The organism is Marinibacterium profundimaris (assembly GCF_002210095.1).
GTDB lineage: Bacteria > Pseudomonadota > Alphaproteobacteria > Rhodobacterales > Rhodobacteraceae > Marinibacterium > Marinibacterium profundimaris.
On sequence record NZ_AQQR01000008.1, the window covers coordinates 1 to 57,671 of the forward strand.

45 protein-coding genes (1 of these 45 running past the window's edge) are annotated in these 57,671 nt (G+C 66.5%); 18 read left to right on the forward strand and 27 right to left on the reverse strand.

Annotated elements, in window-relative coordinates; translation table 11 throughout:
- The first annotated feature begins 700 nt into the window (after nt 1-700).
- Nucleotides 701-1,489, forward strand: a complete 789-nt coding sequence (locus ATO3_RS17465; protein ID WP_158217993.1) for a Crp/Fnr family transcriptional regulator — start codon at nt 701-703, stop codon at nt 1,487-1,489.
- Nucleotides 1,490-1,714: 225 nt separating this feature from the next.
- On the opposite strand, the gene ATO3_RS17470 is transcribed toward ATO3_RS17465, so the two are convergent.
- Both ATO3_RS17470 and ATO3_RS28550 read right to left on the reverse strand, forming a co-directional pair.
- Nucleotides 1,715-3,784, reverse strand: a complete 2,070-nt coding sequence (locus tag ATO3_RS17470; protein WP_088651184.1) for a catalase — start codon at nt 3,782-3,784, stop codon at nt 1,715-1,717.
- A gap of 1 nt (nt 3,785) precedes the next feature.
- Nucleotides 3,786-4,145 (reverse strand): hypothetical protein, encoded by a 360-nt coding sequence (locus ATO3_RS28550; protein WP_143747300.1) that lies wholly within the window; start codon nt 4,143-4,145, stop codon nt 3,786-3,788.
- Nucleotides 4,146-4,538: 393 nt separating this feature from the next.
- Here ATO3_RS28550 and ATO3_RS17475 point away from each other — a divergent pair, with 393 nt between their 5' ends.
- Entirely contained in the window at nt 4,539-7,529 is a 2,991-nt protein-coding gene (locus tag ATO3_RS17475; protein WP_088651185.1) for a cytochrome P460 family protein, read from the forward strand.
- Between the two features lie 142 nt (nt 7,530-7,671).
- Here the strand turns inward: ATO3_RS17475 and ATO3_RS17480 are convergent, their stop codons facing one another.
- The 4 genes from ATO3_RS17480 to ATO3_RS17495 form a co-directional block, all read right to left on the reverse strand.
- Nucleotides 7,672-8,715 carry a LacI family DNA-binding transcriptional regulator gene (locus ATO3_RS17480; RefSeq protein ID WP_233152198.1) on the reverse strand — a complete coding sequence of 348 codons (1,044 nt, stop codon included), beginning with the start codon at nt 8,713-8,715 and terminating at the stop codon, nt 7,672-7,674.
- A gap of 39 nt (nt 8,716-8,754) precedes the next feature.
- Nucleotides 8,755-10,248 carry a tripartite tricarboxylate transporter permease gene (locus tag ATO3_RS17485; protein WP_088651187.1) on the reverse strand — a complete coding sequence of 498 codons (1,494 nt, stop codon included), beginning with the start codon at nt 10,246-10,248 and terminating at the stop codon, nt 8,755-8,757.
- A 4-nt stretch (nt 10,249-10,252) separates the two neighbouring features.
- Complete coding sequence (locus tag ATO3_RS17490) at nt 10,253-10,672, reverse strand: tripartite tricarboxylate transporter TctB family protein (RefSeq protein ID WP_088651188.1); 420 nt, start codon at nt 10,670-10,672, stop codon at nt 10,253-10,255.
- 70 nt (nt 10,673-10,742) lie between these two features.
- The gene (locus ATO3_RS17495; RefSeq protein ID WP_088651189.1) at nt 10,743-11,792 is read right to left on the reverse strand and encodes a Bug family tripartite tricarboxylate transporter substrate binding protein; all 1,050 of its coding nucleotides are present in this window, start codon (nt 11,790-11,792) and stop codon (nt 10,743-10,745) included.
- A 251-nt stretch (nt 11,793-12,043) separates the two neighbouring features.
- Between ATO3_RS17495 and araD the strand changes: the two genes are divergently transcribed.
- The 3 genes from araD to ATO3_RS17510 all read left to right on the forward strand — a co-directional run bounded on the left by araD (nt 12,044) and on the right by ATO3_RS17510 (nt 15,611).
- On the forward strand, nt 12,044-13,786 hold the full coding sequence (gene araD / locus ATO3_RS17500; protein WP_088651190.1) for an L-arabinonate dehydratase: 1,743 nt from the start codon (nt 12,044-12,046) through the stop codon (nt 13,784-13,786).
- Nucleotides 13,787-13,796: 10 nt separating this feature from the next.
- On the forward strand, nt 13,797-14,696 hold the full coding sequence (locus tag ATO3_RS17505) for a dihydrodipicolinate synthase family protein (protein ID WP_088651191.1): 900 nt from the start codon (nt 13,797-13,799) through the stop codon (nt 14,694-14,696).
- A 204-nt stretch (nt 14,697-14,900) separates the two neighbouring features.
- A complete protein-coding gene (locus tag ATO3_RS17510) occupies nt 14,901-15,611 on the forward strand; it encodes a ribonuclease activity regulator RraA (RefSeq protein WP_088651192.1) in 711 nt (236 codons plus the stop codon).
- 291 nt (nt 15,612-15,902) lie between these two features.
- Here ATO3_RS17510 and ATO3_RS17515 read toward each other — a convergent pair whose 3' ends face one another.
- Genes ATO3_RS17515 through ATO3_RS17525 form a run of 3 tightly spaced genes read right to left on the reverse strand, consistent with a single transcriptional unit; the run spans nt 15,903 to nt 18,009 of the window.
- Nucleotides 15,903-16,415: an Lrp/AsnC family transcriptional regulator gene (locus tag ATO3_RS17515; RefSeq protein ID WP_088651193.1), complete on the reverse strand. Its 513-nt coding sequence runs from the start codon at nt 16,413-16,415 to the stop codon at nt 15,903-15,905.
- On the reverse strand, nt 16,412-17,272 hold the full coding sequence (locus tag ATO3_RS17520; protein WP_088651194.1) for a VOC family protein: 861 nt from the start codon (nt 17,270-17,272) through the stop codon (nt 16,412-16,414). Before ATO3_RS17520 ends, ATO3_RS17515 begins: the two co-directional genes overlap by 4 nt.
- Before the next feature lie 26 nt (nt 17,273-17,298).
- The gene (locus ATO3_RS17525; protein ID WP_198963300.1) at nt 17,299-18,009 is read right to left on the reverse strand and encodes an SDR family oxidoreductase; all 711 of its coding nucleotides are present in this window, start codon (nt 18,007-18,009) and stop codon (nt 17,299-17,301) included.
- A gap of 212 nt (nt 18,010-18,221) precedes the next feature.
- Here ATO3_RS17525 and ATO3_RS17530 point away from each other — a divergent pair, with 212 nt between their 5' ends.
- The 8 genes from ATO3_RS17530 to ATO3_RS17565 all read left to right on the forward strand — a co-directional run bounded on the left by ATO3_RS17530 (nt 18,222) and on the right by ATO3_RS17565 (nt 28,006).
- Complete coding sequence (locus ATO3_RS17530; RefSeq protein WP_088651196.1) at nt 18,222-19,817, forward strand: ABC transporter substrate-binding protein; 1,596 nt, start codon at nt 18,222-18,224, stop codon at nt 19,815-19,817.
- A gap of 78 nt (nt 19,818-19,895) precedes the next feature.
- Nucleotides 19,896-20,873, forward strand: coding sequence for an ABC transporter permease (locus tag ATO3_RS17535; RefSeq protein ID WP_198963301.1), 978 nt, complete (start codon nt 19,896-19,898; stop codon nt 20,871-20,873).
- Nucleotides 20,870-21,751: an ABC transporter permease gene (locus ATO3_RS17540; RefSeq protein ID WP_088651198.1), complete on the forward strand. Its 882-nt coding sequence runs from the start codon at nt 20,870-20,872 to the stop codon at nt 21,749-21,751. The genes ATO3_RS17535 and ATO3_RS17540 overlap by 4 nt, the downstream gene beginning before the upstream one ends.
- Entirely contained in the window at nt 21,748-23,391 is a 1,644-nt protein-coding gene (locus ATO3_RS17545; RefSeq protein WP_088651199.1) for an ABC transporter ATP-binding protein, read from the forward strand. The genes ATO3_RS17540 and ATO3_RS17545 overlap by 4 nt, the downstream gene beginning before the upstream one ends.
- 9 nt (nt 23,392-23,400) lie before the next feature.
- Nucleotides 23,401-25,020: an aminotransferase class V-fold PLP-dependent enzyme gene (locus ATO3_RS17550; protein ID WP_088651200.1), complete on the forward strand. Its 1,620-nt coding sequence runs from the start codon at nt 23,401-23,403 to the stop codon at nt 25,018-25,020.
- On the forward strand, nt 25,020-26,318 hold the full coding sequence (locus ATO3_RS17555) for an NAD(P)/FAD-dependent oxidoreductase (RefSeq protein WP_088651201.1): 1,299 nt from the start codon (nt 25,020-25,022) through the stop codon (nt 26,316-26,318). Before ATO3_RS17550 ends, ATO3_RS17555 begins: the two co-directional genes overlap by 1 nt.
- On the forward strand, nt 26,315-26,839 hold the full coding sequence (locus ATO3_RS17560; protein WP_233152199.1) for an L-2-amino-thiazoline-4-carboxylic acid hydrolase: 525 nt from the start codon (nt 26,315-26,317) through the stop codon (nt 26,837-26,839). The genes ATO3_RS17555 and ATO3_RS17560 overlap by 4 nt, the downstream gene beginning before the upstream one ends.
- On the forward strand, nt 26,840-28,006 hold the full coding sequence (locus ATO3_RS17565; RefSeq protein WP_088651202.1) for a M20 aminoacylase family protein: 1,167 nt from the start codon (nt 26,840-26,842) through the stop codon (nt 28,004-28,006). It abuts the gene before it with no gap.
- Between the two features lie 189 nt (nt 28,007-28,195).
- On the opposite strand, the gene ATO3_RS17570 is transcribed toward ATO3_RS17565, so the two are convergent.
- Nucleotides 28,196-29,308: a zinc-binding dehydrogenase gene (locus ATO3_RS17570; protein WP_088651203.1), complete on the reverse strand. Its 1,113-nt coding sequence runs from the start codon at nt 29,306-29,308 to the stop codon at nt 28,196-28,198.
- A 307-nt stretch (nt 29,309-29,615) separates the two neighbouring features.
- Here ATO3_RS17570 and ATO3_RS17575 point away from each other — a divergent pair, with 307 nt between their 5' ends.
- Complete coding sequence (locus ATO3_RS17575) at nt 29,616-30,365, forward strand: outer membrane protein (RefSeq protein WP_088651204.1); 750 nt, start codon at nt 29,616-29,618, stop codon at nt 30,363-30,365.
- 165 nt (nt 30,366-30,530) lie between these two features.
- On the opposite strand, the gene ATO3_RS17580 is transcribed toward ATO3_RS17575, so the two are convergent.
- From ATO3_RS17580 to ATO3_RS17620, 9 genes are all read right to left on the reverse strand, one after another.
- Nucleotides 30,531-31,637, reverse strand: coding sequence for an NAD(P)/FAD-dependent oxidoreductase (locus ATO3_RS17580; protein ID WP_088651205.1), 1,107 nt, complete (start codon nt 31,635-31,637; stop codon nt 30,531-30,533).
- On the reverse strand, nt 31,634-32,659 hold the full coding sequence (locus tag ATO3_RS17585; protein WP_088651206.1) for a histone deacetylase family protein: 1,026 nt from the start codon (nt 32,657-32,659) through the stop codon (nt 31,634-31,636). Before ATO3_RS17585 ends, ATO3_RS17580 begins: the two co-directional genes overlap by 4 nt.
- The gene (locus ATO3_RS17590; RefSeq protein ID WP_088651207.1) at nt 32,656-33,135 is read right to left on the reverse strand and encodes a GNAT family N-acetyltransferase; all 480 of its coding nucleotides are present in this window, start codon (nt 33,133-33,135) and stop codon (nt 32,656-32,658) included. The genes ATO3_RS17585 and ATO3_RS17590 overlap by 4 nt, the downstream gene beginning before the upstream one ends.
- On the reverse strand, nt 33,135-34,061 hold the full coding sequence (locus ATO3_RS17595) for a BKACE family enzyme (RefSeq protein WP_088651208.1): 927 nt from the start codon (nt 34,059-34,061) through the stop codon (nt 33,135-33,137). The genes ATO3_RS17590 and ATO3_RS17595 overlap by 1 nt, the downstream gene beginning before the upstream one ends.
- 3 nt (nt 34,062-34,064) lie before the next feature.
- The gene (locus tag ATO3_RS17600; protein WP_088651209.1) at nt 34,065-35,396 is read right to left on the reverse strand and encodes an aminotransferase family protein; all 1,332 of its coding nucleotides are present in this window, start codon (nt 35,394-35,396) and stop codon (nt 34,065-34,067) included.
- Nucleotides 35,397-35,408: 12 nt separating this feature from the next.
- Complete coding sequence (locus tag ATO3_RS17605; protein WP_088651210.1) at nt 35,409-36,485, reverse strand: ABC transporter ATP-binding protein; 1,077 nt, start codon at nt 36,483-36,485, stop codon at nt 35,409-35,411.
- A gap of 72 nt (nt 36,486-36,557) precedes the next feature.
- Nucleotides 36,558-37,697 carry an extracellular solute-binding protein gene (locus ATO3_RS17610; RefSeq protein WP_088651337.1) on the reverse strand — a complete coding sequence of 380 codons (1,140 nt, stop codon included), beginning with the start codon at nt 37,695-37,697 and terminating at the stop codon, nt 36,558-36,560.
- 50 nt (nt 37,698-37,747) lie between these two features.
- Nucleotides 37,748-38,533, reverse strand: coding sequence for an ABC transporter permease (locus tag ATO3_RS17615; protein WP_088651211.1), 786 nt, complete (start codon nt 38,531-38,533; stop codon nt 37,748-37,750).
- Entirely contained in the window at nt 38,533-39,399 is an 867-nt protein-coding gene (locus ATO3_RS17620) for an ABC transporter permease (RefSeq protein ID WP_088651212.1), read from the reverse strand. Before ATO3_RS17620 ends, ATO3_RS17615 begins: the two co-directional genes overlap by 1 nt.
- Before the next feature lie 96 nt (nt 39,400-39,495).
- Here ATO3_RS17620 and ATO3_RS17625 point away from each other — a divergent pair, with 96 nt between their 5' ends.
- Both ATO3_RS17625 and ATO3_RS17630 read left to right on the forward strand, forming a co-directional pair.
- Nucleotides 39,496-40,476: a LysR family transcriptional regulator gene (locus tag ATO3_RS17625; RefSeq protein WP_088651213.1), complete on the forward strand. Its 981-nt coding sequence runs from the start codon at nt 39,496-39,498 to the stop codon at nt 40,474-40,476.
- A gap of 336 nt (nt 40,477-40,812) precedes the next feature.
- Nucleotides 40,813-41,712 carry a Hint domain-containing protein gene (locus ATO3_RS17630; protein ID WP_088651214.1) on the forward strand — a complete coding sequence of 300 codons (900 nt, stop codon included), beginning with the start codon at nt 40,813-40,815 and terminating at the stop codon, nt 41,710-41,712.
- A gap of 33 nt (nt 41,713-41,745) precedes the next feature.
- On the opposite strand, the gene ATO3_RS17635 is transcribed toward ATO3_RS17630, so the two are convergent.
- The 8 genes from ATO3_RS17635 to arsB all read right to left on the reverse strand — a co-directional run bounded on the left by ATO3_RS17635 (nt 41,746) and on the right by arsB (nt 53,006).
- Nucleotides 41,746-44,145: a glycosyltransferase gene (locus ATO3_RS17635; protein ID WP_088651215.1), complete on the reverse strand. Its 2,400-nt coding sequence runs from the start codon at nt 44,143-44,145 to the stop codon at nt 41,746-41,748.
- A 530-nt stretch (nt 44,146-44,675) separates the two neighbouring features.
- Complete coding sequence (locus ATO3_RS17640) at nt 44,676-44,897, reverse strand: formate dehydrogenase subunit delta (RefSeq protein ID WP_088651216.1); 222 nt, start codon at nt 44,895-44,897, stop codon at nt 44,676-44,678.
- Nucleotides 44,887-45,714, reverse strand: a complete 828-nt coding sequence (gene fdhD / locus ATO3_RS17645) for a formate dehydrogenase accessory sulfurtransferase FdhD (protein WP_088651217.1) — start codon at nt 45,712-45,714, stop codon at nt 44,887-44,889. The genes ATO3_RS17640 and fdhD overlap by 11 nt, the downstream gene beginning before the upstream one ends.
- Complete coding sequence (gene fdhF, locus ATO3_RS17650) at nt 45,711-48,635, reverse strand: formate dehydrogenase subunit alpha (RefSeq protein WP_088651218.1); 2,925 nt, start codon at nt 48,633-48,635, stop codon at nt 45,711-45,713. Before fdhF ends, fdhD begins: the two co-directional genes overlap by 4 nt.
- A 91-nt stretch (nt 48,636-48,726) precedes the next feature.
- Complete coding sequence (locus tag ATO3_RS17655) at nt 48,727-50,259, reverse strand: NADH-ubiquinone oxidoreductase-F iron-sulfur binding region domain-containing protein (RefSeq protein WP_088651219.1); 1,533 nt, start codon at nt 50,257-50,259, stop codon at nt 48,727-48,729.
- A 2-nt stretch (nt 50,260-50,261) separates the two neighbouring features.
- On the reverse strand, nt 50,262-50,738 hold the full coding sequence (locus ATO3_RS17660; RefSeq protein ID WP_088651220.1) for a formate dehydrogenase subunit gamma: 477 nt from the start codon (nt 50,736-50,738) through the stop codon (nt 50,262-50,264).
- 88 nt (nt 50,739-50,826) lie between these two features.
- Nucleotides 50,827-51,768, reverse strand: a complete 942-nt coding sequence (locus ATO3_RS17665; protein ID WP_088651221.1) for a LysR family transcriptional regulator — start codon at nt 51,766-51,768, stop codon at nt 50,827-50,829.
- A gap of 221 nt (nt 51,769-51,989) precedes the next feature.
- Complete coding sequence (gene arsB / locus ATO3_RS17670) at nt 51,990-53,006, reverse strand: ACR3 family arsenite efflux transporter (RefSeq protein WP_088651222.1); 1,017 nt, start codon at nt 53,004-53,006, stop codon at nt 51,990-51,992.
- Nucleotides 53,007-53,424: 418 nt separating this feature from the next.
- Here arsB and ATO3_RS17675 point away from each other — a divergent pair, with 418 nt between their 5' ends.
- The gene (locus ATO3_RS17675; RefSeq protein ID WP_088651223.1) at nt 53,425-54,474 is read left to right on the forward strand and encodes an SMP-30/gluconolactonase/LRE family protein; all 1,050 of its coding nucleotides are present in this window, start codon (nt 53,425-53,427) and stop codon (nt 54,472-54,474) included.
- Between the two features lie 185 nt (nt 54,475-54,659).
- A protein-coding gene (locus tag ATO3_RS17680) for an ATP-binding protein (RefSeq protein ID WP_158217994.1) crosses the window boundary here: on the forward strand, nt 54,660-57,671 show its 5' portion. 129 nt of this gene lie beyond the right edge of the window; 3,012 of the gene's 3,141 nt are visible here — the first part of the coding sequence; it begins with the start codon at nt 54,660-54,662; its stop codon lies beyond the right edge, outside the window.

A 57,671-nucleotide genomic window follows, 5' to 3' on the forward strand; every position in this document is an offset into this window, starting at 1 on the left:
AATTTACGCCAGATCTTGTCCAAGAGATGGGGAGTAGCTCACAAGCTGCCTGCGGGCTGTCCCCCGGACCAGGCATGTCCCAGCCCTTCGATGACCCAATGTTCGACCGCTTCCATGCCGGCGCCGTCGCAGGTCGTGCTAAGCCGATAGGACCGGCTTCCCGCAACGCTGTCGGCTTCGGTCTGAAGGCTTTGCGCCGGGCCGCCTTCGAGAGCCTGCCGGACGATTGCCACGCCGTTGGATGGGTGAACGGTAGAGTCGGCATCGCCATGAAATACGATGGTCCGCGTGGGGGCCCTGCGTGGCGCGCTATCGGCCTCGCGACAGGCCATGGCCGAGAAGGCGGAAGGCACATCTTTTTTGCCGCCCCCGCGGGCAGACCCGAATGGGCGCCCACCGCCCTGAACAGATCCGGCCCCGGACACGACCTTGGCATCCACCGGGGTTTCTGCGGCGACAGGTCAAAGCCGACATCCGCCAAGGGGCGTAATCTTCAAGCAGTCAGCTGCCCTGTTCGGGGCCCGCTTTTCTGCCCTGCGCACAGGGAGCGCCAGTCGATTGCGGGCTGTCCGAACCGGAGGGAACACTGTGCCGGCAACCGCGTTCAAATCAAATGGCAGTGTGTCACCCAAGGTTCAGCGCGGGCCGTTCCCTGACCGCTGCTTCCACAAAGGATCGACTGCCCTGCAGGAGACGATGGATGAAAGGCGAATGGCCTGGCAGGCCGGAACGTGCGATTGCGAAGACAGGTTCGAAAGCCCGTGCAGGCGCACTGAAGGACCAGGACCGACGCGGCGCCGTCCGGCGGCTGGATCCGGGCTCCTGGCGATTGCTGCGCACCGCCTGTTTCGAGATACGGCTGCTTGACGCACGCGAAATGCTGTCGAAAGCGGGCGAGAGGCTGGACGTCAGTGCGCTGTTGCTGGACGGGTTGATGGCGCGCTATGTCCGCGGCTCAAAAAGGAGCGAGCCGCAAAGCGCGATCGTTGCCATCAGTGTGCCGGGGGATTTCGTAGACCTGCACGCCTTGCCGCTGAAACGTCTGGACCACGATATCGCTGCCCTGACGCGGGCGCGGATCGCGATCTTTCCGCACGCGGCGTTGAACGACATCATTGAACGGTCCTCCCATCATGCAAGGCAATTGTGGGGCTTGACCATGATCGATGCCTCGATCCACCGGCATTGGATTTTCCGTTCAAGCCGGTTGCGCGCGCTGGCGTCAGTGGCCGATTTCGTGAGCGAGATGGACCTGCGCCTTCAGGACGCCGGAGAGAGCACCGTCGACCGTCTTCCCTTGCCCCTTCTGCAGACCGATCTGGCCGAGATCGCCGGGCTGTCCCCGGTCCATGTCAGTCGCGTCTGCAGACAGCTTCGCGAGAGCGGAGCCTGCACGATCCGGGACGGATATGCCAAGATCCACGACAGGGCGCTCTTGCATCATCTGGCGCATTTCGATCCCTCCTACCTCTATCCACCCGAAGAGTGAGCGCCGTCCCGCCGTGCCCGCGAACCGGTCGCGGGCACGGGCAAAGGTCGCGTCGTCCGAGCCGTTGGCGACCACCCCCTATTCCACCGCGACCCTGCAAGGCCATGCGCGCGGCCTCGAGGCAGGGCACCGCTCCGCCTCGTTTCGCGCTGGGATGGTGATCGCCGCTGGCCAGGGCGCCCTTGGGCCGAACGCAAGGCTGCGCCCGGCTAGGGGGCCGGCGGCTCACGCCGCCCGTTCCCAAAAACGAAGGGCTTTGCAGGCAGCGATGAAGTCTTCCGGTACGCCGTCCAGAACGAAGACCCCGTCATCGGCCTCGTCCGGGACGGCGGCGGACCAGAAGGCGGATTTGGCCTCTGCCGTCAGCGCGATGAACTTCATGTGCGCAAAGGCGTCGCCCAGGAAACTTCGTGCGCCGTGCATGCGCGCAAGCCGGGCTGCGCCATCGTCTGAGGCGAGGACGGCCACCGCGTCGAACAGGGCCGACGGCGCGCCATCGAGCTTTTCATCCGCGGCGATCGTCTTGCCACGCGCGGTGGTCACGCCGCCGACCTTCTCGGCGATGACCGTGACCTGCGCTCCGGCGCTCTCTGCCGCCGACTTGAGCGCCTCGAAGGCGCCGCCGTCGATGCCGTCGGTCACCAGCAAGCCCAGCTTGCGGCCGGCAAAGCTGTCGGGCGGGTTGGCGACGATGCTGAGCGCGGGCGAAACATCGGTCTTGATGACGTCGCGCGCGGGGTTGGCTGCACTTGGCATTCCTGCCAGACCCAGGCCATCGGCGACCGTTCTGGCAAGGTCGTCGTCGACGACCATCAGGTGGCCGACCATGCGCTGCCGGATCGACAGGTGTTCGACCTTGGAAAGCTCGAAGACGAAGGCGTCGGCGATATGCCCTTTTTCGACATCGGTCTGGCTGAGGTAGAACTGGCGTGCCTGGCTGTAATGGTCGGCAAAGGTATCGGACCGGACGCGCTGTTTCGGCCCCGCCTCTTCGGCCGGGTAGGAGGTGAACCCGCGGTCGGGATCCTCGCGCGGGCCCTCGCCAAAGCTGTTCGGCTCGTAGTTCGCCCGGCCCTTGGGATTGCGCATGGCCATGTGGCCGTCCTGTTGCAGGTGGGCAAAGGGGCACTTCGGCGCGTTGACCGGGATGTGGTTGAAGTTCGGCCCGCCCAGCCGCTTGAGCTGCGTGTCGAGGTAGGAGAAGTTCCGGCCCTGCAGCAGCGGGTCATTGGAATGGTCGATGCCGGGCACGACGTTGCCGGTCTGAAACGCGACCTGTTCGGTCTCGGCAAAGAAGTTGTCGACCATGCGGTTCAGCGTCAGCGTGCCGACGCGGCGCACCGGGAGGATTTCCTCGGGGATCAGCTTGGTGGCGTCCAGCACGTCGAAATCGAAGCTCTCGGCGAACGCGTCGTCAAAGACCTGAAGCCCCAGATCCCACTGCGGAAAGTCGCCCTTCTGGATCGCGTCCCAAAGGTCGCGGCGGTGAAAGTCCGGGTCCGCTCCGTTGATCTTGACCGCCTCGTCCCAGAGAACGGATTGCATGCCCAGCCGGGGTTTCCAGTGGAACTTGACGAAACTCGACTTGCCCTCGGCGTTGACCAGCCGGAAGGTATGCACACCGAAACCTTCCATGAAGCGGAAGGATCGCGGGATGGTCCGGTCGGACATGATCCAAAGCGCCATGTGCATGGCTTCCGGCATCAGCGAGATGAAGTCCCAGAAATTGTCATGCGCCGTCTGCGCCTGCGGAAAGCCGCGGTCGGGCTCCTGCTTGGCGGCATGGATCAGGTCCGGAAACTTCATCGCGTCCTGAATGAAGAACACGGGGATGTTGTTGCCGACGAGGTCCCAGTTGCCTTCCTTGGTATAGAACTTCACCGCAAAGCCGCGAACGTCACGGGCAAGGTCGGGGGACCCCTTGTTGCCGGCAACGGTGGAAAAGCGCACGAAGACCTCGGTCTTCTCGCCCACTTCGGTCAGCACCTTGGCGCGGGTAATGTCGGAAAGGTCCTCGGCCAGCTCGAAGGTGCCGTGGGCGCCATAGCCCCGGGCGTGGACGACCCGCTCGGGAATGCGCTCGTGGTCGAAATGAAACAACTTCTCGCGGAAGATCTGGTCTTCGATCAGGTGCGGTCCGCGCTGTCCCACCTTCAGCGCGTTCTGGTCGTCCGAGATCGGCATGCCGACCTGCGTCGTCATGGTCTCGTGGGTGTCGTCTGCGATCTGATGAGTCTCGCCGCCGTTGCCCTTGCGGGGGGAATTGTCGTCTTTCATGGTCAAATTCTTCTCCATTTCAGTCTTTCATGGCGTGGGTGCGGGGATGGCCGGCCGTGGCGGGATGAAGCAGGCACGATGACCTCGAACCACGGAAAGCCAACCTGTCGGGCGAAGGCGCGCAATGTGCGCGCGACGATGGCGGGAGGTTCGTCATGGGGCGCCAGATGCACGGAGAAATGCAGACGCCGTGGCGTCGTCGATCATGACGCCGCTTCGGTATGTCGGCACTTCCGGCCAAACCCGGCATGAAGGTTGAGCGCCCGAGAATGGCCTGGACCAGCATGGCCAGCGCGACCACCGGAACAGCCAGTGTCGGCACCAGTTTGGCAAGCGAAATCAGTCCCAGGAAGGCGCTGCGCCCATCGGGTCGTGACATGGTTCGGGTCCTTGTGAGGCGGGCCACCGCGGGCGGCGGCGCTGTAATGGGAACAGCGGGCGCGCCCCAAGGTTCCGGCAACATTTGTTATCCCGCCCAGCTCTGCCGGCCCCTTTCGGCGCGGGTAAAGTTCTTCCTGCGTTGCTGGCCCCAACCGGTTTTCGGTGCCGTGAAATGCGCGCGCGACGTCCGTCCCGCGATGATTTCAACGGCGACACGGCCCTCAAGCGGGGTGCCGGGTGGGTTTCCGCAATTCGGGCGCCACGGCAACATTCCCGGTATGCCCGGCCCCAAGGGCCCGGAAATCCACGGCAAATCCCTGGGCAACCCATCCTTGCCAGGGCGGTCGGAACGCGACATCCTCGACGCAATTGTGCACTTGAAAGACCCGCCATGAATAACCGCCTCTTCGCCGGCATTCTCTGTTTCGTCTTCTCGTCGACCCCGGCACTGGCCCAATCGGATGCACAGGATCTGCCTCTTCCATCGGACCTGCCGCTGCTGGACTACCAGGCACAGCTTTACCCGTTCATCGCCAACCGGGACTTCGCCAAGGCCGGCTGGAGACGCGACAAGGCGTGGCGCGACACCGGGCCCTTTGTCCTGGGCACGTCTTACGGAACGCATCCCGCGGTGCGGATCTACTACTCGCCGCAGGTGATTGCCTGGCTGGAAGGCGGCCGCGAGGGTGCGATCCCGGACGGGGCGATCGTGGTCAAGGAAATGGCCACGCCGCCCGCCGCCCGTTACGTCGAATACCGCCGGACGCTGGAATACCTCCACCCGGACGACCCGGCGAAGGTCGAAGACGAAATGTTGAAATTCCTGCGCGGGACCGGCGGGCTGAACTGGACGGTGATGGTCAAGGACAGCGCGGTCTCGCATGGCGGATGGTTCTTCGCCTCGGTCGGTCAATCCGCCGAGACCGACAGTTTCGAGCCGCCGTTCGCCCCGGCCTCGGGTCAGGCCGGCGATGGCATGTGCATGCGCTGCCATGCCTCTGCCGCCGAGGAGTTGATCTTTTCCGCCCTGGACAATGTCGAGGGCTATCCCGGCGAGCCGCTGATCTTCCGCGTCGATGAAAGCTGGCGAAACATGGACGGCTTTGCGCCGGGGCCGTTCAATCTGCCCGGCGTGCAGCGCCCGGCGATGGGCCTCAGCCAGTCAACGCTGATCCGCGATCTCTTTCACGACGATGCCGCCTTCGACCGATCGAATGCGCAGGCCGCGCCGTCGCCGACCGCCGCCAACCCGGACTTTCTGCGCATGTTTCCCCCGCAAGGCGGGATCGACATCGGGCCCGAACAGCTGCAACGGCTTCCGTCCGAGTGGCTGGACAAGGTGCCGTCGCGCCCCGGGGATCCGCAGCATTTCCTGACCTCCGACAATTGCATCGGCTGTCATGGCGGCCTGGGCGGGCCGCCGTCGGGGACGACGATGTTCCTGCAGACCGGCCCGAATTACGGCGATGGCTACAACATATCCGAATATGGCGAATGGCGCTGGTCGCCCATGGGGCTGGCCGGGCGGGACCCGATCTTCTTCGCCCAGCTCGAAAGCGAATTCGCGCTTCTGGAACAGGCCGGGTCCGGCGACCTGGTCGCGAACCTGGGGACGACCTGCCTGTCCTGCCACGGCGCGATGGGACAACGGCAGCTGGCGATCGATGCCCACGCCGACCCCGACGCCGGGCGCGACCCGAACGATTTCAAGGTGGCCTACACCCTGCTGCACGCCCCGCTGACCGCAGCCGAGGAGCAGGCGCAGAAGGCCGACGGCACCTTTGCCTATCACCAGTACGGCAACCTCGCGCGCGAGGGGGTTTCCTGCGCGGTCTGCCATCACATCGCCCCGCCGGAACAGGCAGAGGGCCAGCCGGACTACAACAAGCTCGACACCTACCTGATGAACGGCACCACAGGTGTCTTCCGCCTGACCGACGCCGACCGGCTGATCGGTCCCTTCGACGACGTCCGGCCGGTGCCGATGCAAAACGCCATGGGGATCAAGCCCGTGGGCGACCCCTATATCAAGGAGGCCGAGCTTTGCGGGGCCTGCCACACGATCAACCTGCCCAACGTGGATGCCGACCCGGACACCCCGCTGCCGGGCTATACGGCCGAGGATCAGGAGATCTTCAACCAGGCCGCGCGCAATGGCGCGGCGTTGCAGAAGGCCACGACCGGCGTGACCTTCCCCGAGCCGCTGACCAAGTTCCAGCATTCGGTGGAACAGGCGACCTACCTTGAATGGTCCAACAGCCGGTTCAGCGAGGAGGGCACGAAACAAACCTGCCAGCAATGCCACATGAAGCCGGGCTTTCAGAGCGTGGACGGCACGCTGGACATTCCGCAGATCACCACGCAGATCGCCACGATCCAGGACCGGACCCTGCCAGCGGTCGAGAACCTTCTTCCGCACGACGAGATCGACGTACCCTTCCGCAGCGACTACCGGCGGCACAATTTCGTCGGGCTCAATGCCTTCATGGTCGAGATGCTCAGCCAGTTCCGCGCCGAAATGGGGCTGAGCCACACCGACCCGATGACCTACGCCACGAACGGGGCGGAGCTGACGGTGGATACAATGGCCCTGCAGGCGGCCCACGAGACCGCCGACGTGACCCTGGATCTCAGCCCCGGCTACGGCGGGCTGGTCGCGCGGGTAGGCGTGACGAACAAGACCGGGCACCGCCTGCCGTCGGGTGTCGGGTTCCGCCGCGCATTTCTCGAGGTTCGGGCGGTGGACCAGGCCGGAAACACCCTGTGGTGTTCGGGCTGCACCAACGCGGTGGGCGTGATCGTCGACGGGACCGGCACGCCGCTGCGGACAGAGTTCCTGGATGTCGTGCCCGAGGGGGCCGACACGGCGCTCTATCAGCCGCATTACAGCGTGATCACCGACCAGACGCAGGTGCAGATCTACGAAGAGCTGACCCAGAACGCCGAGGGCGCCTTCACCACCAGCTTCGTACACCGGATCCACCACCCCAAGGACAACCGGCTGACGCCCATGGGCGCGCTGACACCGGGCACTCCGGCGTTCACGGAGAAGTTCGGCGACAGCGCCGTCACGGCGGCCTTCATGAAGGCCACGATCCCCGAAGGCCGCGCCGCCGAGGATCCCGGTTTCCGGCCCGGCTCACACCGGCTGGAGTACCGGATGGCCTTGCCCGCCGGCACCGATCCGGCGCGGGTCACCGTCACGGCCACGCTTTATTACCAGGCGATCCCGCCATACTACCTCAAGCAGCGGTTCGACACGGCGCCCGATGGGCCGGCGACGCAGCGCCTGTATTACCTGGCCAGCCGGCTGAAGACCGAGGGCACGCGGATCGAGGACTGGAAGCTTGCCACGGCGCAGGCCTCGGCCTCGCTTCAATGACACGGGCGGCTTTGTCCGCGCAGGCGCTGGTTCCGCGCCCCGTGTGCCGCTTTCTGCGCCTTGAGATCGCGTGATGCGCTTTGAGGGGGAGGGACATGGGCGCTGAACGGCAGATCTTCAGCCTGACGCACGGCGCTCGGGATCACGCGGATTGTCGGCGGATGATCTCGAAGCCCAGGTCGATCGCAGTGTCCGGGGTCGACGACCCCTCGAAGCGACGCAGAAGCGCATCGGCGGCCGTTCTGCCGAAGGCTTCCAGGTCGACCTTGATCGTCGTGATCGGAGGCTCGACATCGCCGGCAAATTCCTGGTCGCCGAAGCCAATGACGGCAATGTCGCCCGGTATGGCGAAGCCGCGCTTCGTGGCCTCGATGATGGCGCCGTGGGCCAGCACGTCCGAACTGCAGAACACGATCCCCGACGTGAAGCCGTGATCGTCGATGAGGCGGGCCATGCCCTTGCGCCCACGCGCCACGGTCGCCATCTCGTCGAAGTCGATCTCCGCCACCGGGGTACCGGTGAGCCGGGTGAAATGCTCGCTGAATGCGGCCTTCCGTCTCCGGGCGCGTTCGTCCCCCGCAGAGATCGTGGCCGCGGCGGTGTCGCCACGTTCGACGGCAAATTCCGCGGCGGCGCGGCCGGTCTCGACGTGGCGGAAGCCGATGCAGATGTCGATGGGCGAGTCGGTGAAATCCCAGACCTCGACCACCGGGATGCCCGAGGCCAGCAGCATCCGCCGGGCCTGGGGAGAATGGTGAATCCCGGTCAACAGGATCGCGTCGGGCCGGCGCGACAGGTGGGTCGCGATCGTGCGCTCCTCCTCGGCGGGGTCAAAGCCGGTCTCGGAGAGCAGGATCTGGTAGCCGGCCTCGCGCATGCGCTGACTGAAGGCGCGGATCATTGCCGCGTAGACGATGTTGGTGATCGACGGCACCAGCGCGGTGATCAGCTTGCTGCGGGACGAGGCCAGGGCCCCGGCGATGGCATTGGGCACGAAGCCGGTGGCGGCGATCGCCTCGTTGATCTTGCGCAGGGTCGCGGCCGAGACCTTCGACGGGTCGCTGAGTGCCCGTGACACCGTGACCTGGCTGACACCGGCCATGCGGCCGACGGCCTCCATCGTGACCCCGCGAGATGCGCTTCGCGCGGGCTTTCGCTTCGTGGGTTTGGTGTCGCCTCCATCCATGGGGTGCATATTCCTGGCGTCGTCCCGGGAAGGCAAGGGTCACACCCCGTCCGGCTGGCCCTTTGCCCGCCGCGACAGGACGACCGAGCCCAGGATCGACCCGATGATCAGCACCCAGAGCACCATGGCGATCCAGCTCTTGGTGAAGAAGATGCTCAGCGTTCCGAAGGATTCGAGGCTTTTGACAAAGTAGACTTCCGCCGACGGGCCGAGGATGAAGCCGATGATGAAGGGCGCCACTTCAAGCCGCAGCTTGACGAAAAGCCAGCCCCCGATGCCGAAGATCAGCAGGGTCCAGACGTCGAACATGATGCCGTAGTTGATCGTGTAGGCGCCGATCACGCACATCATCAGGATGACCGGGAACAGGATGTGCTTGGGGATCGTCACCACCAGGGCAAAGTACCGGATCGCCACGTACATCATCACAAACATGGCGATGTTGGCGATCAGCATCGCGAAGATCATCGCGTTCCACGTGTCGGGATTGTTGCCGATGAAGAGCGGGCCGACCTGGATGCCCTGGAGGGTGAAGGCGCCGATCAGCAGGGCGGTGGTGGAATCGCCGGGGATGCCCAGCGACAGCAGCGGCACCAGCGCGCCACCGGTCAGCCCGTTGTTGCCGCTCTCGGAGGCGATGATGCCGGCCGGCTCGCCCTTGCCGAAGGTTTCGGGGTGCCTGGAAAATGTCTTGGCGTTGGAATAGGCCAGGATCGAGGCGGCCGACCCGCCCACGCCGGGCAGGATGCCGACAAAGGTGCCGATGCCCGAAGAGCGCACGAGGTTCACGATCTGGCCCCGGAACACCGAGAACGAGAAGGTCGATTTGCCGCCGACCTTTACCTCGTCCTTGTTGAAGCCGCGCGGCACGCCCAGTTCGGCCTGTTCCAGGATCGCCGCCAGCCCGAAAAGGCCGATGAGCACGGGCAGCAGGGAGAACCCGGTTTCCAGCCAGTACTCGGTCCCCGGCGGTATCAGGCGCATCTTGCCGTTGCCGCCCGACGAGATGTCGTAGGTCCCGATCAGGGCGATGAAGATGCCCAGCACGCCCGAGAAAATGCCGATCAGCATGTCCGAGCTGAGCGCGGCCATCACCGTGAGGGCGAAGAAGATGATCAGGAATTTCTCGACGTAGGAGAACTTGATCGCGAAATCCGCCAGCGTCGGCGCGAACAGCCAGAGCACGAAGAGCGATACCAGCCCTCCGACAAAGGAGGCGACTATGCCGATGCGCAGGGCCTTTTCGCCTTCGCCCTTCTGGGCCAGAGGATAGCCGTCGAACGTGGTGGTGATCGAGCTTGGCGTGCCGGGAATGCCCAGCAGGATCGCGGGGACCAGCCCGCCCGAGATGCCGCCCACGTAAAGCCCCAGCAACAGCGCCAGGCCGTTTTCAAGGCCGAGGGAATAGGTGAGGGGCAGGCAGACGGCGACGGCCATCGTCGCCGTCATGCCCGGGATGGCGCCGAAAATGATCCCGATGAAGGTGCCGCCGACGATCAGCGACAGGAACAGGGGCGTGATGATCTCGAACATGGGCTTACGGCAGCGTGAGGAAGAAGGGATAGGTGAAAAGCCACCAGACGAAGGTCGGGGCCACGACCGAGACGATTGCCAGCGGAGCGATCTGGCGCAGCGTCCTGTCGTGCATGAAGAGCAGGCCGGAGAGGAAGACGAAGGGGATCGAACAGATCAGGAAGCCCATGCCGGTGTTGGGCCAGATGTCGCCCACCGGGACCATGAGCGAGAAATAGGCGAGCGTCAGGCCGAGTGTGCCGAAGAACCGCATGCGATCCATCTGGGCAAAGGTGGTGCGCCAGTAGGCGCCGGACCCCGCGATGCGGCGCCGGTCCCGGATGAGGATGGCCAGGCCCAAAAGCCCCAGGACAACGGCGATGATGGTCGGAAATACGAGATGTGACCGTTCGAAATCTATGGTCACCTCGGTCAAGTTGCCCATGAGCCCCTCCCGTCGTCATGGTGAATTGCCCGGGCGGGTGTCGCCCGGGCAAAGGTTTCGTCCAGGCTGCTCAGGACTCGCCCGAGATCTCGGCGATCACCTTGGAATAGGTGTCGCGCTTCTGCTCGAGATGCGCCTTGGCCTCGTCCGAAGGCAGGAAGTTCGGGATGAAGAACGACGCTTTCTGGCGGTCCTGGATCGCGCCCTCGGCGAAGATCTCGGTCAGGGCCGTGTCGATCTGGTCGATGATCGCCGGATCCATCTCCTTGTTGAACAGGAAAAAGAATTCCTTGTCGAAGGTGAAGTCCTCGCTGCCGTCCAGCGTGACCGAGGTTTCCGGCGACGCATATTGCATCAGCGCCGCCCGGTCCGTGTCGCCCATGCCGGCCTCGGGCGCCTGTTCCAGCGTCGCGGGGCGCGCGGTGATCCAGACGAAGCGCATGCCCTTTTCATCGCCCTCTTCGAGCTGGGTGAACTGCTCGTTGGCCTGGATGGAGCCGTTGATCACGTCGGCCAGCCCGTCCCACATCGCCTGGTTCTTGTCGGATTGCGAGCCGGTGTTGACGGCGACGATGTTCGCTTCGGACCCCGGGGACCGGACCGCCGCGGCGTTCTTCATGGCCGAGAAGCCGATTTCCGACACGCCGCCGGGCTGGATGGCCACGCGGACCTGCTCACCGTTTTCGGCGGCGGTCAGGATGTCCTCCATCGACTGGTAGGGGCTGTCGGCGGGCACGAGGTAGGCGTTGCCCGGGTTGATCGCGACGGTCGGACCAATGGCATAGGTGGCGAAGGGATCGTCGTATCCCTCGCGGCCATAGAGATGGCCCAGGTAGGACTGGTCGTGGAAGATCATGATCGTGGTTCCGCGGCTGTCCCGGTCCAGCGCCTTGAACGCGGCCGAGGCGCCGACGGCGTCGACCTTGATGTTGATGCCCAGGTGTTCGGACAGGGCATCGGCGACGATGGCGGAGTTCTGGTAGGTGTCGCCGCCGGTCGATTTCGACCCGATGACCATCCGCACGTTGCGGGGCAGCTCCTGGGCGGCCGCGGCTATCGGCTGGGCCAGGATCGCTGCGGTACTGACGGCGGCAAGCAGGGTTCTGCGGGTGAAAGTCATGGATGTCCTCCCATGGGGTCGCGGCGCGACCGGTTGATGTCCTTGTCTATGCATGTGCCGGTCACGCTCCTCCGCGTCCGACGGCACAATGTATGCGCATACATGTATGTTCATCACGACTCGCCTGAACCTGTCAAGACAGCTTCTCGAATAAACACTTGAAGGCGTTTTGCCCACTTTTCTCCATTGACCCAGAAGAATGTATGCGCATACATTTCCAGCGAAAGCCATCAGCGAGAGGGAGGTCGACCATGGCGAAGGACAGCGAGCAACCGACAAGCGGCCTGAGGAGCGACCGCTGGTTCGCGCCCGACGACCTGCGGTCATTCGGTCACCGTTCGCGCATGATGCAGCTGGGCTATGCCGAGGAGGAATTTCGCGGCAAGCCGCTGATCGGCATTCTCAACACCTGGTCAGAGATCAATTCCTGCCACGGCCATTTCCGCGAACGCGCGCAGGACGTGAAGAGGGGCGTGGCGCAGGCCGGAGGATTCGCGGTCGAGATGCCCTCGCTTTCGGTCGACGAGAGCTTCACCAAGCCGACCTCGATGCTGTACCGCAACATGCTGGCGATGGAGACCGAGGAGATGATCCGCAGTCATCCCTTCGATGGCGTGGTGCTCATGGGCGGCTGCGACAAGACCACGCCGGGCCTGGTTATGGGCGCGCTGACGGCGGGTGTGCCGATGATCTACCTGCCCGCCGGCCCGATGCTGCGTGGCCATTACGCGGGCAAGATCCTGGGCAGCGGTTCGGACGCCTGGAAATACTGGGACGAACGCCGCGCCGGCAACATTTCGGACGAGGAATGGCTGGGAATCCAGGGCGGTATCGCGCGCTCGGTCGGGACCTGCATGACCATGGGCACGGCCTCGACCATGACGGCGATCACGGATGCGATGGGGCTGACACTGCCCGGCGCGTCCTCTATCCCGGCGCCGGACGCGGGGCATCAGCGCATGTCATCGGAATGCGGCCGCCGGATCGTCGGCATGGTGCTCGAAGGTCTCACGCCCGACCGCATCGTCACCCGCGACGCCGTGCAGAACGCGGCCATCACCGCCATGGCGACCGGCTGTTCGACCAATGCCGTCGTCCACCTGATCGCAATGGCCCGGCGCGCGGGCGTCGATTTCACGCTGGATGATCTGGACGCGCTTGGCCGCACGACCCCGCTGATCGCCAATGTCCGCCCGTCGGGGAAGGATTACCTGATGGAGGATTTCTTCTATGCCGGTGGTCTGCGCGCCCTGATGAAACAGCTCGAAGAACGCCTGAACACGGAATGCCTGACCGTCACCGGCAAGACCCTGGGCGAGAACCTGGAAGGCGCCGAGGTCTACAATGACGACGTGATCCGGCCGCTGTCCAATCCGGTCTACCACGAGGGCTCGCTGGCGCTTTTGCGGGGCAACCTCTGCCCGGACGGCGCGGTGATCAAGCCGGCCGCCTGCGATCCGAAATACTACCTGCACGAAGGCCCCGCGCTGGTCTTCGACAGCTATCCCGAAATGAAGGCCGCGATCGACGACGAGGACCTTGAGGTTACGCCGGATCACGTGCTGGTCCTTCGCAATGCCGGGCCGCAGGGTGGGCCGGGCATGCCGGAATGGGGCATGCTGCCGATCCCCAAGGCGCTGATCCGGCAGGGGCATCGCGACATGCTGCGGATCTCGGACGCGCGGATGTCCGGCACGTCCTACGGTGCCTGCGTCCTGCACGTTGCGCCCGAAAGCTTTGTCGGCGGACCGCTGGCGCTGTTGCAGACCGGCGACATCGTGCGGCTCGACGTGCCGAACCGGCGGCTGGACATGCTGGTGGACGAGGCCGAGATCGAACGTCGCCGCGCCGCCTGGAGCCCGCCCGAACCGCGCTTCCAGCGGGGCTATGGCTGGATGTTCTCCAAGCATGTGCTGCAGGCGGACAAGGGCTGCGATTTCGACTACCTCGAACGGGGCTTCGGTGAAGCCGCCGGCGAACCTGACATCTTCTGAGGAGGCCGGCATGGCTCATGACCTGGACAACGCGCTCGAGGGGATTTCGGGCATTCTCGTGACGCCCTACGACGCAGCGGGCGAGATCGCGCCCGCGAAGCTCTCACCGATTATCGACCGGGCGCTGGGCGCGGGCGTGCACATGCCGGTGGTCAACGGCAACACCGGCGAATTCTATGCGCTGACCACCGACGAGGCCTGCACCATGGTGGCCGAGGTCTGCGCCATGGTCGGGGATCGGGCGCCGGTGCTGGCCGGGGTCGGGCGGGGCATTCGCGATGCCTGCCGCCTGGCCGAGGCGTCGGCGCGGGCAGGGGCGTCGGCGTTGATGATCCACCAGCCGCCGGATCCCTTCGTGGCGCCGCGCGGCACACTGGACTACGTGAAGGCCGTGGGCGACGCCTCGGGCGGGCTGCCGATCATGCTTTACCTGCGCAACGACGCGATCGGCACAGACGGGATCAAGGCGCTGTGCGACCTGCCCGGCGTGAAGGGCGTGAAATGGGCGACGCCCAACCCGCTGAAGCTTGCCGATGCCATTGCCGCCTGCGATCCGTCGATCACCTGGGTCGGCGGCCTGGCCGAGGTCTGGGCGCCGCCGCTCTACGCGGTGGGGGCGCGGGGGTTCACCTCGGGGCTGATCAACGTCTGGCCGGAACGGTCCATGGCCATCCACGCGGCGCTGCACGGCGGAGATTACAGCACCGCCAACCGGCTGATCGCCGGGATGCGCGCCTTCGAGGACATTCGCGCCGAAGAGCTCAACGGCACCAATGTGACCGGCGTCAAGGCGGCGCTGCAGGCGCTGGGCCAGGATTGCGGCCCGACGCGGCCGCCGTCGGCCTGGCCGCTGACCGGGCCGCAGCAGGTCAGGTTGCAGGACTTCCTGAAATCAAACGGCCTGATCTGAAAGCCCGACAGATGCCGGCATTTCGGGGTGGCAGGCCGCTGATCGCCATGAGGGGCATGGATGACCATGCCACCGGTGGCGCGCGCTTCAGCCGATGCGCGGTGGCCATCCTGCCGGTCCCCGCGTCCCGCGCCCGGATGGCCTGACCTGATATCACCGCCGGCGGCGATGCCCGCCGGTTCCATGAACGGAGGAGAGACGAGAATGAACGAAGCGACCCGCGAAAAGCTGATGAGCGTTTCGGTGGCAACCCTGGCGACGGCGCTTTTCAAGCGCGGCCTGCGCAATCAGGTGATACAGGGCGTCGGCCCGATCGGCTGGAAGGGCAAGAACATGGTGGGCCCGGCCTTCACCCTGCGCTACATGCCAGCGCGCGAAGACCGCAACCAGCTGACTGAGTTCCGCAATCCCGAGCATCCCCAGCGCAAGGCGATCGAGACCTGCCCCGAGGGGCACGTGCTGGTCATGGACAGCCGCAAGCAGGCGAACGCGGCCTCGGCCGGTGACATCCTGATCACCCGCCTGATGATGCGGGGCGGGGCCGGCGTGGTGTCCGACGGCGGGTTCCGCGACGCGGCGGCCATCGCCAAGCTGGACATGCCGGCCTACCATACGCGGCCGACGTCGCCCACGAACCTGACCAACAACGAGGCGATCGAGATCAACGGTCCCATCGGATGCGGCGACGCGCCTGTCTTTCCGGGCGATGTCGTCGTGGGCGATGCCGATTGCGTCATCGTCATCCCGGCGCACCTGGCCGACGAGGTCGCCGACGAAGCCGTCGAAATGACCGCCTACGAGGATTTCGTGTCCGAGCGGGTCAGGGAGGGTGCGTCGATCATCGGCCTCTATCCCGGAACGAAGGACGAGAACCTGGCGCTCTTCGCCGAATGGCGCAAGGCAAACGGACGGTAAGACCGGCGCGGCGGGGCCTGCCCGCCCCGTCTCGGGCCGGCGAGGTCAGATCTGGGCCGATCCCGGGGCCCGGCGCGGTCCCGCGAGACGGGCGAGTTGGCCCGGGACTTCGCAATCCTCCGCGGGGGGGCACATCGCTGGTCCCCGACCGGACGCGGCGGCAAGAAGTTCCGGCACCTGCCGGACCGGATCGACGATGACGCTGTCCGGCTCTGGCGTCCGGACCATGCAGGGGTTTCCCTCCGGCATGCCGGAGGGTTCTGCGCCCCGATGTCATTCAGTCGTCCCGGATCAAAGGTGTTCGGTCGGGATGGCGGTCGTGAACTTCAGCTCTTCCATGGCCATCATCGAATTCACCTGGCTGAATTCTAGGCGGCGGATCATCGTCTTGTAGACGGCATCATAGGACGCCATGTCCGGCACCACGACCTTCAGGATGTAGTCCACCGTTCCGGTCAGCCTGTAGGCCTCGACGATCTCGGGGATCTCGTCGATCAGCTTGCGGAACTCCTCGAGCCAGTCGATGCCGTGGCGGGTCGTGCTGAGGCCGATGAAGACGGTGAGAGGCACATTCGCCCGCTGCTGATCGACCAGCGCGACGCGCTTCTTGATCAGGCCAGCCTCTTCCATGCGTTTGATCCGGCGCCAGCAGGGGTTGGTGGACAGGCCGACCGTCTCCGAGATCACGTGCATCGGCGTATCGCTGTCCTCCTGGAGCATGTCGAGGATCCTCCGGTCGATATCGTCGAAGGATATGCTCTCGATCGGCTTGGAGCCTGTCTTGCGAGGACGCCGTTCCGTCATCCTGCCACGAACTCCATCAGCACGCCGGCTGCGTGTTCCGGGCCCACGGCCAGCCCCTCGGCGGTCTCGACCGGGGTGATCCCCGCCGCGCTCAGGCAGCCCGTGACGGCGGACAGATCGGCAACCTTGACCCGAAGCGCGGTGAAGGCGCCGCGCGTGGTGCCCGCAAGGTCGAGGCCCTCGTAATAGGCGCCAAGCCTGTCCGGGCCGGCCAGGATCAGGGGGGCGGAATTTTCGCCGGTGTGGACGGTGCTGAAGCCGTCTTCGGTGCTGACCGTTCCAGCGGCCCACAGTCGGGCGAACCGTTCGGCCTCATCCTCGGGGGCGTCCGAAAGGGCCAGTATCGCGCCAAGCCCCGTAGCCGTGTTCGGATGGGACAGAAGCTCGCGGACCCAGACGGTTTCGGGCGTCTTGTGTTCGCACATGAAGACGGTGCCGCGCGGCGTCTCGTCGGGTGTGAAGGCCACGGTAGAGAAGGCAGCGATCCCCTCTGTCCCGTCGGGAAGCGGCACGGGGCGCGAGAAACTGCCCAGCCCCTGGGTCGCGATGCCCAGCTCCTCCAGCTCGCGGGCCGCGTCTTCGGCTGTGCCGATCCGGCAGGCAATGGCGTGGAGCCCCTGTTTCATCGTGGCCAGCATCTCACGCCGCGGGGCGTTAAGCTCTGTCGGTTGAAGGATTCCCAGCAGCTCGAAATAATCTTCTGGAAACATGATCGTGTAGTTCGCGGTGCCCTTCGATGCCGAATGCAGGCCGCGCGGCGACAGGGTAAAGCCAAGCGCCCGGTACTGGGAGGCTGCGGTGTCGAGATTGTCGACCAGCGCGAAGCAATGGTCGATGCCTTTCACGGGATGCGGCATGGGGTGGTCTCCGGTGTGTTGAGGTGTCAGCGGCGCACGGGCGCGAGCAGGATTTCCGGGAGGGAAATTCCCGGCTGCATCTGCGCCACGAAAAGCGCGGTCTTGGCCATGTCTTCGGGTTGGATCATCGCGGCCAGTTTCGAGGTGTCGAACCCGGGCCGCCTGGACAGCAGCGGTGTCGCGACCTCGGCCGGGCAAAGCGCGGTGGAGCGAATGCCGTTCACGCCTTCCTCGTCGTTCAGGCTGAGCGAGATGTCCGACAACGCATGTTTCGAGGCGCCGTAGGCAACACCGCCGACATCGGAATGGAACCGTCCTGCCCAGCTGGAGGTGTGGATCATCACGCCGTCCTGCTGCGCGCGCATGATGGGCAGGCACGCGGCGATCACGTTAAGCGCGCCGGTCAGGTTCACGTCGATCACCCTGTCCCAGCTGTCCCAGTCCAGGTCGGCCCATCTGCGCCTGGGAATGTTCAGGCCGGCATTGTTGCACAGCACGTCGAGCCGGCCGCCCCAGTCCCGGATGTCCCCTGCCGCCCCGGCCATGCCGTCGCGATCCGTCACATCGCCGGGAAGAACCAGAACCTCGTCCCGGTCCGGCAGGGCCTCGGCCACCTGTTCCAGCGTCTCGGCCCGGCGCGCGGTCAGCGCGACCCTGTAGCCGGCCTGGGCAAATGCCGTGGCCATAGCGGCGCCTATGCCCGATCCGGCGCCTGTGATCCATACAACCTTGCGCAAGGGCTCCCTCCGATTGACCGCTTTGGTCGGTTAATTTAATACCAAGCTATGGGATCTTTGTAGATGTTTTTACCACTAGAGTTGTGTTTTCTGGTTTTTCTGTTGACCGAGCTGCGGGAAGAGCCTCAGATTAAGCCATGTTGGCCGGGGGTGCGACGTCTGGCCCGCCAAAAAGCAGAGCAAATCGAATCCCAACTTGGAGAAGCTTGAAGATGACGGTCAAATTAAGAAAGGCAGGTCTGATGCTTGCCGCGGCCGGGGCGTTCAGTTCCGCCGCGTTCAGCGTCGCGGCCCAGGACGAGGTCCAGAAGGGCGGCACTGCCATCATTCACATGAATTCCGAGCAGCGCATCCTGAACCCTGCGCTGAGAGCGTCGACCGGGGTCTACAACATCTCGGGCAAGATCATGGAACCCCTGATCGACAAGAGCTACGACGGCTACGAGCCGGTGCTGGCCACCGAATGGTCCGGCTCCGAGGATGGCAGCCAGATCACCGTCAAGCTGCGCGAAGGCGTGAAATGGCATGACGGCGAGGATTTCACCTGTGAAGATGTCGCCTTCTCGGCGATGGAAATGTGGAAGGAGCTGCTGAACTACTCCTCCGCGCTGCAGGCCAACCTGGAAAGCGTCGACTGCCCCGATCCGCATACGGCCGTGTTCAACTATTCCAAGCCGATGCCGCTGGAACTCTTCGTGGCCGCGATGCCGGATCTCGGCCACCCGGTGCCCAAGCACCTTTACGAAGGCACCGACCTTCTGAAAAACGAATACAACAACGCGCCCGTCGGCACGGGCCCCTTCAAGTTCGTCGAATACCAGCGCGGCCAGTACGTGATGGCCGAGAAAAACGAGGACTACTGGCGTGACGGGTATCCGTATCTCGACCGGATCGTCTGGCGCTTCATCAAGGACAAGTCCGCTGCCGCCGCCGCTCTCGAGGCCGGCGAGGTGCATGAATCCGGGTTCATCGGGGTCTCCATGGCGGATGTCGAGCGTCTGGCCGAGGACGACCGTTTCGATGTCGGGACCAAGGGGTACGAGAACAACGTTGCCCACTCGACCGTCGAGTTCAATCACCGCAACCCGATCCTGGCCGATCTGAAGGTGCGTCAGGCCATCTATCACGGCCTGGATATCGACTATGCGATCGACACGATCATGCGCGGCTTCGCCAAGCCGGGCCGCGGCCCCGTGCCCAGTGCCGGCGGGATCAACTATACCGACGACGTGCCGACCTATCCCTACGATCCCGAGCTTGCCAAGCAGATGCTGGACGAGGCGGGCTACCCGGTCCAGGACGACGGCTTCCGGTTCAAGCTGCGCCACCGTCCCGCGCCCTGGGGCGAATACACCCAGCTCTGGGCCGAGTATTTCGCCCAGGCCATGAAGGAGATCGACATCGACGTCGAGCTGCTGACCAATGACGCGCCGGGCTTCCTGAGCGGGGTCTATCGCGACCACGATTTCGACACGGCGAACGGCTGGCACCAGTTCCGGTCGGACCCGGCCGTCTCGACGATGGTCTGGCTTCGGTCGGGTCAGCCCAACGGCACGCCCTGGACCAACCAGTTCGGCTGGAAGAGCGAAGAGATCGACACCATGATCGACGAGGCCGCATCCGAGCTGGATGTCGAGAAACGCGCCGAGATGTATCACCAGATCCAGGTGCGCGCGATGGAAGAGCTGCCGGTGATCTTCGCGATCGAGCATCCCTTCATCTCGGTCACCTCCAAGAAGCTGAAGAACCATCACAATACCCCGCGCTGGACGTCCTCCAGCTGGTATGACCTCTGGCTCGAACAGTAACCTGAACAGGGGACGGGCGCGAAAGGCCGCGCCCGTCTCCACCCTCCCGACAGCATTCCCCTGAACATGGCCGTACACATGCCCCCAATATTGATCTACGCCCTTCGCCGATTGCTGCAGGCCGTGCCGGTCGTCATCCTGATCATGATCACCACGTTCCTGCTGCTCAAGCTGGCGCCCGGTGATACGGTGGATGCGCTGGTGGGCGACATGGGCGGGGCGGACGCGGACTTCATCGCACGGCTGCGCGCCGAATACGGGCTGGATCAACCCGTCCTTGTCCAGCTCTGGCGGTACATGGTGAAGCTCGCCTCGTTCGATTTCGGATGGTCCTTCGTCTATGAACAGCCCGTCTCAACCGTCCTGATGGAGCGGCTGGGCACCACGCTGCTGCTGATGGCGACCTCGCTGAGCATTGCCTTCACCCTTGGCATCGTCCTGGGCGCGATTGCGGCGCGGCGGGCCTATTCTCTGACCGACAACGTCATCTCGGTCCTGGGGCTCGTCTTCTACGCGACGCCCTCGTTCTTCCTGTCTCTGATGCTGATCCTGGTGTTCTCGGTCCATCTGGGCTGGCTGCCGGTCGGCGGGATAAAGACCATCGCCGCCTTCTACACAGGCTGGGATCATGTCTGGGACGTGGCCCGCCATCTCATCATGCCGACCGCCGCGCTGTCGTTGATCTACCTTGCCTTCTACCTGCGCCTGATGCGGGCCTCGGTGATCGAGGTCGCCGACCTGGATTATGTCCGGACCGCGCGGGCCAAGGGCGCGAAGGAAGGGCGGCTCATGATCCATCACATCATGCGCAACGCCCTGCTGCCGGTGGTCACGCTTCTGGGGCTTCAGTTCTCCACCGTGCTCGGCGGCTCGATCGTGGTGGAAACCATATTCACGCTGCCGGGTCTCGGGCAGCTTGCCTACCAGTCCGTCGTGCAACGCGACATGAACACGCTGATGGGGATCATCTTCCTCTGCTCGATCATCGTCGTCGTCGTAAACTTCCTCACCGACCTGCTTTATGCTCGTCTGGACAGCCGGATCGAACTTGTATGACACTCGCCGATTCACAACAGATCGCTCCGCCGGAACCGCCGCGCTACATCGTCTTCTGGCGCCGGTACCGCCGCAACCGGGCGGCCTTGCTGGGGCTGTTCCTTTTCGTCCTCGTCGTCCTCATGGCGCTTTCGGCCGGGCTGGTCGATCCCGAGGATCCGCTTCGCCGCGCCGGCCCGCCGCTGACGCCGCCCTTCACCAGCTGGGAGACACCGCTGGGCACCGACCAGCTGGGCCGCGATGTCCTGTCGGGCGTCTTCTACGGCGCGCGGATCTCGCTGATGATCGGCGTGGTCGCCACGCTGGTCGCGATCTCCATCGGGGTCGTCATCGGTGCGCTGGCGGGGTATTTCGGCGGCTGGGTCGACGATGTGCTGATGCGCATCACCGAAGCGTTCCAGACCATTCCGAACTTTGTGCTTCTGCTGGCGCTGGTGGCGATCATGGGGTCCAAGATCGAATGGATCACGCTGGCCATCGGCATCGTCAGCTGGACGGCGCCGGCCCGCATGGTGCGCGCCGAATTCATGTCGCTCAGGCACCGCGAATTCGTCGATGCGGCGCGCAACCTGGGCGTATCGAACACCGCCATCATCTTCCGCGAGATCCTGCCCAACGCGATGCCGCCGATCGTCGTCTATGCCTCGGTCATCATGGCTCTGTCGATCCTCATGGAAAGCGCGCTGGCCTTCCTTTCGCTGGGCGATCCCAACTATGCCAGCTGGGGCAACATGATCGGGCAGGGGCGCGCCGTGCTGCGCTCGGCGCCCTATTGCTCCGTGATCCCCGGCATCGCGATCATCCTGACCGTGCTCTCGTTTTCGCTGCTGGGCGAAGGCCTGAACGATGCGCTCAACCCGAGGCAGAAGAAGACATGACCGGCTCCCATCCGATCCTCGAACTGCGCAACCTGCAGATCTCGCTTCCCAAGGGGGCCGACCGCCCGCTGGCCCTTGAGGGGCTGGACCTGACCATCGAGCCGGGCGAGATCGTCTGCCTCGTCGGAGAAAGCGGGTCGGGCAAATCGCTCTGCGCCGGCGCCATCATGGGCCTGCTGCCCGAACCGCATGTGCGTGTGACCGGCGGTGAGATCCGCTTCATGGGCGAGGACCTGCGCGGCCGGTCCGACAGCATGATGCGCAAGCTGCGCGGCGCCGACATCGCGATGATCTTCCAGGAGCCGATGACGGCGCTCAATCCGCAGAAGACGGTGGGCTGGCAGCTGGACGAGGTCCTTCGCCTGCATACGGACATGAACCGGGCGCAACGTCGGGCGCGCACGCTGGAGATGCTGGAGCGCGTCCACATCCCGGATCCGCAATCGGCTTACAATGCCTACCCGCACCAGATCTCGGGCGGGCAGCGCCAGCGCGTGATGATCGCGATGGCCCTGTCGTTGTCTCCGAAGCTTATCATCGCCGACGAGCCGACGACCGCGCTGGACGTGACGACCCAGCTGCAGATCCTCAAGCTGATCCGCGAGCTGCAACAGGACGAAGGCGCGGGCATCCTTTTCATCACCCACGATTTCGGCGTCGTCGCCGAGGTCGCGAACAAGGTCGCGGTCCTGTGCCGGGGGGAGCTGGTCGAGGCCGGTACGACGGACGAGGTGCTCAACAATCCCCAGCATGCCTATACCCGGGCGCTGATCGCCGCGGTGCCTGCGCTGACCCCGCCGCCGGTCAAGGCCGTCAACACCCTGCCCGTGGTGCTCAGGGGCACCGGGCTGAAGAAAACCTTCGCCGCGCGGGGCGGCCTGCTCTCCGGCCGGCGCAAGGCGGTCACGGCGGTGAGCGATCTAAGCTTCGAGCTGCACCAGGGCGAGACCCTGGGCGTGGTGGGCGAAAGCGGATCGGGCAAGACCACGGTGTCGCGGATCGTCACCCGGTTGCTGGAATGTGACGCGGGCAGTGTCGAGGTGGACGGCAAGGATCTGCTCGCCTGTTCGCCCAGAGAACTGCGCGCGATGCGCAAGCACATCCAGATGGTCTTTCAGGATCCCATGGCGTCGCTCAATCCGCGCAAGCGTGTCGTGGACCTGATCGCCCAGGGGCCGATCGTGCATGGAACGGATCCCGCGCTGGCCCGCGAGAATGCCAAGAAACTCCTTGAACTCGTGGAACTGTCGCCCTCCGCGGCGAACCGCTTCCCGCACGAGTTCTCGGGCGGGCAGCGCCAGCGGATCGGGATCGCCCGTGCCCTGGCGCTGGAGCCCAAGGTCATTGTCGCCGACGAACCGGTCTCGGCGCTCGATGTCTCGGTGCAGGCGCAGGTGCTCAAACTGCTGGCGGACCTGCGCGAGCGGCTGAACCTGTCGCTGCTGTTCGTGACCCACGATCTGCGCGTGGCCGCGCATCTGTGCGACCGGGTCATGGTCATGCAGAAGGGCGAAGTCGTGGAACACGGACCCACCGCCGAGATCTTCGCGGATCCGCAGCACCCCTACACCCAGAGCCTGCTCTCTTCCATCCCGGGCCGCGACTGGACCCCACCGTCGCGGCACACGGATGCCGCCTGAGGAAATACGATGTCACTTGAATTCAAAGACATACGCCGCGCCATGATCGGAGAGGGGACGGCGATCTCCGGCCCCTTCGGACCCCGCGCGCTGCTATACGCCGATTACGTCGCCTCGGGGCGCGCGCTGGCTTTTATCGAAGACGCGATACGGACCCATGTCCTGCCCTATTACGGCAATACCCACACAGAAACCTCGTTCGTCGGCCGCCGCACCACCGAGCTGCGCGAGATGGCCCGCGAGGCCGTGCGCACCGCCGTGGGCGCGGATGACCGGCATGCGGTCATCTTCACCGGCGCCGGGGCGACCGGCGCGGTGGACAAGCTGACCCGTGCCATGGCTATGCAGGGATTGTCCGAGGGCGTGGTCTTTGTCGGCCCGTACGAGCATCATTCCAACGACCTGCCGTGGCGGGAATGCGGGGCCAGGCTGATCCGCATTCCGCTGAACGAGGCGGGCACCATCTGCCTTGAGACCCTGAAGACCCAGCTGCTGGCCAATGCCGGCGCCGCCATCAAGGTTGGCGCCTTCTCGGCCGCGTCGAACGTCACCGGCGTGCTGACCGATCTGCGCGGCATCGCCCGGCTGATGCATGAGCATGGCGGGATCTGCGTGGCCGATTTCGCCGCCGCCGCGCCCTATATCCCCGTCCGGCTGGCCGAAACCGGCCCTGGCGCGGATGACAGGATCGACGCCGCCGTACTGTCGCCGCACAAGTATCCCGGCGGGCCCGGGGCCTCGGGCGTGCTGATCGCGGACCACGGGCTGCTCGCCACCGCGCGGCCCACGGTCTCCGGCGGCGGCACCGTCAGCTACGTGACCGCGTCCGGACACAGCTATATCAGCAGCACGGAAGACCGCGAAGAGGGCGGCACCCCCGCGATCGTCGACAACATCCGTGCCGGCATGGTCATGCAGCTGAAGTGCGACATGGACGAGGCGCGCATCGAGGCGCGGGAAACCGTGCTGACCCGCCGGATGGAAGGCGCGCTGCGGGCGATTCCGGGGCTTGAACTGCTCGGGCCGACCAACATGCCGCGGCTGGGCATCTTCTCGTTCAACCTGCGGGTCGGTGACAGGCTTCTGCATCACAACTATGTCGTCGCGCTGCTCAACGACCTGTTCGGCATCCAGGCCCGTGGCGGCTGTTCCTGTGCGGGGCCATATGGCCACGCGCTGCTGGACATCGACGAGGCCACCAGCGCCCGCCACGAGGCCGCCGTGCAGCGCGGCCTGTCGATCTTCCGCCCCGGCTGGGCGCGGTTCGGCGTGAACTGGTTCTTCGACGAGGACGACGTGGACAGGATCGCCGCCGCGATCGGCTTCATCGCGGAAAAGGGGCTCGACCTCATGCCGCATTACGAGCTGGACGCGGTGCACGGGATCTGGCGCGCCAAAAGCCCGGTCCGGGACACCACGCCGGAGAACCTGTCGGCGCTGTGGCAGGGCGCGGCATCCGATCCCGAGACCGTGCCCGATTTTGCCACCTGCCTGAGCGAGGCACGGCGGCTGGCCGACACGTGCCCCGGGCCCGACCGGCAGGAACGACAGGACTTTTCCCCGGAAGAGGAATCGCTGCGCTGGTTCTGGTTGCCGCATGAAGCAAGCCGCAAGAAGGAAACCGCCTGATGGGAGCCGCCTTTCCCAATTCGCTCTGGGCCGCGACCGCGCCCGACCGCGTGCCCTCGGCCCCGCTGAAAGGGGCTGCGGAAACCGACGTTGCCATCATCGGCGCGGGCTTCACCGGCCTTTCCGCCGCGATCGAGGCACGGCGCCGGGGGCACGAGGTGACGGTGGTCGAAGCCAATGCCGCCGGCTGGGGCGCCTCGGGGCGCAACAACGGGCAGGTCATTCCCATTCTGACCTCGGCCGAACCCGATGTCTGGGTCGCCCGCTACGGCGATGCCGGCCGCCGCATGGTGGACCTGATCGGCAATTCGGCGGACGTCCTGTTCGACCTCGTGCGGGACTTCGACATGCAGGCCGAGGCCGAGCAAAGCGGCTGGTTCCAGCCCGCGCACAGCCCGGGCCGCGTGGCGCTCTCGCGCAAACGCGTGGACGCCTGGCAGCGCTTCGGTTTCCCGGCAGAGCTGAAGACCGCCGAGGAAACCGCCGAGATACTCGGCAGCAGCTTCTGGTACGGCGGCATGTACAATCCGACCGGCGGGCATATCAATCCGCTGGCCCTCGCCCGCGAGATGGCCCGCGTGGCCGAAGACCTCGGCGCAACCCTGCACGAGGACAGCCCGGTGACGTCCTTCGACCGGGTCGGCCAGGACTGGGTGATCCGCACCGCGCAGGGCACGCTGAAGGCGCGCGCCCTGATCCTGGCGACCAACGCCTATACCGGGCAGATCGCACCGCGGCTTGCACCCCGGATCGCGCGCTCTGTCGTGCCGGTCCTCAGCTGGCAGATGGCGACGAAGCCCGTTGGCGACAACCTGCTCGCAAAGCTTCTGCCCGGCCGGCAGGCCGTGTCGGATACGCGCGGCGATCTTAGGTTCTTCCGCTACGACGCCCGCAACCGGCTGATTACCGGCGGCGCGGTGATGGGGAATGTCGATGTCGAGAACCGGGTGCGACGCAAGGCGGCGAACAGTCTGGCCGAGGCCTTCCCCGAACTTGGCGTGCCCGAGATGACCCATGTGTGGTCCGGCTACATCGGCATGAACTGGGACCGTTTCCCGCGTGTCCACAAGATCGGCCCCGATGGCTGGGCCTGGGTGGGCTGCAACGGACGCGGCGTGGCGCTTGGCACGTCGCTGGGCCGCGAACTGGCCCGTGCCGCCACCGGCCAGCCAGAAGACGAACTGGCGCTGCCGGTCACCGAACCCTGGGCCTTCCCGGCGCATGCCATCGTCCGGCGCGTGGCGCCCGCTTACCTGACCTGGCTGAAACGACAGGACAAGAAGGAGATCAACCTTTGACCGATACCCAGATCCCGGGCGATGAGGACACCGCACGGACAGGCATGGACCTCAACGACATTCCCATCCTCCTGCGTCGCCGCATCGAGGCGATGATGCTCAAGCACGTGCTGGACGTGATCACCGAACGCTCGGGCCGCGAAGAGGCCGAGGCCGTGATCGGCGCCGCCTGCTCCAAGTCCGCGATCGAGCAGGGGCAGATGCTGGCAGAAGAGCTGGGCCGCGCGCCCGACCTGACCGATTTCGCCGCGATCCAGCCCAACTGGACGCGCGAGGATGCGCTGCGGATCGAGCCGGTCGAGATGTCCGAAGAGAAGATGGACTTCAACGTCGTCAAATGCCGCTACGCGGAAATGTACCGCGACATGGGGCTGGGCGACATCGGGCACCTGCTGTCCTGCAACCGGGATGGGGATTTCTGCATCGGCTACAATCCCGATATCGAGATGACCCGCACGCAGACCATCATGAAGGGCGCGAGCCATTGTGATTTTCGTTACCGCATGAAGAAGGGGGCCTGAATGGCTGTCGAAAACTGGGTGGCCAAGCTGGCCGGCGAGCTGACAGAGTTTCGCCGCGACCTGCACATGAATCCCGAACTGCTTTACGACGTCGACCGGACCGCGGCCAAGGTGGCCGAGGCGCTGCGCGAGGCGGGCGTGGACGAGGTGCACGAAGGCATCGGACGCACCGGCGTCGTCGGTGTCATCCACGGCCAGAGCAACACGTCCGGCCGGATGATCGGCCTGCGCTCGGACATGGACGCACTCCCGATCGAGGAGGCCACCGGCAAGCCCTGGGCCTCGCAGGTGCCGGGCAAGATGCATGCCTGCGGTCATGACGGCCACACCGCGATGCTGCTGGGCGCGGCGCGTCACCTGGCCGACAGCCGGGCCTTCGACGGGACGGTCATCGTCATCTTCCAGCCCGCGGAGGAAGGCGGCGCCGGGGCCCGTGCCATGATCGAGGACGGGCTGTTCACCCGCTGGCCGTGCAACGAGGTCTATTCGATGCACAACCGCCCGAACCTGCCCGTCGGGCAGTTCACGATCAACTCGGGGCCGATCATGGGCTCTGTCGACGAGATGAAGATCACCATCACCGGTCGCGGCGGCCATGCGGCCCGCCCGGACGAGACGATAGACCCGCTGCCGATCGCGGGGGCCCTGTTGCAGGCCGTGCAGACCCTGACGTCCCGCAACCTGGATCCGATCGATTCCGCCGTGATCTCGCTCTGCACGATCCACGCCGGCAACGCCTTCAACGTCATTCCGCAGGACGTGACGCTGACAGGGACCGTGCGCACGTTGCGAGAAGAGGCGCGCGACATGATCGAAGAGAGGCTTGGCGCGATGGTCGAGAACATCGCGGCGGCCTTCGGCGCGCAAGGCAGGCTGGAGTACACGCGGCACTACCCGGTCACCGTCAACCACGAAAGAGAAACAGAGCTGGCCGCCCGGGCCGCGCAGGAGGTGGCAGGCGTCGAGAATGTTCACCTCGACATGCCGCAGACGCTGGGCGGTGAGGACTTTTCCTTCATGCTCAACGAAGTGCCGGGCGCGCTGATCAATGTCGGCAACGGGCCGTCGGCGGCACTGCATCACCCCGAATACGATTTCAACGACGATGTGATCGCATGGGGCTGCTCTTACTGGACGACGCTCGCGCGGCAGCGCCTGCCGCTCTGAGACGGTGGTCGGATGAGGCGGGACAGATCCGCCTCACCCGTGACGCCCGCTTTGCGATGGCGCGGCGGCTTCATCTCATTGCGCCTGTTCACGTCCAGTGGCCCGCCGTGGTCTGCCCCCGGGTCACGCGCGCGTGACGCGCTCGACCGGGGAAGGGTTGCGGGCAATGGTCCGGGACAGGACCCGATATCAGGACCAGGGCGTGACGAGGTACTTCTCGCCCGTCTTCATCGCCCGATAATCGGTCACGGCATCCTTGGTGAGCATCTCGTCGAGATTGACGCGCGTCTTGTAGTGGCTGGCAAAGGTGGTCGTCAGATTGTCGAGCACGCGTTTGCGCATGCGGGCGACGGTTTCGGCCCCGGCGGCCTGGAGGAAGGGAAACAGCAGCCAGCCTGACAGGGTCCAGCCAAAGCCGTAGCTGGGCGACAGGGTCGTCACGCCGGTGTCGAGGCGCCCGTAGATGAACATCCGTTTCGGCTGGTTCGAACCATAGCGAGAGAATTCGGTCATCCGGCTCACCGCGACCCGTTCCATAGCCTTGAAGGCGTTGTCGACCGACTTGCCGCCCCCGATCGGATCGAAGCCGTAGAAGGCGCCGGTGTCGTCGATCGCGGCGCTCAGCTGCTCCATGAAGTCGTCGTTCGAAGAATTGACCACATGGGTGGACCCGATCTTCTTGAGCAGATCGACCTGGCTGTCTTTGCGCACGATGTTGACCAGGCCGATGCCGTCTGCCTTGCAGATGCGGGTCAGCATCTGGCCCAGGTTCGAGGCGCCGACCGTGTGCAGGATCGCGTCCTGCCCGTCCATCCTGGCATTCTCGGCGAAACCCAGGGCGGTCATGGGATTGACGAAGGCGCTTGCGCCGTCCTCGGCCGTATGATCGCCCAGCGGCAGGCACATGGACGCATCGGCGATGCAGTACTGGCTGTAGGCATTGCCCGGAACACAGGAGACGCGTTGCCCCATCAGCGCCTTGGCCGTGTCACTGTCGCCTGTGGCGACAACCGTGCCGGCGCCTTCGTTCCCGGCCGGCAGCTTCAGCCCGTGCCGGGCCTTGGACCCGGTGTTGAACGGCTCGGGCACCTTCGCGACGAACTTGCCCGGCTCGAAGCTGGCGCTTTCCAGATCGGCCGCGCCGACCAGGATGGCAAGGTCCGACGGGTTGATCGGCGCCGCTTCCATCTTCACGAGAACCTGGTTGCCGGTCGGATCGGGTACGGTCACGTCCTCGATCGCGACGGTCAGCGTCCCGTCTGCGTCCAGGGTGGTGAACAGTTGCTTGCCGGTGGTGGCCATTGTTGGATCTCCACGTTCGAGTTTCGGGATGCCCGGGCGCAATCGGTCCGCGGGACTGACCCGGAGAGGACCTTGGCGGGCAGGGTCGTCGCACGCACGGATAGCGCCGTCCGTGCCGCTTGCAAAGGTCGCTCTCTGCGCGGACCGGCGTCGCCCACCGGACAGGATCGGCGTACAGGAATGCCAAGCCGTGGCGGTTCCCTCGTGATACACTGTTCCCTGTCCGGACCGGCGATCCTGCCAAACGCGGCGCCATATTGCCTCGATCCCGCGTGATCCGGAGCGGGTTCGTGAAAGGGAACGCGAAATGACCACCTTGAAACAGATGACCACGGCCGCCTGCATCGCTCTTGCGACCGGTGCGGCACAGCCCGCCTCGGCCCAGTCGACGGGCTGGAGCTACGAGGGCACACTCTACCTGTTCATGCCCCGGACTGACACCACGATCGGGACCGCGGCGGGGCCGATCGAAAGCTCGCTCAGTTTCAGCGATGCCCTGGACAACCTGGACATGGCCTTCATGGGCGGCTTCGCGGCCACCAACGGCAAGTGGAGCTTCCTGCTCGACTACATGTACTATGACCTGGGCTTCAATTCGGCTGTCGCGGACCCGGCCTATTCCGGCCTCGACACCTCGGTGAAGACGCAGATCATGAACGGCTACGTGGCCTATCGTGTCTACGAGGACCCCAGCGCCGCCATCGACCTTGCCGGCGGCTTCCGCTGGTTCGATACCGATACAACGCTGCGCCTGCAGCCCGGAACATCCCCGGGGCGGTCCGCCTCCAGCGACGACAGCTGGGTCGATCCGGTCATCGGCCTGCGCGCCCGTGTCAGGCTGGCCGACCGGTGGACGGGAACCGGTTTTTTCGACTACGGCGGCTTCAGCGATGACAGCGAAACCTGGCAGGCCCTTGTCACCGTCGACTACGCGCTGACCGACAACTGGCTCCTGCGCGGCGGATATCGCTACATCTCGGTCGATCACACGACCGATGGCAGCCGGTTCCAGTTCAGCCAGTCCGGCCCGATCCTCGGGGCGGCCTACAGGTTCTGAGCGCGGACAACGCGCAGCCTACCCCGGCGGGGCGGGTGGCGTGCCATTGGTGACGGGTGCCCGCCGTAACGCCCCGGGGCGATTTTGCGCATGACCGGCCCGGCCCGCGCCGCCGGGCATCCATGGCAGTGCGGGGCCGAGACGCCGAGGACCTGCGCTTCGCGGTCAGACCGGCGGGCTCAGCCTCTCCGGGGCCAGCGCCGTTCTCACGCTGTCGGGCAATCCGGGCGCGAGCCCCGCGCAGCAAGCCGCGCAGAACTCGGACAGGGCCGGGGCGGTCTGGACGCCATAGCCGCCCTGTCCGGCCAGCCAGAAGAAGCCGTCGAGCAGGGGATCGAACCCCGCGACCGGGGTGCGGTCGGCGGTGAAGGTGCGCAGGCCGGCCCACGAGGTCTCGACCCGCGTGACGGGCACGGTGACGGCCTGTTCGTACCGGTGCAGCCCCTCGGCCAGAACCATGTCGTCGGGCCAGGCGTCGTGGGGGTCGACCGGGTCCTCGTCGGCGGGGCTGACCATCAGCTTGCCGGCCTCGGGCTTGGCATACCAGCTTTCGGAGGCCGAGGCGAAGAGCGGCCAGTCGCGGACGTCGTGCCCCTCGGGCGCGGGTAGTATCGCGGCCGAGCGGCGCAGGGGCGTCAGGGTGATCGGGATGGCGCCGGCCATAGCGCCGATCTCGCCCGCCCAGGCGCCGGCGGCGTTCACGATCATCGGGGCGCTGTAGGTGCCGGTGCCGGTGCGGACCTGCCATGTGCCGTCCTGCCGGGCCAGGCCGGTGACCGGCGCCCCGGTCACGATCTGCCCGCCGCGCGCCTTCAGCAGGCGGGTGTAGCCGGACAGCATCCGGTCCACGTCGATGTCCCGGGCGGACCATTCGATAGCGGCTGCGGCGATGGGCTCGCGCCGCAGGATCGGCACCAGCTCCACCGCCTGCTCCGGGGTCAGCTGCTCCATCCCCTCCGCCTCGGCGGCATACGCGGCCAGTTCGTCCAGCTCGGCCTCGGTGGCCAGCAGCATCTCGCCGCGCGGGGACAGCAGGGAGGTGTCCGAGACGCCCTCGGGCGCGTCGAAGAAGGGTTCCGAGGCGGCGTTCAGGGCGCGCAGGGTCGCGTTGCCGTAGTTGCGGATGTAGATCGCGGCGGACCGGCCCGTGGAATGGTAGCCAAGCTGCGGCTCGGCCTCCAGGAGCAGGACCGACATGTGCTCGGCCAGCCGTGCGCCGGCGCTGATCCCGGCGATGCCGCCGCCGATGACGATGATGTCGGCCCGGGTCACGCGGCCTCCTGAAAGCCGCCCAGCACGCGCGTCAGGTTGGCGCCGAGCGTATCAGAGACATAGCCGCCCTCCTGCACGAAAAGCACGGGAAGGCCGGTCTCGGCGAAGGCGGCGCCGATGCGGGCAAAGCCCTCCTGCGTGACGGCGAGGCCCTGGAACGGGTCGTCGATGGACGCGTCGAGGCCGAGCGCCACGACGATCACGTCGGTGCCGAAGCTGCGGACCCGCTGCAGGGCGGTGTCGAGCGTGGCCATATAATCGTCGTCGCCGGTCTTGCGGGGCAGGGGCAGGTTGAGGTTGAAGCCCAGACCCCGGCCCTCGCCACGCTCCTGCGCGTGGCCCCAGAAGAACGGGTAGAAGCGGGCCGGGTCGGCGTGGATCGACACGGTCAGCACGTCGTCGCGGTCGTAGAAGATGCCCTGCGTGCCGTTGCCGTGATGCACGTCGACATCGACAATGGCCGGACGCAGGCCGGCGGCGCGCAGCCGCTCGGCGGCGATCCCGGAATTGTTGAGAAAGCAGAAGCCCCCGGCGAGATCCCCGAAGGCATGGTGCCCCGGCGGGCGCGACAGGGCATAGACGGCGCGCTCTCCGCCCCTGATCAGATCGGCGGCGGTGATGGCGGTCTGGGCGGACCAGTAGGCGGCCTCCCACGTGCCGGCGGCGATGGGGCAGGCGGTGTCGGCCTGGTGGAACCCGGCCTGTCCCACGGCGGATTTCGGGTAGCTGTCGGTGCGGCTTGCGGGGTGGATATTCGGGATGACCTCGGCGCCCGCACCTTCGATCCGCTGCCAGCGGGGGTAGATGGTTTCGAGGAAGGTCAGGTACTCCGGCGAATGCAGCGCGGCGATGGGGCCCAGGCCGGCGTCATCGGGGGCCCGGAAGGTACAGCCGGCGGCTTCGGCTCCGGCCGTCAGGATCTCGATCCGCCGGGGCTGTTCGGGGTTGGGCTGCAACGCCCCGTTGGCCATGAAATGCTGCGGGTCGTGGACCCATTGGCGGTCGTCGAAAACGGCTTTCATATGGTGCCTTTCAGGGCCGTGCAGGCGGCCTCGTCCAGTATCATCTTGGTCGCGTGGTCGGCCGGGCGGAAGCCCAGCCGGTCATAGAAGCGCCGGGCGTCCGGGCTGGTGTGATAGACGTCGAGCTTCAGGAACCGCGCGCCCCATGTGGCCTCTCCGTCCTTCAGCGTTGCGGCCAGCAGGCGGGGGCCAAGGCCCTGGCCGCGCATCTTCTCCGCGCTCCAGAGGTCCGAGACATAGATCCCCGAGGCGCCGAAGACGGTGGAGACGTAGGGCGAATAGAACGACACGCCGACCACCATGTCGCCCTCCAGCGCCAGCATCGCCCGGAAGGTCGGATGGGGCCCCCAGCCCAGGCGGCGCAGGTCGTCAGGGGTCGCCCGGTGCACATCGCCCAGATCGGTGGAAAGCTGGCGCAGCGCCTCGTTCAGCGCTTCCGCATCCGCCTGTTCCGCCAGCCGCAGTGTCACATCCATCAGATCGCTGTCCTGTCCGCACCCTTCAGGTCCAGCATCTCGCGCGCCTCGGCCGGGCTTGCAACCTCGCGGCCGAGGTCCTCGACGATGCGGCGGATCTTGGCGACCTGTTCGGCGTTGGTCTTCGCCAGTTGCCCGCGCGCGATCATCAGGCTGTCCTCCAGCCCCACGCGCACGTGCCCGCCCATCGCCGCCGACATGGTGACGAAGGGGATCTGGTGCCGCCCGGCGGCCAGAACCGAGAACTGGTAGTCATCCCCGAAAAGCTTGTCGGCGATGCGCTTCATGTGATCGAGGTTCTCCGGGTCAGGCCCGATCCCGCCGAGGACGCCAAAGACGAACTGGATGAAGAACGGCGCCTGCACCAGCCCGCGATCGACGAAATGGCGCAGCATGTAGAGATGGCTGACGTCGTAGCATTCGAATTCGAACCGTGCACCACGCTCGGTGCCCATTTCGGTCAGGATGCGGGCGATGTCGCGGGGGGTGTTCTTGAACACCAGATCGTCGGAGCCTTCGAGGAACGGCTTTTCCCAGTCGTGCTTCCAGTCGGTGATCCGCGCGGCGGCGGGATAAAGCGCGAAGTTCATCGTCCCCATGTTCAGCGAACACATCTCGGGCTCGGCCTGCTTCGGCGCCGCCAGCCGGTCGTCCAGTGTCATCACCGCGCTGCCGCCGGTGGTGATGTTCAGGACGGCATCGCTGGCCTGCTTGATGCGCGGCAGGAAGGCCATGAAATCCTCGGGCCGCGCCGAGGGCTGGCCCGTCTGCGGATCGCGCGCGTGCAGGTGCAGGATCGACGCCCCGGCCTCGGCGGCCTCCACGGCCTGTGCGGTGATCTGGTCCGGGGTGACGGGCAGGTGCGGCGACATCGAGGGCGTGTGGATCGACCCGGTGACAGCGCAGGTGATGAGGATCTTCGACATGGGTCAGGCCAGTTGCGGCGCGATCTCGGCCGCGAATTGATCGAGCGAGGCGTCGAGCCCGTCGATGATTTCGTCCAGGTGATCTTCGGTCGCGATGAGCGGCGGGCAGACCAGGATGTGATCGCCGGAATAACCGTCATGGGTGCGCCGGGAATAGACGATCAGGCCGCGCTGGTAGGCGATATCGACGAAGCGCTGGTAGGCGTTCAGCTCACGCGGCAGGGGCGTCTTGGCATCGCGGTCCGACATGAATTCGAAAGCGGTCAGCAGGCCCTTGCCGCGCACGTCGCCGATGATCTCGTGCTTCTGCATCAGCCCGTGCAGGCGGGCGATCAGCGTGCCGCCCATGGTGGCGGCATTGGCGCAGAGACCCTTGTTCTCGATCACGTCCACCACGGCGAGGCCCGCGGCGCAGGCCAGAGGGTTGCCGGCATAGGTGAAACCATGGGCGAAACCCCCGGCATCCAGCACCGGCTCGACCAGCCGTTCGTCCACGATCATCGCGCCCAGCGGCACGTAGCCCGCGCCAAGACCCTTGGACATCACGACGATGTCGGGGCGCAGGTCCCAGTGCTCGGCCCCCAGAAAGGTGCCGGTGCGGCCGGCGCCGGTCATCACCTCGTCGAGGATCAGCAGCACGCCGTGGCGGTCGCAGATCTCGCGGATCCTCTCCATGTAGCCCTTCGGCGGGACCAGCGCGCCGGTCGATGCACCCCCGACGGGCTCGAGGATGAAGGCCAGCACGGTCTCCGGCCCTTCCTCCAGGATCCGCTGTTCCAGCATGTCGGCATAGTGGTGGCCCGTCGCCTCGTCATCGGGGTCCAGCCCGTCGAGATAGGCGCGGGGCGCGGGTACGCGGGGCATCATGCGCATCATCGGCTCGAACGGGTCGGTCAGCGCGGCATAGCCCGTGACCGCCAGCGCGCCCAGCGTGCAGCCGTGATAGCTGGGCTGGCGCGAGATCACCTTCCAGCGGCTGCCCTGCCCGGTGGCCAGCGCGTGCTGCCGGGCCATCTTCATCCCGCTTTCCACCGCCTCGGACCCGCCCGAGACGAAGAACACCCGCGTCAGGTGCTCGGGCATCAGGCCGGCCAGGCGCGCGGCCAGTTTCTCGGACGCTTCGGTTTCGAAATGCAGCCGGTAGCCGAAGGTGGATTTCTCCATCTGCCGCCGCATCGCGGCCAGCACGTCGGGGTCGGAATGGCCGATGTTGCAGACCATCGCGCCCGACGATCCGTCGAGATAGCGCTTGCCGTCGGTGTCCCACATGTAAAGGCCCCGGGCCTGGTCCAGCACCGGTTTGCGCCCGCGTCCCTGGTAGAAGAGGTTGCTCATCTCATGTCTTTCTCAAGCGCCGGGCAGCGCCGCGCAATCCTTGGCGCGGAAGGCGGCGGTGACGGTGGCGCCCTGCGGGAAGGGGCGTTCGTCGATCAGGTTGATGGCCTGCAACTGGTGCTCACCGACCCGCAGGAAGTAGCGGACGGTCTGGCCCTGGTAGTCGACCGTCTCGATGGTGGCGGGGGCCGAGATCATGCCGGATGTGTCGGCCGAAGTGTCCATCAGCGTAAGCTTCTCGGCCCGCAGGACCAGCTTGGCGGGGCCGTTGGCGACGCCGCCGGCCTTGGCCGAGGGCACGTCGACGGGGCCGAAGACCGGGGTCTCCACCCGGATCGCGTCCGGCCCGGCGGCGGCGCACTGGCCTTTCATGATGTTCGACGCGCCCAGGAAATTGGCCACGAATTCCGAGGCCGGGGTGTTGTAGACCTCCTCCGGCGTGCCGACCTGCTCGATCCGGCCGGCGCTCATGACGACGATCTGGTCTGACATGGCCAGCGCCTCGGACTGGTCGTGGGTGACGAAGACGGTGGTGACGCCGATCTGGTCCTGGATGCGCTTCAGCTCCACGCGCATGTCCTCGCGCAGGTTGGCATCCAGCGCCGAGAGCGGTTCGTCCAGCAAAAGCACGTCGGGTTCGATGACGATGGCGCGCGCCAGCGCGATGCGCTGCTGCTGCCCGCCTGACAGCGCCTTGGGATAGCGGTCGCCCACGTTGGGCAGCTGCACCAGGTCCAGCGCGGCCTGCACGCGTTTGGGCACCTCGGATTTCGGCACGTCGCGGTATTTCAGCCCGAAGGCCACGTTCTCGGCCACGGTCTTGTGCGGGAACAGCGCGTAGTTCTGGAAGACGATGCCAAGGTTGCGCTTGTGGATCGGGATGTCGTTGACCCGCCTGCCGCCGATCAGGATCTCGCCCTCGGTCGGATCCAGCAGCCCGGCGATCATCCGCAGGTTCGTCGTCTTGCCGCAGCCCGACGGGCCCAGCAGCGTGACAAAGGCGCCCTCGGGGATCTCGAGGTTGGCCTTGTGGACGGCCGTGAAGGTGCCGAACTGCTTCACGATGTTTCGGAGGGAAACGGAGCTCATCTGGCTTTTGTCCTGGAGATCAACGGGTGGAATGAAACGGGGCGGGGGCGCGATGCCCCCGCCCGCAGGCCCTTAGTAGCCCTTCTGGACGCGGCCGAAGGTCTTGGACCAGTCGGCCTCGTGCCCGTTCCAGTAGGTCGGGTTGGCGAAGGTCAGGCCCGACAGCGTGCCGGTCGGATCGAAGGCGGGCAGGGTCGGGATCTTTTCGCCCAGGTCGACCTTGTTGGGATCAAGCGCGGGCGGATAATTCTGCCCCTCGGCCACCGCGATCGAGGTCTCGGGCGCCAGCATGAAGTTCAGCAGCTCCTCGCAGGCCTCCATGGGCGAGCCCTTGATGACAAAGAGACATTCCTGCCAGCCGTAGCCGTTGGGCGGATCCATGTAGCCGATGTCGTGGCCCTGCTCCTGCAGCGCATAGATCCGGCCTGACCAGCCCTCGGTGACATAGATCTCTTCCTCGGCCAGCAGGCTCATCAGCTCGGCGCCCGAGGTCCAGTATTTCAGCGACAGGTCGCGATGGGTGCGGATCGCGTCCCAGACGGCGTCCATGTCCTCGGCGTCGTTCGGGTCCTGCCCGGTCTGAAGCGCGCCGAACCAGATGCGCGTGCGCCAGTCGCTCCAGCCCGAGATCTTGCCCTTGTAGGCCTCGTCGATGAGGATCCTGGCGCCCTTCTCCTGCATCTCCTCGTCCGAGATGTACTTGCGGTTATAGGCGATGCCCGTGGTGCCGTAGTCGTAAGGCACGCAGGAGATCTTGCCGTCGGTGATCGGGCGGTAGACGTCGACCAGCTTCGGAATGACGTATTCGAGGTTCGGGATATTCGCCTCGTTCAGCTCGGACGCAAAGCCCAGCCCGGCGTAGCGCGCATAGTCGAAGACACCGGAGAGGTGCGCGATGTTGTACTCGCCCGGCTGGCTGGCCTTCACGCGCGACAGGTATTCGTCGCCACCGCCAAATGTGCCGTCGACCACGGCGATGCCGGTCTTGGCGGTGAAGGGATCGAAGGCGTATTGCCGGAAGGCTTCGGACACGACACCGCCCCAGCCGTCGAAGCGCACCTGGTCGGTGGCGGCCAGCGCGTGACGGGCGAAGGGCGTCTGCACGCCATAGGCCAGGCCCGCCGCGCCGATCAGGCCGAGAAAGCTGCGCCGGTCGATATCGCCGTTGCGATAACGGTCCAGAAGGCGTTCGTATCGGGTGGTGTTGTCCATCTTCTTGGTCATTCTTTCACTCCTTGTCGGATCTGTCGGGGGATGCGGTTCTAGGTGCCGCTGGTTGTTGAAATCCTGCGGGCGATGGCCGCGCCAAGCAGCGGCAGGCCCACGGTCATGACGATCATCACCGTGCCGAGCGCGTTGATCTCGGGGCTGATCGAATTGCGCAGCATCGCGAAGATCTGGGTCGGCACGGTTTCCACCCCGCCGGGCTTCCAGAAGAGCGTGCCGGTGATGTCGTCGAAGCTGATGGTGAAGGCAAAGAGCCCGCCGGCCAGAACCGCCGGCAGCATCAGCGGCAGGGTGATCTGGAAGAACGTCTCCATCGGGCTGGCGCCGAGGCTCATCGCCGCCTCTTCCACGTCGCGCCGGATCGAGACCAGGCGCGCCTGCACCACGAGAATCACGAAGGGCAGGGTAAAGATCACGTGGCCGAAGAGCAGCAGCGTGAAGCTCTTGTTGATGCCGAGAAAGTTGAGGAACAGCAGGAGCGCCACGGCCAGTACGACCTCGGGCACAAGGATTGGCGCGATCAGCAGGGTCGAGATCGCGTTGGTCCCGGGCACCGTGTAACGCACCAGCGCCAGGCTCGCGAGCACGCCCAGCGTGGTCGAGATCAGCGCCGTCAGCAGCCCGAGGATCAGCGAGGTGCGGAAGGCGCGCAGGATGGCGTCGTTGTTGGCCAGTTCCACGAACCAGCGGAACGAGAAGCCGGTCATCGGAAAGCTGCCGAACTGCGAGGCGTTGAAGCTGAGCAGCACGACCACCGCCACCGGCAGGAACATGAAGATATAGACCAGGATCGCCCAGCCGCGGATCAGTGCCCAACCCATCAGCCCAGCCCCTTCATCAGCTGGGCCATGCCCAGGTAGCGGTTGTAGATCATCACCAGCACGCCCAGCACCGCCAGCAGCATCAGGCTCAGCGCCGAGCCCAGCGGCCAGTTCAGCTGCGTGATGATCGCCTCGAAGACGAGGTTGGCGAACATCGCATCCGTCGGCCCGCCCAGCACCAGCGGGGTGATGTAGGTCCCGGCCGCCAGCACGAAGCACAGTAGCCCTCCGGCGGCGAGGCCGGGCAGCGAGAGCGGCAATGTCACCTGCAGGAAGCTCTCCCACCGGGTCGCGCCCAGCGAATTGGCGGCGTCCTCGAGGTTGGTGTCGATCCCGTCGAGCGACACGAAGACGTTCAGCACCATGAAGGGCAGCAGGAAATGCACCAGGCCCAGGATCACGGTGGTCTGATTGTAGAGCATCTGGACCGGCTCTCCGATCACGCCGGTCCAAAGCAGAAAGGTGTTGAGCGCGCCCGAGACGCCCAGGATGTTGATCCAGGACATCGTGCGGATGATGTAGCTGATCCAGAACGGCAGCATCAGGAGCAGCAGCAGGATCGCCTTGTTGCCCCGCGCCCGGGCGATGAAATAGGCCGCCGGATAGCCCATCAGCGCGCAGACGATCGTCGTGATCGCCGAAATCTTGAGCGTGTTCAGCAGGATGTCGCGATAGAACCGGTCGGTCAGCGCCTCCTGCCAGTTGTCCAGGTGGAACCCGGCGATATCCGCCCCCGTCGCCGTGCGCAGCCAGAAGCTGTAGACCAGGATGAAGATCAGCGGCACCACCAGCAGCAAGAGGATCGCGGTCAGCGCGGGGCTGAGCAGGATCCAGGGCTGTCGGGCTTCGCGGGCTTCTACGGACATCGGCGACTCGGGTTGGGTGCTGTGCTGCGAAAAGCTTGCGAAGGCCCGGGATATAGATCAAATAGATACCAGAAATGGTGAATATAGGTGACGTTGATGGCTGGCCGGATTCCACCGGACGATCCCCGCTACCTGGCCGAACGGATGGCCCGCACGCTGGACTGGAACCTGCTGCGGACCTTCGTCGTCCTGGCCGAAAGCCATTCCATCACCGAGGCCGCCCAGAGGCTGAGCCTGAAACAGCCGTCGGTCTCCATGGCCTTGAAAAGGCTGGAAGATCGGATGGGGCGAAAGCTGATTGACCGCTCGCCCGGGGAATACGAGCTGACCGATGCCGGCCGGCTGCTGCACCGCGAGGCGGTGGAGATCAACGGCTCGGTCCTGCGGCTGTCGACGCTGATGCGCGAGCTGACCGACCACGTGCAGGGCCATGTGCGTCTGACCATGGCCTCGCATGTGGTCTGCCCGTTATTTGATCGCGTTCTCAGCGAATTCCACGCCGACCACCCCCATGCGACCCTCGCGATGGAGGTTCATTCCAGCGCCGACGCCATTGCCGAGGTCGCGGCCAAGCGGGCTTCGTTCGCTGTCTGCCTGGTGCGTGAGCGCGACCCGGCGATGGAATACCGGCGGCTCTACCGCGAGTTCTTCGGCCTGTTCTGCGGCCCGCCGCATCCGCTTTTCGGGCGCGAGAACCTGCAACGGGCGGACCTGGCGGGGCATTCCTCGGTCAGTTTCGAAACCGACCGGCTGCAGGATGCGCTGAAACCGGTGACGCTGATGCGGGCCGAGGCCGAGCTGGGCCAGCGCATCACCGGCCTGTCGAGCCACCTTGAAGAGGTCCGCCGCATGATCGTCGCGGGGCTGGGGGTCGGGCCGTTGCCGGTGCACGTGGCGGCCCGCGACGTTTCCGACGGGCAGCTTTGGCAGGTGCCGCCCTACGAGAACCTGCCGGCCATCGACGTGCACGTGGTCTGGAACCCGCGGGCCGTCAAGAACCGCGCCGAAGAGCTGCTGCTCGGCCGGCTTCTCGAGACCATCGAAGTCACGCCGATCGAGGACCGTACCTACGCATGAGGCTGCGTCCGGCGCGGCGCGTCCCGTGGCACCCAGTGTCTCAGGACGCGGGACGCCTGTCCCCTCCGGCTCAGGATTTCAGCCCGTGCAAGCCGCGGTCCCTGCGGCCTGTGCCGCAGTGTCACCTGGCCCGGTCGGCCTGCGCGCGGGTCTTTCCCTGCGTTCTGGACGGCGTCTGAATGGCCAGGATCATACCCGAAATCCAGGGGCGCACAGATTCCTGATAGAAATAGAAGGTTTTTTCTTCCGGATCGGTGAACGGTCTTGTATGTCGTCCGGGACAGGTAAGCCGCCGCCATAAATCCTGTTCAACACCAGGTTGTTAAGGAGAAAATCATGCCTAACGCATCCACGACCGAATACATCTCGCTTGCCAGTCCCACGGTCACTGGCGGCGGCACCGTGACCTTCGATGAGGCTGTCAATGTCACCGATTACGACGGCACGTTCTTTGATGCCGACAACTCGGGCACGGCGACGCCGGGCGATTACTGGATCTACAACGGGTTCACCTACTCGGGCTATACCGTCAACGTGAACGGCGAGGACTACGCGGCCTTCGAATACACCTACACCGACGCGCTATACATCCCGCATAACGGTGAGCTGTCGGCGGATGACTTCACCTCGGGCATGGCCATCACCCAGGACGCAGACGCGGAGGTGGCCAACTGCTTCCTCACCGACACCCGGATCGCCACGCCCGAGGGCGAGGTCGCGGTGCAGGACCTGAAGATCGGCGACATGATCCGGACCGAGTCCGGGCGCGAGATCGCGGTGAAATGGGTCGGCCGCCAGACGGTGTCGACGCGCTTTGGCGCGGCCGAGCGCCTGATGCCGGTCCGCTTCGCCGCCGGTTCGCTGGGCGGGGGCCTGCCGCAGTCCGATCTGACGGTCACCGCCGACCACGCGATGCTTGTGGGCGGCGTGCTCTGCCATGCCGGCGCGCTGGTCAATGGCAGCTCGATCATCCAGGTGCCGCTGGCCGAGATGGGCGATCGCTACACCGTCTACCATGTCGAGACCGAAGAGCATGAGATCCTCTTCGCCAACGGTGCGATGGCCGAGACCTTCATCGACAACGTCAGCCGCCGGGTCTTCGACAACTACGCCGAGTTCGAAGCGCTTTACGGCGACGTGCCCGAAATGGTCGAACTGCCGCTGCCGCGCGCGATGAGCGCCCGGCAGGTGCCGGCGGCGATCAAGGCACAGCTGGCCGGCAAGATCGCGGCCTGAGCCCGCCCCTGACAAAAGGTCCGGCCCGCTGCATCAGGCGGGCCGGACCCGGTGCCTGTCCGGGCCGGCCGGGGGACGCCGCCGCGACGCGTCCTCGCCCGGGATCTGGCGGTTCTGTGCGATCCAGTGATCGGTGGATCCCTTGTAGGACAGCACGATATGCGGTGCCAGGATCTGCCGCAGGCGCGGCATCGGCGGCAGCCAGATCCCCGGCGCCAGCGTCCCGTCCGTCCCGACCCCGAACCGGGCCATGGCCCGCGTCATCGCGCCCGGGCCCGTGGCCAGCCAGATGGATTCCCCCATCGACGCGTTGAACGCCCCGGCCGCATCGTCCAGCGCGGCCCGGATGATCGGATCGCCGGGGCGCACGGCGATGAAGTTGTTGCCGACGCTCATCCATTCCTCCAGCACCGCGGCCAGGCGCAGGCCGGCCGGCAGGACCTTGGACAGCGGCGCGATGCAGAGATCGTCGGCATCCATGTAGACCCCGCCTTCGTGCCACAGCAGCGCCAGCCGCAGAAGGTCGGCCTGAGCCGCCGGATGCGGCGACAGGCGGAAGCCGCGCAGGGCCTCGGTCTCGCCCTTCTCGAAAAGATAGGCCATGGCCGAGGCGCGGTCGAAGCGGCGGTATTCGAAATCCGGGTTCAGCGCCGCGTTGCGCTGAAACAAGGCCTCGACCTGGGCCGGCGCCTCGGGCTTGTCCCAGTACTGCCAAAGCTTGCGGGGAATGGCGGCGTCCGGCGCACCGGCGGAAGGCTGGTCCGGGATCCGCCCTGCGCGGAACATGGCCGAGAACAGGCAGATGCCCAGCGGCGTCGCGGCGGGGTTGGCATCGACCCGGTCCTTGAAATGGCGGATCGCCGCGTCCTGTGGCGCCCCGGCTTCGCAGAGAGCCAGGTCTTCACCGATCAGCTGCAGGCGGTATTCGTTCACCAGCTGTCCGTGCAGGCTCTGCTGCGTCTTGTTCAGGCGGTTGCCGGTCAGGTCGCCGTGCTGGCCGGCCCGGGTGGCGGTCCGGTGACTTTCCCAGGCGTCCTCTGTCCGGCCCAGCAGCAGCGCATAGCGGGTCCGCAGGTTCAAGGCGCCTTCGTTGTCGGGCGTGGCGGCGATGGCGCGCAGGATTGCGTCATGGGCGGCCCCGGGGCGGCCGTCCTCGGCCTCGATCTGGCTGCGGATCATGTGCAGCCGGGCCAGCCGCATGCTTTCATGCAGCGCCCCCTCCAGCCCGTCGAGATAGCCGCGCGCCGCGTCAAGCCGGCCGAGGCGGACGCAGACCTGCGCCGCGGTGAGCCGGGCGTTGAGGTTTTCCTTCGGTGGCTGTGTCAGGTCGTGCAGCCGCGCGATCGCATCCGGCAGCGCGTCGGTCATCGCCTCGGCCTGAGCCAGCTTGAACTGCAACTGCTCGCGCGCGCGCAGGTCAGGGGGCAGGCCGTCCAGCATGGCGCGGGCGCCAAAGGCATCCTTGCGCGTCATCATTACCTCGGCCCGGGCGACCAGCACGCCTGTATTCTCAGGCGCGAGCGCCATGCAGCGGTCGAGCATGGCATCCACGGCCGTGTCGGCGCCAAGCCGGTTCAGCAAATGCACGGCCTCGGTCTGGGCCCGGATGTTGCCGGTGTTCGCCTCGGCAAAGGCCATGGCGGCGTCGATGGCGTCGTCCCGCGCCCCGGTCAGCGCCAGCAGCCGCCAGTGCAGCACGTGCAGTTGCAGATGCCCCGGAAAATCGAGGATCCCCTGGCTTGAAAGCGCCAGCGCGCGGTCCAGTTCGCCGTCGTCCTCGCAGGCGCGGGCGCCGTAATAGGCGGGCAGCGGCAGGCCCGAGAGCCGCGGGGCGTGATCGCGCAGCAGCTTGTGCACCTGCGCCGTCTGTCCGGAACCAAGCGCCTGGCGCAGAATGCTCTGCAACAGCGTTACGTCGGGCTCCCGGTCCAGCATGTCGGTCAAAAGGTCGAGCGCGGCCTTCGGCTGACCCATCGACAGCAGGATCTGTGCCTCTTCCCGCAGCAGCTGCGGCGGCCCCTGATCGCCGCGCATCCGGCGGCAGGCCGCCAGACCTTCGGCCAGCCCGTGGCGACGCGAAATCAGCCGCACCCGGCCCAAAAGGTAGCCGGGCATGGTGCGGACCTCGGGCTGCGCGCGGTTGAACAGCGCCTCGGCCTCGTCCAGCCGCCCGAAATCGGACAGCAGCGCGGCAACGAGGTGCAGCACCTTGCCGGTCCGGATCTCCTCCGGCAGGGCTTCGGCGAAGGCAAGCGCGTCGTCGTCCCGCCCCATCTGCCGCAGAATGGTCAGCCGTTGCGCTATCAGGCGCGGATGGCGCGGGTGGTGCCGCAGGGCCGCCACGTTCAGCGTCAGTGCGTCCTGAAGCTCGGACCGGTCCAGGCGGCTCTGGATCGCCCGGATCCGTTCGGGGGCGGTCGGCTGCTCAGGCATCGCGATGACCTCTCTGTCCCGCCGTCTTGCATGGCGGGTGCTGTCTTGTGCGGTTGGAGGACTCTGCTGGGTAAGCCGGGCCCGTCGTCGGATGACTAGGGGGCGCGCGGGATGCCTTGGCGGTCGGGAAAGGGGGCCTGGCGCATCGGGGCCGGGCCACCCGGATCCCGGTCCGGGTGGTTACAGGCCAGGGTTCTAGATCATCTTCCGCCGGTGGTACAGGTGAATGCATTCCGGTGAACGGAGCAGCGGCGTCGGATGGCGCGGGCGTGTCCCGATGCGCCTTCCACGGTGGAGGCCAACGCCGCGCAGCGTATCCGCTGGGCCGGGCCGCCAGTCGTTGTTGTGGGCAATCCACCGGGTGAATGCGCCCCGGTCGGGCCACGGCCCGACGCGGCCAGATCGCCCAGGCGCATCGAACCTGCGCCTGCCCTGCAATCGCACCGCCTCATGCCCTGGCCGGATGAAAAAAGCCCCGACGAAGGATCCTTCGTCGGGGCGCGATGTCTTGTGTGCCGGGTATGGCCGGATCAGCCGGCCGGCGGGTGGACCGTGTCAGCGGCTTCGAGGACAAGGTCGTGCAGGCCCGTGCCGCCATCCGTGGCGATCTTCTCGGTCAGCTGCCGCCGCATCGTGGGGGGCCAGAAATCGTTGATGTGGGCGGCCACGCGCTTTGCGCGGTCGTCGCCCGGCTGGGTCGCGAAGAAGGTCGCGATCTGGTTGGCCATGTAGGTAAGTTTGTCAGGCGACATGAAGCCCGTCTCCGTCCTTGATCCGCTCCGGATGGGTGAAAGTGTCAAAGCCGTCGTCCCGCGTGCGGGCGATCAGCGTGAGGCCGGCCTCCCCGGCCTGGCGCACGGCCAGCGCGGTGGGGGCCGAGACCGCGATCAGCACCGAGGCCCCGGCGATGGCGCATTTCTGCACCATTTCCACCGACACGCGGCTGGTGATCACGAAGGCGCCGGCGGTGGCATCGGTGCCGCCGGCCGCCAGCGCGCCGATCAGCTTGTCGAGCGCGTTGTGCCGGCCCACGTCTTCGCGGACCAGCGTCACGCCATGCCCCGGCTGCAGGAACCCCGCGCCATGAACCGCGCGGGTCCTGTCGCGCAGGGGCTGCATTGACGACAGCTCGGCCACCGCCCGCGTCACCTCGGCCCGCTTCAGCTGCAGCCCGTCGCGGACCCGGGGCAGGGGGCGCGTCGCCTCCTCCAGGCTGTCGATGCCGCACAGGCCGCAGCCCACGGGCCCCGACATCATCCGCCGCCGCCGCGCCAGCGCCGCGGCGCGCCCGGGCGAGAGCCACATGCGGATCTCGATCCCGGTGCTGTGCGGCAGGACCTCAAGGTCGCGGATCTGGGCGGCTTCGGTCACGATGCCTTCGGTCAGCGAGAAGCCCAGGGCGAAATCCGCCAGGTCATGCGGCGTGGCCATCATGACCGCCTGGGTGGAGCCGTTGTAGACCAGGGCCACCGGCACTTCCTCGGGGATGGGCCGGTGGACGGGGGCCGAAGCCCCGTCGCGCATGGCGGTGCCCCGCATCATGTGCTCGCCCCGGGCCATCACCGTCATTCCGCCGCCGGCAGGATGCGGCGCGATTGCGCGGCCTGGGCTGCGTAATCCTCCTGCCAGTCGCTCGGCCCGTTGGACAGGCTGACCTGAACCGCCGTCACCTTGTATTCCGGGCAGTTGGTGGCCCAGTCGGAATAATCCGTGGTGATCACGTTGGCCTGCGTGTCCGGGTGGTGGAAGGTGGTATAGACCACGCCCGGCGACATCCGCTCGCTGATCTTCGCGCGCAGCGTCGTCTCGCCCGAGCGCGAGGCCAGCTTCAGCCAGTCGTTGTCCTTGATCCCGCGCAGCTCGGCGTCGTGGGGATGGATTTCCAGCACGTCCTCGGGGTGCCAGACGGAATTGTCCGTCCGCCGGGTCTGGGCGCCGACGTTGTACTGCGACAGGATCCGCCCCGTCGTCAGCAGCAGCGGGAAGCGCGGGCCGGTCTTTTCATCGGTGGCCACGTATTCGGTCACGATGAACTTCCCCTTGCCGCGCATGAAGCCGTCGACATGCATCATCGGCGTGCCGTCGGGATGGTCCTCGTTGCAGGGCCATTGCACCGATCCGACACGCTCCAGCAGCTCATAGCTCACCCCGGAGAAGCTGGGCGTCGTGGCCGCGATCTCGTCCATGATCTGGGTCGGGTGGGTGTAATGCCAGCCCGCGCCCATGGCATTGGCGAGCAGCTGCGTGATCTCCCAGTCGGCATAGCCGTTGCGCGGCGCCATCACCTTGCGGACGCGGTTGATCCGGCGCTCGGCGTTGGTGAAGGTGCCGTCCTTTTCCAGGAAGGAAGAGCCGGGCAGGAAGACATGAGCGTAATTCGCCGTCTCGTTCAGGAAGAGGTCATGCACGATGACGCATTCCATCGCCGCGAGGCCGGCGGCCACGTGTTTCGTGTCGGGATCCGACTGCAGGATGTCCTCGCCCTGGCAGTAAAGCCCCTTGAAGGTGCCCTCGACGGCGGCATCCAGCATGTTGGGGATGCGCAGCCCCGGCTCGGGGTCGATCGGCACGCCCCAGACCTCGGCGAACAGGTCGCGGACCTCGGCGTTCTTGACGTGGCGATAGCCCGGCAGTTCATGCGGGAACGAGCCCATGTCGCACGAGCCCTGCACGTTGTTCTGGCCGCGCAGCGGGTTCACGCCCACGCCCTCGCGCCCGATGTTGCCGGTCATCATGGCAAGGTTGGCGATGCCGATCACTGTGGTGGAGCCCTGCGAATGCTCGGTCACGCCCAGCCCGTAGTAGATCGCGCCGTTGCCGCCGGTGGCATAAAGCCGGGCGGCCTCGCGCAGGGTCTGCGGGTCGACACCGGTCAGCAGCGCGGTCGCCTCGGGCGAATGGCGCGGGTCGCTGACGAATTCCATGTATTCCTTGAACTCGGCCCAGTCGCAGCGTTCGTGGATGAAGGTCTCGTCGTAAAGCCCCTCGGTCACGATCACATGGGCCAGCGCGGTGACGACGGCCACGTTGGTGCCGGGGCGCAGCGGCAGGTGGTGTTCGGCCGCGATATGCGCCGATTTCACCAGGTCGATCCGGCGCGGATCGACGACGATCAGCTTCGCCCCCTGCCGCAGCCGCTTTTTCAGCCGCGAGGCAAAGACCGGGTGGCCGTCGGTCGGGTTGGCGCCGATCACCATCACCACGTCGGATTGCTCAACCGAGTCGAAATCCTGCGTGCCGGCGCTGGTGCCATAGGTCTGGCCCAGCCCATAGCCGGTGGGCGAATGGCAGACGCGGGCGCAGGTGTCGGTGTTGTTGTTGCCGAAGACCGCGCGGGTCAGCTTCTGGACCAGGTAGGTCTCTTCGTTGGTGCAGCGGCTGGAGGTGATGACCCCGATCGACTGCTGGCCATATTTCTCCTGCAGGCCGCGCATGCGGCTGGCGGCGAAGCTCAGCGCCTCGTCCCATTCGACCTCCTGCCAGGGCTGGTCGATGCTGTCGCGGATCATCGGCTTCAGGATGCGGTCGCCGTGGTTGGCGTAGCCATAGGCAAACCGCCCCTTCACGCAGCTGTGGCCCCGGTTCGCCTTGCCGTGCTTGTAGGGGACCATGCGGACCAGCTCGTCGCCGTTCAGCTCGGCCTTGAAGGAGCAGCCGACGCCACAATAGGCGCAGGTGGTGATGACCGAACGTTCCGGCGTGCCGAGCTCGGCGATGGATTTCTCCTGCAGCGTGGCGGTGGGGCAGGCCTGCACGCAAGCGCCGCAGCTGACGCAGTCGGAGGACAGGAAATCGTCCTGCGGGGTGCCGGCCGAAACCCGGCTGTCGAAACCGCGCCCCTCGATCGTCAGGGCGAAGGTGCCCTGGACCTCTTCACAGGCGCGGACGCAGCGGTTGCAGACGATGCACTTGGAGGGATCGTAGCTGAAATAGGGGTTGGAATCGTCCTTGGGGATGTAAAGCGGGTTGCCCAGATCGCCCTCGGCCGCCCGGGCGCGCGCGTCGCCCTGGGCCAGGATCCCGGCGCCGGACTTGTCATAGTGATTGGCGCCGCTTTCATAGCGCATGTCGCGCAGGCCCACGGCGCCGGCCATGTCCTGCAGTTCGCAATCGCCATTGGCCGAGCAGGTCAGGCAGTCCAGCGGGTGGTCGGAGATATACAGCTCCATCACGCCCTTGCGGATCTTCTTGACCTTGCTCGACTGGGTGTGAACCACCATGCCCTCGGTCACCGGCGTGGTGCAGGAGGCCGGCGTGCCGCGCCGGCCCTCGATCTCGACCACGCAAAGCCGGCAGGAGCCGAAGGCCTCCAGGCTGTCGGTGGCGCAAAGCTTCGGGATGTCGAGCCCGGCCTCGGCCGCCGCGCGCATGACGCTGGTGCCTTGCGGGACGGTGACGGGGAAGCCGTCGATGCTCAGTGTAACCTTGGTGGCGGACCGGGACGCGGGTGTGCCCATGTCGCGGTCATCGGGGATGATGAAGTCTTTCATGGCCGTGCCTCCTCGTTGGCTCGGAAAAATGGGGAAATCGCCCGGGGTGGCCTTGGCGGCGCGCCCCGGACGTCTTGACGTCGGTCCGGGATCACTCCGCCGCGACTTTGCGCGAGACAGAGAACTCCTCGGGGAAGTGGCGCAGCGCGCTCATCACCGGGTAGGGGGTGAAGCCGCCGAGCGCGCAGAGCGAACCGTCGGTCATCGTGTCGCAAAGGTCGGTCAGGATCTCGACGGCGCCGCCGTCGCCCCGGCCGATGCGGTCCAGCGTTTCGACGCCGCGCACCGCGCCGATGCGGCAGGGCGTGCACTTGCCGCAGCTTTCGATGGCGCAGAATTCCATGGCGAAGCGCGCCATGGCGAGCATGTCGGCGGTGTCGTCGAAGACCACCAGCCCGGCATGGCCGATCAGCGCCTTCTGGCCGTCGAATTCCTCGTAGCCGAAGGGCGTGTCGAACTGGTGCACCGGCAGGTAGGCGCCCAGCGGGCCGCCGACCTGTACCGCCTTCACCGGCCGGCCCGAGGCGGTGCCGCCGCCGATCTCCTCGACGATCTCGCCCAGCGGCATGCCGAAGGCGGTCTCAAAGAGCCCGCCGTATTTCACGTTGCCGGCGATCTGCAGAGGGATCGTCCCGCGCGACCGGCCCAGGCCGAAATCGCGGTAGTGTTCGGCGCCCTTCTCGAAGATCACCGGCACGGTCGCCAGAGAGATCACGTTGTTCACCACCGTCGGGCGGCCCAGGAACCCTTCGAGCGCCGGCAGCGGCGGCTTGGCCCGAACGATGCCGCGTTTGCCTTCGAGCGAGTTCAGCAGGCTGGTTTCCTCGCCGCAGACATAGGCGCCCGCGCCCGAGCGGATTTCCATGTCGAAGGCGTGGGCCGACCCCAGGACGCTGTCGCCCAGCAGGCCGAAGACCCTTGCGCGGCGAACGGCCTCGGTCATCACGCGGATCGCGTCGGGATATTCCGACCGCAGGTAGACATAGCCCTTCGTGGCCCCCACGCCGAGGCCCGCGATGGCCATGCCCTCGATCAGGGTGAAGGGGTCGCCTTCCATGATCATGCGGTCGGCGAAGGTGCCGCTGTCGCCCTCGTCGGCATTGCAGACTATGTATTTCTGCGGCGCTTCGGCGTCCTTGACGGTGTTCCACTTGATGCCGGTGGGGAAACCCGCGCCGCCGCGACCGCGCAGGCCGCTGTCGGTCACCTCCTGCACGATGCCATCGCGGTCCATGTCCAGCGCGCGGCGCAGGCCGGACAGCCCGCCGTGGGCCTCGTAATCCTCCAGCGACAGCGGGTCGATCAGCCCGCAGCGGGCGAAGGTCAGGCGGGTCTGTTTCGCGAAGTACGGGATCTGCTCCACCGGGCCGAGCGCCAGCGCGTGGTCCCCGAAGGCCGCGTCGAACAGCGCCGGGACATCCTCGGCGGTCACCGGGCCGAAGCCGGTGCGGCCGGTCTCCGTCTCGACCTCCAGCAGCGGTTCCAGCCAGATCATCCCGCGCGTGCCGTTGCGCACCAGCGTCACATCGAGCCCGCGCGCCTTCGCCTCGGCCGTCACGGCGGCGGCGACCGCGTCGGCGCCCAATGCGCGGGCGGCGGCATCGGCGGGGACGTAGATCTTCATGCTCATGACCGGGCCTCCGCGAGAATCTTGTCCAGCCGCGCCTCGTTCAGCCTTGCGTGCAGCTTGTCGCCCACCATCGCCGCCGGGGCGCAGGCGCACAGGCCAAGGCAATAGACCGGCTCCACCGTCACCCGCCCGTCGGGCGAGGTGGCGTGCCAGTCAAGCCCGGCCTTCTCAAGCGCGCGGGCGGCCAGCGCCTCGGATCCCATGGACTGGCAGGCCTCGGCCCGGCAGATCTTGACCACATGTCGGCCGGGGGGCGCCTTGCGGAAATCGTGGTAGAACGACATCACGCCGTGAACTTCGGCGCGGGTCAGGTTCAAGGCATCCGCGATCGGGGCCAGCGCCGCCTCGGGGACGTGGTCGAACTCTTCCTGCAGGGCATGGAAGATCGGCAGCATCGGGCCTTCGAGGTGCCGGTGTTCGGCGATGATTTCTTCGATGCGCGCGGTCGGCGCCTCGGATGTGCTGGGTGACATGGTATTCCTCGCTTCCCTTTGCGAAGAAGGATCGGTCACCGGGGGCCATTCGATCAATAATGGCGTTCCGTGGCCCGATAGGGGTTCTCTATCGTGCCGTGCCGGCGGGGATCCCGGGGCCGTGCGCAGCCGTCGGCGGGGTGCCCGGGTCGGCATCGGCCAGCCGCCGCGCGCGGCGCAGAAGCGCCTCCAGGATAGGGGTGTGCGGCTCTCGGTAGGGGGCGATGAGACCCACGGAATACCCCTGCCGCGCCTGCCGGATCGGGATCGTCCGCAGGTCGCGCCCGCGTGCAAGAAACCGTGCCAGGTTCAGCGGCAGGATCGTCGACCAGCCGTTGTCCACATGTGCCATCAGCGCCACCGTCGAATTCGATTCGATGCGGGGATTGGCGTCGATGCCCACCGCGTGACAGTTCTGGTTGATGATCCGCCGGTTCTGCATGTCCGGCGTCAGCAGGCAGAGGTTGCCAGGGTCGACCTCGTCCCAGCCGACCTCGTCCCGGTCGGCCAGGGGCGCGTCGGGCCCGCAGACCAGCGCGTAGCGTTCCATGTAAAGCGGCACGGCGGTCAGCCGGCCCAGTGGTTCGTTGTCGAGATAGGTGATCCCGGCGTCGGCTTCGAGGTTCTCGATCATCGCGAGGATCTCGGCCGAGGTCCGCGAGGTGAGCGTGACGTTCACGTTGGGATTGTCGCGGCAGAAATCTGCCGTCAGCTGCGAGGCGACGGCCAGCGAGGTGGGGATCACCGCCAGCCGGACGGTGCCGGACAGACCGTTGCGCACCGCGCGCATCTCGTCGCGCATGGTCCGGGCGTCGCCGACGATCTGGCGCGACCAGACCAGCACCCGCTGGCCTTCCGGCGTCAGCCCGCGAAACCGCGAGCCGCGCCACACAAGCTGGACGCCCAGCTGGGCCTCCAGCTGCTTGATCCCGGCCGACAGGGTGGGCTGCGCAAGGCCAAGGCTTTCAGCCGCGCGGCCGAAATGCTCTTCCTGCGCGAGGGCGAGAAACATCTCGAGTTTGTCGATCATGCCGGGCGTCCCTTCGGGCCGTGGTGCTGGGCGGGGGTTTTGTCGTTTTGTGTTTTTATGTGTCGTTCTCTTCGAAAGATCGTCCCTTCCCGGCGGTTTGGCAAGAGCTCTCTGCTGAAGGGACCCGGAGGCGACGCTCCGTCTGCAGGGCCGCGCGACGCAAAAAAGCCCCGGCGAGGGATCTCGCCGGGGTCATGTCGATCCTGATTGTGAATCGCAGCCTAGGCCGGTTCGGGGAACCGTGCCCGCGTCCGGTTGGCGATGGCCACGAGCGACAGCATCACCGGCACCTCGACCAGCACGCCCACCACTGTCGCCAGAGCGGCGCCGGAGTTCAGGCCGAAGAGGCTGATCGCCACGGCGACGGCCAGTTCGAAGAAGTTCGACGTTCCGATCAGCGCGCAGGGGGCGGCGATCCGGTGCGGCACCTTCAGGGCGAAGGCGGCGGCATAGGCCAGGGCGAAGATCCCGTAGCTTTGGATGACGATCGGAACCGCGATCAGAAGGATGACGAAGGGATTGGCCAGGATCGTCTCGCCCTGCAGACCGAAGAGGATCGCCACCGTTGCGATCAGACCGACCATCGACCAGGGCTTCACCCGGGCCGAGAACGCGTTGATCGCCTCCTTGGAGCCAAGCCGGCGCCGTGTGATCAGCCCGGCGATCAGCGGCAGCACGACGTAAAGCACGGTGGCCAGCACCAGCGTCTGCCAGGGGACGGAAATGTCGGTCACGCCCAGCAGAAAGGCCACGATGGGGGCGAAGGCCACCACCATGATCAGGTCGTTCACCGAGACCTGCACCAGCGTGTAGGTCGCATCGCCCTTCGTCAGCTGCGACCAGACGAAGACCATCGCGGTACAGGGCGCGGCGCCCAGCAGGATCAGCCCGGCGATGTATTGCGCGGCATCCTCGGGCGAGATCAGCGGCGCGAAGATGTAGTCGAAGAACAGCACTGCCAGGAACGCCATGGTGAAGGGCTTGATCAGCCAGTTGACCGCCAGCGTCACCAGCAGCCCCTTGGGTTGCCGCGCGACGCCAGCCACGGCGCCGAAATCCACACCGACCATCATCGGATAGACCATGGCCCAGATCAGCACCGCGACCACAAGGTTGACCGAGGCGACCTCGGTCGCGGCGATGGCCTGCACCAGGCCGGGCAGGGCGATCCCGATGCCGATCCCCGCGATCATGGCCAGCCCGACCCAGACGGTCAGATAGCGTTCGAAGATGCTCATGCGGTTGCCTCTTGTCTGTCGTCGCGGTTCGCCCAGGGCATAGCGCGGCCCGGCAGGGGACGCGAAGCCTGGAATGGGCCTGCCTGGCGGTGATCTACGACAAGACCCGGTTCGCCGCTACCCCGGGCACGCGGTTGGACCGAAGGGAAAGGACCGCTGTTGATACGGTCGCGCGCAACCTGTGCGTGTGTTTTTGTGACCGCAAAAGCCTCAGACGTGCCCGGAACCGGGGTTTTCGAGACTGTACCCCTTTGCGCAGTGTCTCGGCGCTTGCCCGGCGCGACGGCTTCGGCGCAAGCTGGGTTTCAATGCGGCGGGGGACGCGGGGCGCGCGACGGGGGCCCGGCAGAATCCCGGCAGGGCGCGGCCGGTCGGTCACGCCCGTCCGGGGCCGCGACGGACACCATGGGAGGGCCGGATGACATACGATCTGCAACTGGACGCGATCGCGGGGGATTTCGGCTTTCCCGAAGGCCCCGTGGCCATGAATGACGGAACCCTGCTGTTCGTGGATATCGAGGGCAAGAAGCTGGTCCGGATCAACGACCAGGGCGAGTGTCTGCTGGAGATCGACCTGCCCGGCGGACCGAATGGCGTGGCGATCGGGCCGGACGGGGCAGCCTATGTCTGCAACAACGGGGGGATCTATTCCTTCGTGCATTACCCGCCGGGCACCGACATGTTCAAGGTGCCCTTCCCGGATCGGTCCAGCTACCTGGGCGGCCGGATCCAGCGGGTCGATCTTGAGACGAAAGAGGTCACCGATCTCTATACCTCGCCCGCCGATCTGTCGGATCCGGCGCCGCACGGCGTTCATCTTCTGGCTCCGGACGATATCGTCTTCGACAGCCAGGGGGGCTTCTGGTTCACGGATTCCGGGTTCGAGGACAGTTACCAGCCGGCGGATGCCAAGAAAGGCACGCCCGAGCGGCCGGCCATGCACCACTACGGCGCCCTGTTCTACGCAACGATCGACGGCCAGAGCCTGACACGGATCGCGACCGTGCCGATGGCGAACGGGGTCGGCCTCTCTCCGGACGAATCGAAACTCTATGTGTCCGATACCCTGGCCGGCCGGCTGTGGGAGATGGATATCGAAGCGCCCGGCAAGGTGAAAGCCAGGGACGACGGTGCGCCCGGCCGTCTCGTGCTGTCCTTGCCGCCGGTCGCGGGGCGGCCGCAATGGCTTGACAGCCTGAAGGTCGAGGCCTCCGGCAAGGTCTGCATCGGCACGCTTTTCAACGGCGGGGTCACCGTCGTCGATCCTGCGGATGGCAGTTACGAACATGTCCCGGTGCCAAGCGCCTATTCGGACGAGAAGGGAACCCCGATCCCCGAGCTGTTCGTGACGAACCTCTGTTTCGGCGGCGAGGACATGATGGACGTGTGGATCACCGCGTCGAGCGCGGGAAAGATCTTCAAGGGGGGATGGCCCCGGAGGGGGCTGAAGCTGGCCTTCACGGCCTGAGGCCGGCGCGAAGGCAGGTGCCCTGAAAGGCGCCATTGGACCGGGCCGGGCAGGCGCCCGGGCCGGGGTGGGTGACGGACGATTGGCAAGGCGGGGGTAAGCCGTTAACCTTTTCCAAGGCTGTGCCAGGCGGGGGCAATGGCATTAACTCAAGCTCGATGACACATGTGGGAGAACGTCGCCAGGTGTCCGTGCTGTTCGCGGACATGGTGGGCTTCACGGCCGCTGTAGAGCGGCTGGGAGAGGACGCGACCCTGTCCTTCGCCCAGATGATCTATCAGATGATGACCGAAACGGTCGCCGGGCACGGCGGCTCGGTCCGCAGCTATGCGGGCGACAGCGTCATGGCGATCTTCGGCCTGCCCGAGGCGCAGGAAGACGGCGCGCTGCGGGCCTGCCGCGCGGCGCTGGCCATCCACGAGGTCTTTCGCCAGGCCGCCGACGAAATCGAGGCGCAATACGGCATCCGCCCCCAGATGCGCGCCGGGGTCAGTTCGGGCTCGGCCATGCTGGCGCAGATCGAGGGCGAAGGCGCGCCGGTGACGGCGGTGGGCAACACGGTGAACCTGGCCTCGCGCATCCAGACCCTGTCGCCCGCCGGCGGCTGCCTGATCTGCGACACCACGCGGCGGCAGGTCGAATGGCAGGTCGATCTGAACTTCGAGGGCGAATACGACATCAAGGGCCTGTCGAAGTCCCGCAAGCTTTGGCGGCTGCTGTCGATCCGCGATGCCGCGACCCGGTTCGACGCGTCGGTCGCGCGCGGGCTGAGCGCCTATGTCGGGCGCGACGCGGAACGCGCCAGCATGGTTGCCGCGCTCGACACGGCGCGGGCCGGGGGCTTTGCCGCCGTCGATCTGGCGGGAGAGGCGGGCCTGGGCAAGACCCGGCTGGTCTTCGAATTCCTGCAGGGCATCGATCCTGAGGGCATGCGCATCTACCGCGGCTATTGCGCCGCCGACGGGCAGCAGGTGCCCTTCTATCCCTTCCTCGAGGTGATGCGCAGCGCCTTCCGCGTCCGGTCCGAGGACGAACCGGCCGAGCAGGCGCGCAAGCTTCAGGCCGGGCTGCGCCAGCTGGGGATGGAAAGCACCGAGAACCTGGGCCTGCTTCTGAACCTGCTGGGCAGCGCCCCGCCCGAGGGCGCGCTGGAAGGGCTGGACGGCGTGCTGATCGGCCTGCGCACCCGTGACCTGTTGCGGGCGATGCTGACCGTGCAGGCCGCGGCACATCCGGTGATCCTGCTGATCGAGGACATCCACTGGATCGACGGCGCATCGGCCGAGTTCCTGGGCCGGCTGATCGAGGAGGGCGAGATCGGCAACCTGCTGATCATCCACACGCGAAGACCCAGCTACGTGCCCGGCTGGCTGGGCAGCCCGCATCTCACCAGCCTGCCGCTGAAGCCGCTTTCGGATGACGACATCGGCCACCTGGTCCGCACCCGGCTGGGAGTCGAGAACCTGCCCCGGGGCCTGGTCGCGCGGGTAAGCGAACGCGCCGGAGGCAACCCGCTCTTCGGCGAGGAGATCCTGGGCTACCTGCTGGGCCACGGCGCGCTGCGGGTCAGCGACGGGCGGGCCGAGTTCGACGCCGACCTCGCCGCGCGCGGCCTGCCCGAGAGCATGCAGAGCCTCTTTACCGCGCGACTCGACCGGCTGGAGCCGGGGGACAAGGCGTTGCTGCAGGCGGCCTCGGTCATCGGGCGGCGGTTCGACCCGGGTCTGCTGTCGGCGGTGGCGCGGCCGGACATCCCGGTGGGCGAGGCGCTGCGGCGGCTGCAGGCGAAGGACCTGGTGCGCCGCGAAGCCGGGTCGTCGGACTACGCCTTCAAGCACGTCCTGCTGCGCGACACGGTCTACCAGGGGCTGCTGGCCGACCAGCGCGCCGCGCTTCACCTGGCCATCGCCACCGTGTTGGAACATCGCAACCGCGACCGCCTGGTCGAGGTCGCGGGCGCCCTGGCGCATCACTATGCCCTGACCGACCGGAGCGATCTGGCCTTCACGTACAACGTGCTGGCCGGGACCAAGGGCCTCGGCGTCTACTCGCTGGGAGAGGCGAACCAGTATTTCGAAACCGCGCTGGCGCTTTACGAGAGCGATCCGGCCTGCGCCAGCGACGCGGATTTCGCCGCCTTCCTGGCGGCCTATGCCTCCTGCGCGAACATCTCGCTGCGGATCACCACGCTGATCGACCTCGGCCCCCAGGTGCAGCCGATCCTCGCGCGGCTGGGCGACAGCTATCACCACGCGGTCTACCTGCATCACTACGTGTCCTGCCTGATCTACAACGGCCGCTACATCGACGCCTTCGAGCGGCAGCAAAGCCTGACCGCCATGGCCGAACGGCTGGGCACGCCCGAGGCGGCGGCCTATGCGCTGGTCAGCGAGCTGTCGGTCTCGTGCTATTGCGGGCACCTCACCTCGGAGGCCTTCGAGGCCAGGCGGCGCGAGGCCGAGGTGGCCATGGCCAGCGTCGAGGATGCCTACCTGCAGAACTTCTTCATGGCGATCCTGGCCTGGAACGAGACAAGCCGCGGCCGGTTCGCGCAGGCCTACGAGGCCGTCGACCGGATGATGGTCCTGAGCGAGACGATGAAGGATCCGCGCGCCACCGGCTATGCCATGGCGCTGAAATCCCTGATCGCCATGCTAAGCGACGATCCGGCCCGCGCGCTCGAGATCTCGGACCGGGCGCTGGCCCTGTCGCAGGCCGAATTCGAACGCGCCTCGGCCCAGGCGGCGCGGGCGGCCGCCCTGGTGCCGCTGAAGGGCGCCGCGGCGCTGCCCGAGGTGCAGTCCTTCGTCGACCGCTGCGAGGCGGCGGGCTGGGTCATGTTCATGTCGGGGCCGCACATGATGCAGGGGATCGCGATGACGATGGACGGGCGCATCGGCGACGGGCTGCATCATATCCAGGATGCCATCGTCCGGCGCGAAAGCGAAGGCTACGGCATCTCGGCCGACTGGTACCGGCTGTTCCTGGCCGAAGTCTACCTGGGCATCCTGACGGGCGAGGGCGAGGCCCCGCTGGGGGTGGTGCTGCGCAACGCGCGGTCGCTGATCACGGTGTTCCTGTTCGGGCCAGGGCGGATCGAGCGGCTGATCGGTAAGGCCTGCGCCAATCCGCAGTTCGACCGCAACGGATTCTACTATGCGCGGGGCGAGATGATCCTCGGCCTGCTCTGCATGCAC

What these genes read in the sequence shown, in the direction of transcription:
- ATO3_RS17465 (WP_158217993.1), top strand. Translation starts at nt 701, where the DNA reads ATGAAAGGCGAATGGCCTGGCAGGCCGGAACGTGCGATTGCGAAGACA.
- ATO3_RS17470 (WP_088651184.1), bottom strand. Translation starts at nt 3,784, where the DNA reads ATGGAGAAGAATTTGACCATGAAAGACGACAATTCCCCCCGCAAGGGC.
- ATO3_RS28550 (WP_143747300.1), bottom strand. Translation starts at nt 4,145, where the DNA reads ATGTCACGACCCGATGGGCGCAGCGCCTTCCTGGGACTGATTTCGCTT.
- ATO3_RS17475 (WP_088651185.1), top strand. Translation starts at nt 4,539, where the DNA reads ATGAATAACCGCCTCTTCGCCGGCATTCTCTGTTTCGTCTTCTCGTCG.
- ATO3_RS17480 (WP_233152198.1), bottom strand. Translation starts at nt 8,715, where the DNA reads ATGGATGGAGGCGACACCAAACCCACGAAGCGAAAGCCCGCGCGAAGC.
- ATO3_RS17485 (WP_088651187.1), bottom strand. Translation starts at nt 10,248, where the DNA reads ATGTTCGAGATCATCACGCCCCTGTTCCTGTCGCTGATCGTCGGCGGC.
- ATO3_RS17490 (WP_088651188.1), bottom strand. Translation starts at nt 10,672, where the DNA reads ATGGGCAACTTGACCGAGGTGACCATAGATTTCGAACGGTCACATCTC.
- ATO3_RS17495 (WP_088651189.1), bottom strand. Translation starts at nt 11,792, where the DNA reads ATGACTTTCACCCGCAGAACCCTGCTTGCCGCCGTCAGTACCGCAGCG.
- araD (WP_088651190.1), top strand. Translation starts at nt 12,044, where the DNA reads ATGGCGAAGGACAGCGAGCAACCGACAAGCGGCCTGAGGAGCGACCGC.
- ATO3_RS17505 (WP_088651191.1), top strand. Translation starts at nt 13,797, where the DNA reads ATGGCTCATGACCTGGACAACGCGCTCGAGGGGATTTCGGGCATTCTC.
- ATO3_RS17510 (WP_088651192.1), top strand. Translation starts at nt 14,901, where the DNA reads ATGAACGAAGCGACCCGCGAAAAGCTGATGAGCGTTTCGGTGGCAACC.
- ATO3_RS17515 (WP_088651193.1), bottom strand. Translation starts at nt 16,415, where the DNA reads ATGACGGAACGGCGTCCTCGCAAGACAGGCTCCAAGCCGATCGAGAGC.
- ATO3_RS17520 (WP_088651194.1), bottom strand. Translation starts at nt 17,272, where the DNA reads ATGCCGCATCCCGTGAAAGGCATCGACCATTGCTTCGCGCTGGTCGAC.
- ATO3_RS17530 (WP_088651196.1), top strand. Translation starts at nt 18,222, where the DNA reads ATGACGGTCAAATTAAGAAAGGCAGGTCTGATGCTTGCCGCGGCCGGG.
- ATO3_RS17535 (WP_198963301.1), top strand. Translation starts at nt 19,896, where the DNA reads ATGCCCCCAATATTGATCTACGCCCTTCGCCGATTGCTGCAGGCCGTG.
- ATO3_RS17540 (WP_088651198.1), top strand. Translation starts at nt 20,870, where the DNA reads ATGACACTCGCCGATTCACAACAGATCGCTCCGCCGGAACCGCCGCGC.
- ATO3_RS17545 (WP_088651199.1), top strand. Translation starts at nt 21,748, where the DNA reads ATGACCGGCTCCCATCCGATCCTCGAACTGCGCAACCTGCAGATCTCG.
- ATO3_RS17550 (WP_088651200.1), top strand. Translation starts at nt 23,401, where the DNA reads ATGTCACTTGAATTCAAAGACATACGCCGCGCCATGATCGGAGAGGGG.
- ATO3_RS17555 (WP_088651201.1), top strand. Translation starts at nt 25,020, where the DNA reads ATGGGAGCCGCCTTTCCCAATTCGCTCTGGGCCGCGACCGCGCCCGAC.
- ATO3_RS17565 (WP_088651202.1), top strand. Translation starts at nt 26,840, where the DNA reads ATGGCTGTCGAAAACTGGGTGGCCAAGCTGGCCGGCGAGCTGACAGAG.
- ATO3_RS17570 (WP_088651203.1), bottom strand. Translation starts at nt 29,308, where the DNA reads ATGGCCACCACCGGCAAGCAACTGTTCACCACCCTGGACGCAGACGGG.
- ATO3_RS17575 (WP_088651204.1), top strand. Translation starts at nt 29,616, where the DNA reads ATGACCACCTTGAAACAGATGACCACGGCCGCCTGCATCGCTCTTGCG.
- ATO3_RS17585 (WP_088651206.1), bottom strand. Translation starts at nt 32,659, where the DNA reads ATGAAAGCCGTTTTCGACGACCGCCAATGGGTCCACGACCCGCAGCAT.
- ATO3_RS17590 (WP_088651207.1), bottom strand. Translation starts at nt 33,135, where the DNA reads ATGGATGTGACACTGCGGCTGGCGGAACAGGCGGATGCGGAAGCGCTG.
- ATO3_RS17595 (WP_088651208.1), bottom strand. Translation starts at nt 34,061, where the DNA reads ATGTCGAAGATCCTCATCACCTGCGCTGTCACCGGGTCGATCCACACG.
- ATO3_RS17600 (WP_088651209.1), bottom strand. Translation starts at nt 35,396, where the DNA reads ATGAGCAACCTCTTCTACCAGGGACGCGGGCGCAAACCGGTGCTGGAC.
- ATO3_RS17605 (WP_088651210.1), bottom strand. Translation starts at nt 36,485, where the DNA reads ATGAGCTCCGTTTCCCTCCGAAACATCGTGAAGCAGTTCGGCACCTTC.
- ATO3_RS17610 (WP_088651337.1), bottom strand. Translation starts at nt 37,697, where the DNA reads ATGGACAACACCACCCGATACGAACGCCTTCTGGACCGTTATCGCAAC.
- ATO3_RS17615 (WP_088651211.1), bottom strand. Translation starts at nt 38,533, where the DNA reads ATGGGTTGGGCACTGATCCGCGGCTGGGCGATCCTGGTCTATATCTTC.
- ATO3_RS17620 (WP_088651212.1), bottom strand. Translation starts at nt 39,399, where the DNA reads ATGTCCGTAGAAGCCCGCGAAGCCCGACAGCCCTGGATCCTGCTCAGC.
- ATO3_RS17625 (WP_088651213.1), top strand. Translation starts at nt 39,496, where the DNA reads ATGGCTGGCCGGATTCCACCGGACGATCCCCGCTACCTGGCCGAACGG.
- ATO3_RS17630 (WP_088651214.1), top strand. Translation starts at nt 40,813, where the DNA reads ATGCCTAACGCATCCACGACCGAATACATCTCGCTTGCCAGTCCCACG.
- ATO3_RS17635 (WP_088651215.1), bottom strand. Translation starts at nt 44,145, where the DNA reads ATGCCTGAGCAGCCGACCGCCCCCGAACGGATCCGGGCGATCCAGAGC.
- ATO3_RS17640 (WP_088651216.1), bottom strand. Translation starts at nt 44,897, where the DNA reads ATGTCGCCTGACAAACTTACCTACATGGCCAACCAGATCGCGACCTTC.
- fdhD (WP_088651217.1), bottom strand. Translation starts at nt 45,714, where the DNA reads ATGACGGTGATGGCCCGGGGCGAGCACATGATGCGGGGCACCGCCATG.
- fdhF (WP_088651218.1), bottom strand. Translation starts at nt 48,635, where the DNA reads ATGAAAGACTTCATCATCCCCGATGACCGCGACATGGGCACACCCGCG.
- ATO3_RS17655 (WP_088651219.1), bottom strand. Translation starts at nt 50,259, where the DNA reads ATGAAGATCTACGTCCCCGCCGATGCCGCCGCCCGCGCATTGGGCGCC.
- ATO3_RS17660 (WP_088651220.1), bottom strand. Translation starts at nt 50,738, where the DNA reads ATGTCACCCAGCACATCCGAGGCGCCGACCGCGCGCATCGAAGAAATC.
- ATO3_RS17665 (WP_088651221.1), bottom strand. Translation starts at nt 51,768, where the DNA reads ATGATCGACAAACTCGAGATGTTTCTCGCCCTCGCGCAGGAAGAGCAT.
- arsB (WP_088651222.1), bottom strand. Translation starts at nt 53,006, where the DNA reads ATGAGCATCTTCGAACGCTATCTGACCGTCTGGGTCGGGCTGGCCATG.
- ATO3_RS17675 (WP_088651223.1), top strand. Translation starts at nt 53,425, where the DNA reads ATGACATACGATCTGCAACTGGACGCGATCGCGGGGGATTTCGGCTTT.